Below are 41,977 nucleotides of genomic sequence, written 5' to 3'. Positions count from 1 at the left end.
GATGCCACGGGTAATACCGAGGTGATGCGCACCGCGTTGGAGGCCTGCCATCGCGGTTGGGGCACCAGCATCATCATTGGTGTGGCCGAGGCGGGCAAGGAAATCGCGACGCGTCCGTTCCAGTTGGTGACGGGCCGTAACTGGCGCGGCACGGCCTTTGGCGGGGCCAAGGGCCGCACCGATGTGCCCAAGATTGTCGACATGTATATGACTGGCAAGATCGAGATTGATCCGATGATCACCCATGTCATGGGTCTGGAAGAGATCAACAAAGCCTTCGAATTAATGCATGCGGGAACAAGCATCCGCAGCGTAGTGGTTTTCTAAATGGCGTCCATCGCTGACATTTTGGCCGAACATAAGGGCAGAGAAGGTCCGCTCCTGCCCATCTTGCACGATGTGCAAAAGCTGTTCGGCTATATCAGCGAGGATGCAATGCGCGAGATTGCCAGCGTACTGAACCTGACACGCGCCGAAGTTTATGGCGTCGTCAGCTTCTATCATGATTTCCGTAAAGAAGCCGAAGCCCGGCCCGTTTTGAAATTGTGCCGGGCCGAAGCCTGCAAAGCACGCGGCGTAGAGACCTTGGTCCCCATCGCCGATAGCCAAAGCCGCATAAAAGTGGAGGCGATTTATTGCCTGGGCTTATGCGCGGTTGGTCCATCTGCAATGGTTGGCGACACAGTCTATGCCCGTTTGGACAGTGCTAAGTTCAAAACATTATTGGAAGCCATGTGACCGTCCGGATATCTGACGATGCCGTGGCCATCGCGTGCGGGGCGGACGCGGTTGCGGCTGCGTTCATGGCCGCGGGCGTTGCCGTCGAGCGCGTTTCTAGCTGGGGTATGCAATGGCTAGAACCATTGGTGGATATCGATGGCGTCGGTTTTGGTCCGGTGTCAGCCGATCAGGTTGCGGATATAATCAACGGTAAAGCTTCGTCCTTGGGTCGCATCGCGGATCACCCCTTTATCGCTACCCAAACCCGCCTGACTTTTGCACGCGCGGGCAAAACCCGTCCGCTTTCACTCGACGATTATTACGCAACGGAAGGTTGGCTTGGGTTAGCAAAAGCGCGTGAAATGGGTGCCCAAGCGACCATCGATACGGTTATAGCGTCGGGGCTTCGCGGTCGCGGCGGCGCGGGTTTCCCTGCAGGCATAAAATGGCAAACCGTCGCGCGTGCCAACGGTAACCAAAAATACATCGTCTGTAATGCCGACGAAGGCGATAGCGCGACTTTTGCCGACCGCATGGTGATGGAGGGCGATCCCTTCATGCTGATTGAAGGCATGGCGATTGCCGGCTTCGCGGTCGGGGCAAACAAGGGCTATGTGTATATCCGCTCCGAATATCCGCACGCTATCGCCAAGATGGAAGCTGCTATCAAGCTTTCGGCCCATTTGGTTGCGCCATTTGTCGTCGAAGTCCGCGTCGGCGCAGGTGCATATGTGTGCGGCGAGGAAACATCGCTGCTCAACAGCCTTGAAGGCAAAAGGGGCGAAGTACGGGCCAAGCCGCCACTGCCCGCTTTGGAAGGCCTGTTTGGCAAACCCACCATCGTTAATAATGTGCTGACGCTTGCCGCTGTGCCATGGATATTGACGCATGGCGGTGACGCTTATGCCGCATATGGTGCGGGCCGATCCAAAGGCACGATGCCCATCCAGATTGCAGGCAACGTAAAGCATGGCGGCCTTTATGAAGTCGCCTTTGGCATCACACTGGGCGAATTGGTCAATGATATTGGCGGTGGCACAGCGAGTGGCCGTCCGGTGCGCTGTGTGCAAGTCGGGGGACCATTGGGCGCTTACTTGCCGCCTGCGCAATTTCATCTCCCGCTCGATTATGAAGCCTTTGCAGCTGCCGATGCGCTGGTTGGCCATGCCGGCATCACTGTGTTCGACGACACCGTCGACATGGCACAAATGGCGCGTTTTGCGATGGAATTTTGCGCCATTGAAAGCTGCGGAAAATGTACGCCTTGCCGCTTGGGCAGCACACGCGGCGTCGAGACGATTGACCAGATTATTGCAGGTAAAAATGTCGAGGCGAATCTCGCGCTGCTTGCCGATCTGTCTGAAACCATGAAATTTGGGTCACTCTGCGCTTTGGGTGGCTTCACACCTTATCCGGTCATGAGCGCCATCAAGCATTTTCCGGAGGATTTCCGGTGAGAAGGCTGGGGGCGATCATTGCCGGAGGTAAGGCAACCCGCTTTGGCAGTGACAAGGCCGCTGCGGTATTGAACGGTCGCCCGTTGATCGAACATGTGGCCGATGGGCTGCGCGACCAGGTTGATAAGCTCATTGTCGTCGGGCGCGCATGGCCGGGAATGGATTGGGTAGAAGACACCCCCTTTGCCGATATGGGGCCATTGGGCGGCCTGAATGCTGCTTTTCAATATGCGCTTCAAAACGGCTTTGATGAAATAGTGACCGCTGGCTGCGACGTCGTCCCTGTACCGGAATTGCCGCGCAATATGGCCGATGAACATGCCGTCTATATCGGCGGGCATTATCTGTTCGGCGTGTGGCCCGTTGCGCTTGCGCCTCTTCTTGACAGGCATTTGCGACATCAAGACGATCTTTCGATGCGACGCTGGATCACATTTAGTGGGGCGCAGGCCGTCGCATCTTCATCTGCTTTTCACAATTTGAACACGCCTTTGGAACTTGCGCAATATGCTGCGCAACAATCGCAAATAAGTATAAGGTAGGTAGAGACATGACATACCAGCCGCAAAAAGATTTCGGAACGCCGGAAAGTCGCTCGGACGAGGCGGTGTCGCTGACCATTGACGGCCGCAATGTCACTGTCCCTGCTGGCACCAGCGTCATGCGCGCAGCCGCCGAACAAGGCACCGCAATTCCCAAATTATGCGCAACGGACAGCGTCAAAAGCTATGGCTCATGCCGCTTATGTCTTGTCGAAATTGACGGCCGCAGGGGCACGCCCGCCAGCTGCACAACGCCTGTTGAACCGGGCATGGTTGTGCGCACGCAAACCCCGCAACTGGCGAAATTGCGCAAGGGCGTGATGGAGCTATATATTTCCGACCATCCGCTCGATTGCCTGACATGCGCCGCCAATGGCGATTGCGAATTGCAGGATCAGGCAGGGGCCGTTGGCTTACGCGATGTGCGTTATGATGTGCAGGAGACACATCTGGGGCAAGAAAAAGATCACTCCAACCCTTATTTCGATTTTGATCCCAGTAAGTGCATCGCCTGCTCCCGCTGCATCCGCGCCTGCGATGAAGTGCAAGGCACGCTTGCGCTCACCATGGAAGGCAGGGGTTGGGACTCCAAGATATCCGCAGGATTTGCCAGCGACAATTTCATGGGTTCGGAATGCGTTTCATGTGGTGCCTGTGTGCAAGCCTGCCCCACGGCGACGTTAGTCGAGAAAAAAGTTGTCGAGGTCGGCACACCCGAACGTAGTGTTGTTACGACCTGCGCTTATTGCGGCGTCGGCTGCACCTTCCGTGCCGAAATGCGCGGCGAGCAATTGGTCCGCATGGTTCCGTATAAAGACGGCAAAGCCAATCGCGGCCATAGCTGCGTCAAGGGCCGCTTTGCCTGGGGCTATGCCCAGCATCAGGAACGCATCCTGAAGCCTATGATCCGCAAGTCGATCAGTGACCCGTGGCGCGAGGTCGAATGGGACGAGGCCTTTGCCTATACCGCATCCGAATTGAAGCGGATTAGCGATACATATGGTCGCAATGCCCTTGGCGGCATCACGTCAAGCCGTTGCACCAATGAAGAAACCTTCCTTGTGCAAAAACTTGTGCGTGCTGGCTTCGGCAACAATAATGTCGATACCTGCGCGCGCGTATGCCATTCGCCGACCGGATATGGCCTCAAAACTACCTTTGGCACAAGCGCCGGAACGCAGGATTTTGATAGCGTCGAAGACAGCGATGTCATCTTGATCATTGGTGCAAATCCCACCGACGGTCACCCCGTTTTCGCCAGCCGGATGAAGCGCCGTTTGCGTGGACAAGACGGCCGCCCCGGGGCGAAGTTGATCGTTATCGATCCACGCCGCACCGATATTGTCCGTTCGCCGCATATTGAGGCGCAGCATCATCTGCCCTTACGCCCCGGCACCAATGTCGCCGTACTGACCGCGATGGCGCATGTGATTGTGACCGAGGGCCTAGCCGATGAAGCCTTCGTCCGCGAACGGTGCGATTGGGACGAATATAGCCATTGGGCCGAATTTGTTTCGCAAGCCCGTAACAGCCCCGAAAATCTGCAACCCGTAACATTGGTCGATGCAGACGAGCTGCGTGCAGCGGCGCGGCTTTATGCCACAGGCGGCAATGGCGCGATCTATTATGGCTTGGGCGTCACCGAACATTCGCAAGGCAGCTCAACCGTTATGGCAATCGCCAATTTGGCAATGGCAACGGGCAATATTGGTCGCAGGGGCGTTGGCGTAAACCCGCTTCGTGGCCAGAACAACGTCCAAGGCGCGTGCGATATGGGCAGCTTCCCGCACGAGCTTGCCGGCTATCGCCACATTAGCGACAGCAACGCGCGGTCCTTGTTCGAAAATGACTGGGGCGTGACGTTGGATCCGGAACCCGGCCTGCGCATTCCCAACATGCTCGACGCGGCAGTCGATGGCGTGTTCAAGGCGCTATATTGCCAAGGTGAGGATATCCTCCAGTCCGACCCGAACACCGCCCATGTGTCCGCAGGATTGGCGGCGATGGAATGTGTCATTGTCCATGATCTTTTCCTCAATGAAACCGCAAATTACGCGCATATCTTTCTACCGGGGTCGACCTTCTTGGAAAAGAACGGCACCTTCACCAATGCCGAACGCCGCATTCAACCCGTGCGCAAGGTGATGACCCCCATGAACGGCCTAGAGGATTGGGAAGTCACGCAAAAGCTGGCACAAGCAATGGGGCTGGATTGGAACTATAGCCACCCGTCGGAAATCATGGACGAAATCGCGCGACTGACGCCAACTTTTGCGGGCGTATCCTTCGCACGGTTGGATGAGGTGGGCTCGCTGCAATGGCCAGTGACAGAAGACGCGCCGGACGGATCACCCATCATGCACATTGATGGCTTTGTGCGCGGCAAGGGCAAATTTGTTGTAACCGATTATGTGCCAACAGATGAGAAAACCGGCCCGCGTTTCCCGTTATTACTGACCACGGGGCGGATATTGTCGCAATATAATGTCGGTGCGCAAACACGGCGGACCGAGAATGTCGCTTGGCATCCCGAGGATCTGCTCGAAATCCACCCCGTTGATGCCGAAGATCGCGGCGTTAAATCTGGGGATTGGGTGAAGCTGGCGAGCCGCGCGGGTGAAACCACGTTGCGCGCCGATGTGACCGACCGCGTGGCCCCAGGCGTTGTCTATACCACATTCCACCATGCGGTAACGCAGGCCAATGTTGTCACCACCGACTATAGCGACTGGGCAACCAATTGCCCCGAATATAAGGTCACGGCAGTTCAAATCAGCGCCTCCAACGGACCAACCGAGTGGCAGGAAGAATATGAAGCCTTGTCGGCCCGCTCCCGCCGCGTGGAAACGGGGATTGCCTCCGAATGAACAGTGTGGAGCGCCTCATCCACATGGCGAACCAGATTGCGACCAATCTGGCAACCGACGCTGCGCCCGCTGCGGCGGTCGCAGACCATATCCAGACATTCTGGGACCCGCGGATGAAAAAGATGATTTTTGCCCATGGGACAGATGGCCTGTCGCCAATTGCTGCGGCCGCCATAAGCTTGCTGGCCGACGCGCAAAATGGCGGTTGAACAAGGCGCAAAACCTATACGCTTTGCGGTGCTTAAACCCGATCATGGTTCCCCCGAAGCTATAGTCCGGGCCGTCATCTCCGAAGCGCCCATCGCGATTGAATATAATGGCATCGGCTATGCCGTGATGATGGCGACGCCGATTGATCTTGCCGACTATGCCGTGGGTTTCAGCCTGTCGGAAGGGTTGATTGAGCGCCCAGACGATATTCTGGCCCTTGACGTCCATCAGTCAGAATTGGGCTGGATATTGCGTATTCAGCTACCCCAGAAAAACGCCGAGAAAGTCGTTGCCCGCGCCCGTCAGCGTGTCTCGGAAAGCAGCTGCGGCCTGTGTGGCATGGACAATCTCGAAGAAGTCATGCGCCCTTTGCCGCCGGTAACGGCGCAGATTGCGGTCGCCGATGCGGCGATTTTTTTGGCGCTATCTGCATTGCGGTCGCATCAGACATTGAATGCCGATACGGGTGCTGCACATGCGGCGGCATTTTGCGCGCCCGACGGCGCTATCCTAATGACGCGCGAGGATGTTGGTCGTCATAATGCGCTCGACAAGTTAATTGGGGCACTGGCCCGTGCGGGCATCGATATCTCGGCTGGCTTCATCATCCTGACCGCGCGGTGCAGCCTTGAACTGGTGCAAAAGACGATCCTTGCAAACTGTCCCATGCTCGTGACGATTTCCGCTGCGACCGACTTGGCGATTCATATCGCGCAAAAAGCTGGCCTGCGCTTGATCAGTCTGGCGCGCGCGGATTCGGCGCTTGCCGCAATGCCCCAAAACGGCTGATCAACCAGCTTCGGAGCATCGAAATGGCGGGGTCAGCCAAATCATCGGCGTGCAGTTTCAAATAATAGCCATAGCCGTCTTCAATCACGGCGTCATAAGGCATCACAAGCCGCCCATCGGCAATTTCCTGCGCGAACATATCAATATCGCCCAAAAAGACGCCGTCGGCCGCCATAGCATATTGCGCAACGGCAATCGTGGTATCAAAGGCAAGACCACCATGCGTCGCAACAGCCAACTGACTTTGCCGGAGATAGGCCGTCCATAAAAGGTCGCGCGGCTCGCCATCCAGTTTCAGATGCAAAAGCTCTGCACTTTTCAAAAAATCCTCCAGTGACTTGCCCTGACCGCTGGCCGCTGTTGCCGGCGAACATAAAGGCGCGACGCGCACCATCCAGAGAAGATCGGTAATCCGGTCATCAACATTGGGCCGGTCATACACAATCGCCATGTCGAAATCGGTTGCGGGCAGCCCCGTCACATGCGCACTCGAGACATCGAGGCGCAGATCGGGATGTTCAACGTGAAAATCACGCAGCATCGGCAGGAACAATTGTTGCAGCAGCGAGGGCGGCACATGCAGTCGCAGCGAACGGCCAGTCACATCATCATCGCGAATGGAGTTCATCGTTTGCTCCAGTCGGTCGAGGCATTTGCTCACCACCGGCAACAATTCTTCGCCTGCCGCCGTAAGCGAAAGCCGCGACGCGTCGCGTACCAACAATTGCTTGCCCAATAGTTCCTCAAGTCCGCCAACATGACGGCTCATGGCACTTTGCGACACCGAAAGCGCCGACGCACCGCCGGTGAAGCTTAAATTCTGTCCTACCGCTTCAAATGCGCGCAGGGCATTTAACGGCAACCAGCGACGGTTAATGGTGCTACGATTGGATATGATATCGACCTTTCAAATGCGGGCAATTGGACGCCCGCGTTATTGCCCGACATTTTGACATAGGGCTATGCGAAAATGCGATTTTATTCGCTTCCATATCTGGCCCATTCGAAACGCTGAGGGTTTTGCATAAAGGTCAAGTCATGGATTTGAAGCGGATAAGCACGCTTTTTGAACAGCGTCGCGAAGGGCATACGTTACCGCAGGCTTTGTACATCGAGGCTGAAAGCTTTGATTTTGATATGGCCGCGATTTTTGGCCAAAGCTGGTTGATGGCTGGCATGGAATGCGAGCTGCCAAAAGCGGGCAGCTATGTCTCGATGATGGTCGGCAAATGGCCTGTGGTTATCACGCGCGATAAAGAAGGCACGATCCGTGCGTTTCATAATAGCTGCCGCCACCGTGGCTCCATGATTTGCGCGCCGGGCACTGGCACAACGCCAAAGCTGGTTTGCCCGTATCATCGTTGGACCTATGATCTCGACGGCTCCCTGTTCGCGGCAGGCCGGATGGAGAGCGATTTTGACAAAAGCGAACATGGCCTAAAGCCGATTGCCATTGAATGCATATCGGGAACGATTTTTATCTGCTTGTCGGATAGGCCGCCGCCAATTGACGACTTCCGTGCAAAACTGACCGAATATGCCGCGCCGCATAATCTGAAAGATGCAAAGCTAGCGTATGAAAGCGTTCTGGTCGAAAATGCCAATTGGAAACTGGTGATGGAAAATGGCCGGGAATGCTATCATTGCAGTACTGGTCATCCCGAATTGTCGAAGACATTCCCGGTGGGCATGTCGAAGCATTTTGACAGTGGCCATGATGCCCGCGTCATCGCGTTTGAAACCCAAATGGACGCGCTCGGCCTGCCACAAACCCCTGTTGAAGGGCATTACTGGCAAATCGCCCGTTTTGCATTGAACGAAGGCTGTGTTTCGATATCGAGTGATGGCCAGCATTTGTCCAAAAAGTTGATGTGCGAGGCCAATGACGGCGATATCGGTTCGATGCGCTGGGCGGTTGATCCGCATTGCTTTGTTCATTGCACGGCGGACCATGCTTTCATGTTCAGCGCCATGCCCGTTGGCCCCAATGAAACCCATGTGACGGGCAAATGGTATGTGCATAAGGATGCCGTAGAAGGCGTCGATTATGATGTCGAAAAGCTGATTGCATTGTGGACTATGACCAATTTGGAAGACAAGGCGCTGGCCGAAAACAATCAAATTGGCGTCAACAGCCTTGGCTACACACCCGGCCCTTATTCGCAAGAAGCTGAAATGCTCGCGCTGCGTTTTACCGACTATTATTGCGACAAGGCCCGTGAGTATATTGCGACTCATGGCAAAGGATAACATCAAGGGGTTGCGTCCCGAAACGCTCGCGGTCGCTTATGGCTATGACCCTGAAATGGGCATGGGATCGGTGAAGCCACCGATTTTCATGACATCTACCTTTGTCTATCCCACAGCGCAGCATGCCAAAAATGTCCATGAGGCGTATTTTGACGGCACGGGGCCATTGGTCGGCGAAACCAACCATATTTATTCCCGGCTTGGCCATCCCGGATTGGATTTTCTGGAAAAGCGTCTGGCCGCCATTGACGGTGCAGAAGAGGCGGTTGCTTATTCCAGCGGCATGGCCGCGCACTCGAGCATCGCGCTTGCGTATGTCCGCCCCGGCGACAGCATATTGCACGGCCGCCCTATCTATGGCGGGGTCGACATGCTTTACAATGGCATCATGCCGCAATTCGGGTCGCATGCCGCCGCATATCTTGATGGTACGGACGAGGTCGATGTGCGCGCAGCGGCGCAAGCAGCAATGGCCAAGGGCCCGCTCAAGCTTATTATCGCAGAAACGCCCGCAAACCCGACCGCAGCCTTGGTTGACCTTGACCTGATGGTGCGGATTGCCGACGAGATTGGGGAGCAGCAGGGGCACCGCCCGCTTGTGGTCGTTGACAACACTTTGCTGGGTCCATTTGCGCAACGGCCCATTGCGCATGGGGTTGACCTATGCATGACGTCGCTCACCAAATATTGCGGTGGACATAGTGACTTACTGGCTGGCGGGATTACAGGTCGTAAAGAGTTGGTTGAACATTTGCGTATGCAACGCACGACTTGGGGCAATCATCTTGACCCCTATACCGCGTGGCTGGTCCTGCGTTCACTTGAATCGGTAGCCGTGCGCACCGAACGCGCGATGGAAAATGCGCGCGGCGTCGCAAAGTTTTTGCGCAGTCATCCTAAGGTCGCGGACGTGACTTATCTCGGCTTCCTTGAAGAAGGCAGCCGCGCCCGCGCGGTATATGATCGGCAGTGCAACGCCGCCGGATCAACCTTCTCCTTCCACCTGCATGGCGGTGAGGCAGAGGCGTTCCGGATGTTGGATCAACTCAAACTGATGAAATTGGCGGTCAGCCTTGGCGGGTCAGAAACATTGATCTGCCATTCGGCGAGCACAACGCATTATGCAGTCGCACAGGAAAAGCGATTGGAAGGCGGGATAACCGATGGCACGATGCGGCTATCGGTCGGGTTGGAACATGTTGACGATTTGATCGGCGATTTGAAACAGGCATTGGAAGCAGTTTGATGGATCTGAACTTTACCGGAACCGATGTGTGCGCCGTTAATGGCACACGAAGCGCGCCCGAAGCAAAATATGACCTTGTTGTCATTGGCGCCGGACCAAGCGGCATTGCCGCGGCTATCGAAGGCGCGGCCAGCGGCGCATCTGTGCTTCTGGTGGATGAAAATCCCGTGTCTGGCGGGCTGATGGGCAATGATACGCCGCTCTATTTCGGTGGCCGCATGACGGCCGCGACGCAGAATGCAGACCGAATGCTCGAAGCGATTTTCATGAGCATGCCGGATCTTGAAAAGGCGATGGAAGCGGGCGTTGAACTGCTGCTCGGTACCACCGCCTGGGGCGTATATCGCAACGGGCCCGGCGTGCAGAGCTTGCCAGAGCAAGTTGTTGGTCTTGCCGATGCGGAACGGTCTTGGTTGGTCGGCTTTGACCGGATTGTGCTCGCCACGGGCGCCCGCGACTTGGCCATTGCCTTTCCCGGCTGGAACCAGCCCGGTGTGATGGGAGCCGCCGCCTTGCAGATGTTGTTGTCGCGTTATGGCGCCTTTTCTGGACGGCGGATTGTCGTTTTGGGGTCGCATGACCTCGCGCTCGAAACTGCGCTTTTGGCGCTGGAGCATGGGTTGGATGTCGCCGCTCTGGTGGAGGTGCGCGATACCCCGCAAGGCGATGCTGCGCTCCTCGAAAAAATTACGTCGGCGGGCATTGCCATATTTTATGGGCAAAGCATCGCGGCAAGCAAAGGCGGGCTGGATGGGATTGAATCCATCACCTTGACCGACGGCACACAGATTGCGTGCGACACCGTTTGCGTCGCCATTGGCCTTATCCCCTCAATTGAGCTGGTTGATGCCATGCATGGCCCAAGGGCGCTGAACGCGGCGCGCGGTGGATATATTCCGGCGGGAGAACCAAATGTAACGGCTGTGGGTCTGTGCGCTGGCTTGCCCGACACGGGTTTTGACCATGTCGCCTATCGGATGGATTGGGTGCGTGCGGCGCTGCGCGTCAACGCGCCCGATACAATCATCTGCCAATGTGAAGACGTAACACTGGCGGACCTGATCGGTATTCAGCCGCCCAACTATTTGCCGCGCCCCGCGACGCTTCAGGCCCGCTCGCTCGACACGCTGCTCAACGATGGCCCGGCCAATCCGGATCAGATCAAGCGGCTGACGCGCTCTGGCATGGGTGTGTGTCAGGGCCGTCGCTGTCGCGATCAGGTGGCGATGATGCTGGCCATTGAATCGAATAAGCCATTTGGCACTATTCCGCTCGCAACGCATCGCGCCCCCGTGCGTCCCCTGCCGCTGAAGATTTTGGCAGAATGGGATGAGCCTGCGGCCATGGATGCGGCCTGGGATGTCTGGTTCGGCATTCCAACCCAATGGGTGCCGGTCGAAGATATTGGCACAGAATATCAGGATGCGCATCGCGAGATGCTCTACACGGGGATGTATACATGAGCGGCTCTGAAGTAGTCATAGTCGGCGGTGGCGTCACTGGTCTCAGCGCAGGCTGGTGGCTGGCGCGTTCGGGTGTGAAGGTCACCGTGCTCGAAAAGTTCATCGTCGGCTGGGAAGCGTCTGGACGCAATGGCGGCGGCGCGTCACATTATTCCAGCCCCTTGTTCGATGAAGAACAAAGGCTTTGGCCGCAAATGGATGAGCTACTCGGTTATCCGACGGAACATCAAAAAGGCCGCATCCTGATTGCGATGACGGAACGTCAATGGGACCAATATCGGTTTATTGCCGAACGCCACACCCGCCTCAACCACCCTGTCGAGGTGCTTGACGTCAAGCAAGTGCAAGAGGCCGTTCCGCTGGCGGGCGACAACAGCTTTGGCGGCGTGCATTATAAATTTGGCGGTCATGCCAACCCGCAACGCACGGTTCAGGCTTATGCTTGGGCGTTGCAAGATCTGGGTGGCACAATCATTCAGCACAGCCCAGTCACGGGGTTTGAAACCGCTGGTGGCAAGGTCACATCGGTGAAGACGGCCAATGCCACTTATGGCTGTGATGCGGTTGTGGTCGCGGCTGGACCGCAAATCCCGCAGTTGATGGCGCAATTGGGCGTCGATGTCCCGCTCGCTGCTGCACGCGCGGAAATGATCATTACAGAGCCTGCCCCCATGATGCCGCTGGGCGGCGTCGATGGACATAAGATTTATGGTCGCCAGACGTTGCGCGGCAACCTTGCTTATGGTGGCGGGCCGCATGAATGGCTGGATGTGGATGCGACAGGCCCCGCTGCCCGTCCATCGACGCCGCTGGCGCGCAATCTGGCAAAGCGTTTGGCCGAACTATTGCCTAAGGCCGCGCATCTGAACGTCATCCGTAGCTGGGCAGGTGTGATTGAGAACTCACCCGATGGCCGCCCGATCATTGATCGGCTCACCAGCCCCGACAATGTCGTCGTCGCCTCTATGTCCAGCGTCGGCTTTGGCCTGTCGCCGGCATCAGGCCATGCGATCCGCGATCTCGTGATCGACGGCGCGTGTTCCTTTACCAATATCGACCTTCTCAAACTGTCGCGCTTTGACGGTCTTGAAAAGGATTGGCGTGAAAAGCGTGGGTGGATGCCCATCGCATGAGCCGATATTCCGCCTTCAGCCTGTTGCGCGGCGCTCTTACCGGGCAGCGCCACTGGCAACCAGCATGGCGTGACCCAGAACCCAAATCGCATTATGATATCATCATAATCGGCGGTGGCGGTCATGGGTTGGCGACGGCATATTATTTAGCCAAGGTGCATGGTCTGAAGAATATTGCCGTTCTGGAAAAAGGCTGGATTGGTGGCGGCAATACGGGCCGCAATACGACGATTGTGCGGTCCAATTATCGGCTTGAGCCTCTGCATAATCTCTTCGAATTTGGCCTGAAGCTGTGGCACGGCCTGAGCGATGAGTTGAATTACAATGTGATGTTCAGCCCGCGTGGCGCGATGTTCCTTGGTCATAGCGACGCCGATATGGTCAAGCTGGCGGAACGCGGCGACGCCATGCGCTGCGACGGGATTGATGCTGATCTATTAAGCCGGGATCAGGTGGCAAAGCTTGAGCCTTTGCTCGATATGTCGCGCGACGCGCGCTTTCCCATTCAAGGTGGCCTGATCCAGCGCCGTGGCGGCACCGCGCGGCATGATGCCGTCGCCTGGGGCTATGCGCGGGGCGCGGACAGTCTGGGCGTCGATATCATTCAAAAATGCGAAGTCACAGGCTTTGTGCGTGATGGCGACGGCGTAGTGGGCGTGGAGACCACGCGCGGACGTATTGGCGCGGGGCGCGTCGGCATTTGCGTTGCAGGCAATAGCGGCCATGTCGCGGGCCTTGCAGGCCTAAAACTGCCGATTGAATCCCAAACCCTGCAAGCCATGGTGACCGAAGGTGTCAAGCCGATGATCAACAGCGTGATCATGTCGCAATCCTTGCATTGCTATATCAGCCAATCGGACAAGGGCGGCGTCGTCTTTGGCGGCGACCCGGATAATTGGCCAAGCTATGCCCAGCGCGGCCACCCGATGGTGATGGAAGGCGCGGTGGCGCAAGGTCTGGCGCTCGTGCCCGCTTTGTCCCGCCTGCGCATGGTGCGGACGTGGAGCGGCGTTACCGATATGAGTTTTGATGGCGCGCCCATCATTGGTGAAACGCCGATGCGCAACCTCTTCCTCAACGGTGGCTGGTGCTATGGCGGGTTCAAGGCAACGCCAGCGTCCGGTTGGACCTACGCCCATACGCTTGCCACTGGAAAGCCGCATGCGCTGAACGCGCCTTTCTCACTCGACCGCTTTGAACGCGGCGCAACCATTGATGAAACGGGGAGCGGCCCGATGCCGAATAGCCGCTAATGATGCGCATTCCATGCCCCCATTGCGGCCCACGGGCGCAATCAGAATTCATTTATGAGCGCACGGTCGATTCCGTCGTGCCGCTGGATGCGCCATCACAAGAGGCCATGACCAAGCTCTTCACCCGCAATAATCCGCGCGGCGTGGATGAGGAAATCTGGCGGCATACTTATGGCTGCCGGGCATGGATGGTTTTGACGCGCCACCGCGTCACGAATGAAATTTCCGAGTGCCGCGCTATCGGGCCGGAGGCGTTGCCATGACCACCTTCCGCTTTGATGGTACAACCTATACCGCGCAGGCAGGCGACACGCTGGCGGCAGCATTGTTGCGCAACGGCATTGGCCTTGTCGGCCGCAGTTTCAAATATCACCGCCCCCGCGGCATCATGACCGCAGGCGTTGAAGAGCCAAATGCGCTCGTCACCGTCGGCGAAGGCGGCAGGGCCGAGCCCAACACGCGCGCCACCGATGTGTTCGTCTATGAAGGCCTTGTCGCCAAAAGCCAGAACCGCTGGCCAAATTTGTCGTTCGATGTCGGGGCGGTTTTGGGCCTTGCTGCGCCAGCTTTGTCAGCCGGATTTTATTATAAGACCTTTTTTGGTTCGGCCAAAAAATGGATGTTCTACGAATATTTCATCCGCAAAGCAGCTGGCCTTGGCAATGCACCCACCCTGGCGGACCCCGACCGTTTCAGCCAGCGTGCCGCCTTTTGTGATGTCTTGGTCGTCGGCGCTGGCCCCGCAGGTATGCAGGCGGCGCTCGACGCTGCCGAAAGCGGCAAGCGCGTCATCTTGGTCGAACAAGACAATATCCTCGCCCCGTCCTTGCTGCGTGATCGCCAAGAACAGGATGCAGATTGGATCAACGCGACCGCCGAACGCATCCGCGCCGCAGGGGGCGTCATCCTCACGCGCACCACGGCCTCTGGCTATTGGGAACATGATCTTGTTACCTTAACCCAGCGCATATCGGAGCCGGGGCAAATTCCCGCGCAGGGCGTTGCGCAACGTTTATGGCATGTCCGCGCTGGCCAAGTCATTCTCGCCACCGGAAGCATTGAGCGGCCCATGGCCTTTGCCCATAATGACCGCCCCGGTGTCATGCTGTCACAAGCTGTGCGGACATATGTCCACCGCTTCGGCGTCGTTCCCGGCAAGCGCGTCGTGATCGCCACCAACAATGACGATGCTTATAAAAGCGCGCAGGCGCTAAAAGACGCAGGCGCGCACATTGTTGCTATCCTCGACGCACGGCCAGCCCCTGCCGGTGCAAACAGCGGGCATCGCGTCTATAATGACGCCGTTCCGCTTTCGACCAAAGGCGCACGGCATTGCCTGAAAAGCGTAAGCGCGCTGGTCGATGGTAAGGCGATGGACTGGGATGCTGATCTGCTGGCCGTGTCCGGCGGATTTACCCCTGTCGTGCACCTGCACATGCAAGCGGGCGGGACGCTTGACTGGAATGAGGATGCGCAAGCCTTCATCCCCGCCAGTTCGCGTCAGAATGTGACGACCATCGGCGGGGCCGCAGAGCCGCAAGCGATATTCCAAATGGTGCCCGTTTCCAGCCCCAAGAAAAGCTTCATCGATTTTCAAAATGATGTGACGCTGGCGGATGTCGATTTGGCGTGGGCCGAGGGCTATCGTTCGGTCGAGCATCTCAAGCGCTACACCACTTTGGGCATGGCCACTGATCAGGGCAAGCTGAGCAATATGGCCGCTTTGGGGCGCTTGGCCGAAAAGCAGGGCGTCGCCATTCCCGAAGCCGGTTTGACCACATTCCGTCCGCCTTATACGCCCGTCACTATGGGCTTGATCGCAGGCGCAAGCGCGAAAGATGCGGGCGCGCATGTCCGTCGCCTGGCCTTATATGATCTGCATGCGGCAAAAAACCCGATCTGGCAGCCATTGGGTTATTGGTTCCGCCCGCGCGCGTATCCAACCGGCGGCGAGACATTGGCGCAAGCCGCGCTGCGAGAGGCAAAGGCCGTGCGCAACAATGTTGGCATGACCGACGTATCTACGCTCGCCAAATTTGAAGTCAGCGGCCCCGATGCGGCGGCATTTCTGGAGATCATCTGCGCCACGACCGTCAACAAGCTGGCCGTCGGGCGCGGACGCTACACCTTCATGCTGCGTGAGGACGGCTTTGTCTTTGATGACGGCACCGTGTGGCGGCTGGACAAGAACCGCTATCTGCTCACCAGCTCCACCGGCGGCGCGGACCGCATGGCGACGCATATCTCTTATGTCCGCCAATTTCTGTGTCCGCATTTGCGCGTATCTGCCGTCAATGTGCAGGAACATTATGCTGGTATTGCCGTCGCCGGGCCACAGGCAAAAGCGGTGCTCGCCACGTTAATCGGTGAAGAACCACCGCGCCACATGTCGACCGTTCCGGCGGCAATCGCGGGCGTTCCGGTCATCATCTTGGCCGCCAGCTATAGCGGCGAACGCGCCTTTGAAATCTATGTCGATGCCAGCCAAGCAGAAGCCGTCTGGGCCGCCTGCGAGGCGCAAGTGAACGAAGCAGGCGGCGCGTTATACGGGCTGGAGGCGATGGAGTTTCTGCGCATTGAAAAGGGGCATTTGGTCGTCGGCGGCGAAGTCGATGGGCGCATGACGCCCCATGATCTGGCGCTCGACAAAATGCTTAACAAGGCGGGTGGATATATTGGCGCATCGGGCCTTGCCCGCCCCGCCTTGTCCGAAGCCGGACGGCGGCAATTGGTCGGTTTGGAGGCGATTGCAGGCGACATTCCCGAAGGCGCGATGCTGATCCCCAGCGAAGGCGCATCACCGCAGGGCCATGTCAGCGCGGCGGCTTTCCGCATCATCGCGGGCGGGTCTGTTGCGCTGGGTCAATTGACCGACGGCTTTTCGCGACATGGCGAAATTCTCATCGCCTCGTCCCCCACACGCGGGCAACAGGCGCGGGTGCGCGTTGTGGCCCCGCATTTCTATGATGCCGCAGGGGAGCGTTATCGTGACTGAACTGACAATCTCCACCCTGCCCGCCGCCCCGCTGCATGTGCTTGAAATCTGGAGCAACGCAGCTTCTGTCGCCAAACGCTTCAAAGCTGCGATGGGCTTTGCACTACCCGCGACCGGACGGTCAGGCGGCAACGATGCGCTACGCCTGATCCGTTTTGAACCCACGGTCTGGCTGGTCGAGGGCGATACGTCGGCACTATCCGGCATATTATCCGACGGCGGCGCGGTAACGGCCATCGGCGGCGGCATCGTCCGCCTCCGCCTGTCAGGCAGAGGCTGGCGCACGCTCCTGATGGAAGGCGGCGTATTCGACGCCGAAAGCCCAACTTTCGCCGCAGGATGCAGCGCAGCGACAATCATCGACCATGTCAACGTCCGCCTGCACGTGGTCGATGAAACCACCTGCGTCGCCTATGTGCCCTTAAGCTTCAGTCAGGGCCTGCTGCACTTTTGGGAGCAAGCCGCGGAGAGTTTGGTAGGGTAGGTTTGGTTTGTCGGATCTCGTAAATAGTTGCCCTTCGTTTAGTAGATAAACGAACGGCAGTTACCGACGTCGGAACATTGTTGTCTGTATCGCCGGAATGTGGTGCCAAGCATCACATAGGCATCAGAACAAAAATCTGCCCAAGCATCTGCGCTCAATGTCTATTCTATCGATCATTCTCAATTTTTGTCGACCGAAAATGACTTCAAGGCCGGGGCGTAATCGGACAGAGCCTCACCGCCTATGCCCCTGACGCCACGGGCAGTAAGGGCAGCGATAATTTCGGCAGGATCAAGCGCTTGAACAGCGCGCTTTTGTGTGTGGGCGATCGACGCCCCGATACCCGCCGCCTCACCCATCGCCATGCATTGGGGCATGCCGCGAACCGAGGCAAAGGCGGCAGGGTCGGCGCAGACCAGCCGCCCGGCGAACAGCAGATTTTCGATTTCGCGCGGCACCATCGCCTGGAAGGGAATGGTGTAATAGCTACCCTGCGCCACAATCGAGTCATGCGTCATGGCGGAGTCGCTTCGCATTACATCGTCGATTGGATTGTCGCAGCAGACGATCCCATCCGCAAACTTGGTAGCCGCCACAAGCTCCCGGGCAAGGATACGACGCACTGCCTCAAGCTTCCGAGTTTCGCGCACCCCGATGGTCGGGCCTAGTTCGCTTATCCGGGCGTGCTCAAAGCCCGGCACGCAGTCGATAAGAAACTTCGCCAACTGATGGCAGCGCCGCCGACCTTCCTGCGTTGCCGTTGCCACCTGCTGCGGATCGGTTCCGTCCACCCCGCGGATATGGACGGAGTTGCAGAAGACCGTATCCCGGTGAAATCCGCGCATCAGGTAAAGCTTGGCAAGATCGGGGTGCAACCGGCCCTCGGCAATGCCGCGCGCGGCCTCTTTGGTAAAATAGGGATCATCACTGGCGAAGACCTGTTCCCAAGGCGCATTGAGCATCGAGAAGGACAATGTCACGCCCATCATGTTTCCGCGCTCGTCGCCGAGTGCGAAGGGTACGCCAGCCTTGGCGGATATGTCACCATCGCCCGAGCAATCGATCACAATGTCTGGCGCGATAGTCAGCGGCCCGGTCCGGTCATAGCAATCTACCGCCACGATGCGCTGGCCGTCCAACACGGGAGATCCCGCGAAAGTGTTAAGATGAACAGTGACGCCCGCATCCTCCAGCATCTGGAACATGGCGAACACGGCCGCTTCGTGGTCGTAGATCACTTCGGCACCGAAATTCTCGAGCGTGGACGGCCGGACCTCGGCCAAGGGCGGTTGCATGTTGCAAAGCATATTTGTCAATGTGTCGAAGATGCCGCCGATGCTCCGGCCTATCGGGAACCCGCCGCCCCAAGGCATTCCAGGACAGAAAGACATAACTCCACCGATCTTGCTGGTTCCCTCAATCAACCGGACTCGGGCGCCTTGACTAGCCGCCGCGCAGGCAGCGCCAAACCCAGCAGTGCCGCCGCCGACAACGAGGACATCGGTAGATATATTCCGCTGCATAATTATTTGACCATCCTTTCGACCGCAGGCAGCATTATCAGCGTGTTGAATGCAGCCGCGACACGCGCGCAGGTTGCGACAACTTTATGGTTGCACAGCAGCAAAGTCTTGTCTTGCAACGCGCCTGCCGCTCCGCCGCTGTGCAGCCAGCCAAATCGGTCTTCGTATAAATGCTCGGTCTCCTCTTAGCGCCTTTCTGGCGCAGCGCAATGTCGCGTGCAAGTGCAAGTGCAAGTGCAAGTGCAAGTGCAAGTGCCGTACGCAGTGCATTGGCGCAAGGTCGATTGTGGTCAGTCCATGTTATTAGCAAGGCGTTGCGCGCGCGTCCGCTTATTGGACGATTTACCTACGAATCATTTGGCTAGTTGTGGGCGCAAGGCTGTCACGAGAAGGGCTTTGGAGCGAACGACCGTAATTGGGTCGTGTCCAGAACGTCTGCTTCTGGTGATTGTTCGTTGTAGTGGCCCATCCTTTGTACCGCCCCGGCGTCGCGTCACTGTCAGATCAGTCATCGCCGAACTTGACAGCCAAATGCGGCTTAGAATATTCCCCGTTCAGACAAGCATCTCTCCCGCCGCAATGCTATAGGTAATTTTATTGCGCGCACGCCATTTTGCGCAAACTGGTCATGGTGCGATTTGGGTGTGAACTTGCAAGCAATTCTGCGGGTTTTGGGGGCCTCCTTTGCGGCGGGCGGGCTTTGTGCATATCCACCCTGCCGCAAAAAAGTCTGGCTCTTTGACGCCCGACGGAGCGACCCTATCGTTACTTCGCCGCTTCCTGATGCTGCAAGGTCATCCCTTGTGCATGGCGGCGTTGGAAGCCCTTCCATAATGTCACGCCTTCGCCGCCCGGGCTATATGCGCCCCATGCTGTTCCGGCAGGCGCATTCCATTGCCCGTCATCCGAATTTTCAACGGCCACATTCAGATAGGCCGCCTTGCTGTCGTCTTTTCGCAGATGCACGGCCAGAAACGCAGTGATGAAATGCAGGTTGATGGCGTTAATCCGGTCCTGCCGCCAGATCGGGTCTTCAAACCAGTCGATATCCCAGACGGTCCCGCGCATTTCGGACGGTGCAGGGTTAAGGGCAATCGAATGGCCAGCCTGCTTATAGGTCAGCAAAGTGCGATCACTGTTTACAGCGCCACCAAAGACCGCAAGCCCGCCGGTTTTATAGTCAACAGTCGCGTCGCTATCGCCATGGATTAACAGCAAAGGCGCGGTGAGTGCGGCAAGACCTTCTGCGCCCCATGCGCTGCGTGGCGCGCCGCCCGCCGGTGCCAGCGCCACAATGGCCTTCACGCCTTTTAACGCCATGGCATCGGCCTGCGCCCGCCCCCGCGCAAATGCCTTAAGTGATCCGCCCGCGACCAGTTCCATATTCGGCCCCGCCGGATCCAGCGATGCCCCGCCAGCGGTGAGCACGCCATAGCCGCCTTGTGAATAGCCAATCAGCGCCACATTATCCGCCTCGATAAGTTCGCCCAAAGCAGAGCGCAGTTCGCCTGCAACAAAAACGATGTCGCGCGGTCGGTTGAAATTGGGCGCGGCGCGGGTGCTGGGCGACACGACATAAGGGTTGGGGTCATTGTGATGGATCGCCGCAACGACATAGCCTTTGGACGCCAAATTTTCGGTCAACCACGTCATCATGGCGGGATTATTGCTATAGCCATGGCTGATGATCACCAATGGATGCTTGCCGCCTGCGGCCTTCGCGTCGGCCACAGCCATGCCCTTTTGCGAGAAGTTTACCGGCGGGAACGGTGGTTCGGCCCACAGGCTTCCGCGATAGATAACGGGCTTTGCGCCATTTTTGACCGTTGCGGGGTACCAGATATCCACCCGCAAATTGCGATCAACAAGCGGAACTTCGGTACCGCCGGAAGCCCCATTTTCGACATCCGGCTGATTTTGATGAGTCAACAGCACAGACCGGTAACCAACCTTATTTGGGCCCGATGTCGCAAGTTCCGGCGCGTCAACGCCGGGGATACTCGGTACGCCTGCGTGGACGGGTGGGGCGAGCAGGGCAAGGCCCGCAAGCAAGATGCTGCGGATCATGCCATCATCTCCGCGCCGTCGAGCGTTGGAGAGGGCCATGACAATTGTTCGGCCATCCATGGATATTCGGCAATCAGCGGCGGGAAGGTTTTTTCCTGCAAAACCTGCTGACATAAAGCCGCGGTGCGCTGCGGAATATCGCCCAGTTCATCCATCCGCGCCACAACCTGAATCGCGCGGGAAAAGCGCCCACGCGTCATCGGTTCGGCGCGCAGTTCGGGCAGTAGCTCCGGCACAGCCGCCAAGCACACTGGCGTTGTGATGGTCCATCCGATGCCTGCGGCAACCAATGCCAATTGCTGATGCGACGATTCCACTTCGACCATCTGCGGCAGTTTCAACTTCATCCGGACAATCTGGCGTTCGATTTGCTGCCCTGTACCCGTCAGGCGGGAAAAACGGATGAACGGCAAGGATGATGGCACGCCGTTTATGTCCAATGGTTCGCGAAAATCTCTCGGGAAAACCATGATGAAGCTTTCCTCGAACACAGGGTGCAGTTCCACCGTGTCGCGATGTTCAAGGCTGAAGCTGCCGGTGACCATCATGTCGATGTCCCGCGCCAGAAATTCGCCTTGATGCTCCAGCGATATGCCTGAGCGGATGTTCCATCGGTCTGCCCGCGGCCCCAGATGTTGAAGAATGGGCGCGGTAAGTTCATTGGCCAAGCTGAAAGACATTGCAACCGTGACGCTCGAAATCGGCAGGTTTGCGCCTTCGCGGACCTCATCATAGGCAAGGCGGGCATGGGCGATCAGCTTGTGACCGCGCGCAAACAGCGATTTTCCGCTTGCCGTTAAGCCCAATGGGCGCATTGTGCGATCAAATAAGGACGCGCCAATACCCGTTTCCAGCCGAGCAATCGTTTGCGAAACCGCCGATTGCGTGACCTGCAGATGCGCGGCGCATTGCGACATGCCGCCAAGTTCAACGGTCATGATGAACACTTCCAACGCGTGCAGATCAAATTCCTGTGGCAATTTCATACAACAGCCCCTTCAAGCGCTCAGGCATAGCGTCGGTTAATATTACCTGCGCTAATGGCTATTCGAGACTTTACGTAATAATGCCATGCATTTTCGACATAGACGGATTATGCTTTAGCAGCGTTGCATGCTTGCATCACTATACCGGGTCATCCGCACTAACCGGACGCCGATGCAAAGCCAGCAACCCTTTTAATGTGCCAACGCACATGCCTAGCAAGATGAAGGCCAAGGGCAATCCCGTTGCGATGGCCCCTGCCTGCAGCGAGGTCAGACCGCCATTGAGGAGGAGAAGGACGCCGATACCGCCAACCGCGACTAACCAAATTGTCTTTTGCCGCAGCAGCGTATCGGTGCGTCCACCCGCTGTCATCGTATCGATGACCAAAGTACCCGAATCCCAACCTGTCACGAAAAAGATTAGGATGAGAGCAATCGCCACAAAGGACGTGAGCTGCGCCCAAGGTAACGCACCCAGCAGCACAAATAATTGCGTGTCGAGCGATGCTTTAGCCAAGTCCGCACCATTGCCAGCAACGATCTGCGCGATGCTGGCATCACCAAAAATAGTCAGCCACAATATGCCAAGCAAGCTTGGCGAAATCATAGCCCCGGCAATAAATTCACGCACCGTGCGGCCCAATGAAATACGCGCCATAAACATGCCGACAAAGGGGGCCCAGCTCATCCACCATGCCCAATAATAGACCGACCAATCGTTGTAAAAACCCGTGTCCGTGCGCCCAACGGGGTTGGATAAGGCCGGGAGCAGTTTGAGATAGTTGTAAATATTGCTGGCAAGGTCGCTAAGCAGTTGCAGCGTGGAGCCCGTGGTCAAAACAAAGATCAACAACGCAAAGGCGACCCACATGTTCACTTCGCTCAAAATCCGGATGCCACGATCAATGCCGCCCCGGATCGACAGAAAGGTGACGCCCGCCATCACGAGGATCAGCGCCAATATCGTCAGAGACGAGCTGGTCACGTCATATAGATAGGCAATCCCTGCCATTGCTTGTTGCGCGCCAAGGCCAAGAGACGTCGCCAGCCCAAAGATTGTAGCGAGGACTGCCAAGACCTCCAAAACATCGCCTGTGCGGCCCCAAACAGCCTTGCCGAACAAGGGGTAGAATGCAGACCGCATGGAGAGCGGCATGTTGAAGTTAAAGTTGAATAAAGCGAGCGCCAGGCCAGTTACGGCGAAAATCGCCCAAGGGTGCAGCGCCCAGTCAAAGATAGTCGCCGCCATTGCGATGCTGCGTGCAGCAGCAGCATCACCCACGGCGCCTCCCAATGGCGCGGCAGGGCCGCCGGCCATGGCCGAGGTGAAATGGGTTACCGGTTCGCCAACGCCATAAAAGACAAGGCCGATGCCCATGCCAGCGCCAAACAACATCGCAAACCAAGACAGCCGCGAATAATCGGGCGTGGCGCCTTTGCCGCCTAAGCGGATTTTACCCAGCGGCGACACCGCCACAACAACACAAAACAGCAAAAGCAGGTTCCCCGACGTCATGAAGAACCAGTCGAAATGGGAAACGGCACCACTGCGCAAAGCGGCGAACAGGTCCGTCGACGCTTTGGGCGCTATCAGGCTGAATAATATGACCGCGAAGGAAATGAACGCCGTGGGCAAGAAGACAGCGGGGTTGATGTGCATCCCGCCCCAATTGCGATTGAACTGGCCGTAATTGCCCAGATCTATTGCTTTATCCCAATCTGCCATTGAACCCTCCCCCAAAGGTGCGATGCCGCTCGGTCAATGGCGTGCCGCCATGGTCATCGCCATCCACAGCCATGCAGAAAAACTGCGCCAAACTTCGACATGAAAGCGATCTTCTGCCGCACGCATGACGATGATTTCGACCGTTTCATAAATGGTTCGCGTCGCTTGACCGACGGCAAATTGGTCAAGATCAAGCGGGCAGCCCGCCATCAAAATTTCCGATGCGCGCGGCCCTTCGACGATAAGGCATATGGACCGTTCGCTAATGTCGGTAATGGCCACAGGCAGCCCTTCCCCTGTCGGGATCGCCGTGCCAACTTCGCTGCGGAAATACCATTCGTCGGGACCAAGGCACATAATGCCGCCATGGGATGCGCCGATTTTCCGTGGTATCTTGACCTTTAACAAGCCTTCCAAATCCTCTGCGTTGCGCGCCCGCAACGCATGACGCTGCATCGGCGGCGCAAGGCTGATACAGACACCCTCGGCTACAAAGGGGGCATCGGACACAGGCTCATGACGAATAAGGGCCTCAGACATGCAGCCGTGCTCCTTCCGGGTCGTAGAAAACAACGCCGCTGACTTTGGCGGTATGCGTCTTGCCTGGCATCGGAATATGGAGCGTATTGCCCGTCATATCATGTCCTCCAGCAACCAGCGCCATCGCAATCGAACGGCCAAGCGTCTCGCTCCAATAGGACGATGTAACATGGCCAATCATCGTCATCGGGATAGGTTGCTTGGGGTCAGCAACAATCTGCGCGCCTTCCTCTAACACAAGATTGGGGTCGTCGGTCAGCAGGCCGACCAACTGCTTACGGCCCAATGCGACGATATCCGAGCGGGCCATGGATCGTTTGCCAACAAAGTCAGGCTTTTTCTTGCCCACGGCCCAATCGAGACCGGCGTCAAAGGGCGTGACCGTGCCGTCAGTATCTTGCCCTACAATGATGAAGCCTTTTTCGGCGCGCAAAACATGCATCGCCTCGGTACCATAAGGCGTGATGCCATATTGCGCGCCCTGCGCCATCAATTGTTCCCATACCGCCCGTCCATAAGCCGTCGGCACGTTGATCTCAAAGCCCAGTTCACCGGTGAAGCTCACGCGGAACAAGCGCGTTTCTATGCCGCATATTCTGCCCTCCCGGATCGCCATATGTGGAAAGGCCTCTGCCGACAGGTCAATGCCCTCCAATAGTGGTTCAAGAACCTTGCGTGCATTGGGGCCTTGCAGGGCGATGACCGCATATTGCTCGGTCGTGCTCGTTAACCAGACGTCAAGGTCGGGCCATTCGGTCTGGAGATAATCCTCCATCATATTCAGCACGCGCGCCGCGCCGCCAGTTGTCGTGGTCAGGTGGAACCGATCTGGTGCCAGCCGTGCCGACACACCGTCGTCGGTGATGAAACCATCTTCCTTCAACAACAGGCCGTAACGGCACCGCCCGGGCTCGAGCGCCTTCCACGGATTGGTATACATGCGGTTTAGGAATTCGGCGGCGTCGGGACCGACAACTTCAATCTTACCCAGCGTCGATGCATCAAAAATACCGACCGACGAACGCACCGCAACACATTCGCGGTTCACGGCGGCATGCATATCTTCCCCTGAATGCGGGAAGTAACGTGCCCTTCGCCATTGCGCTACCAGTTCAAATACCGCGCCATGCGCTTGCGCCCAGTCATCGATATTGGTTGTCCGTGTGGGTTGGAACAAAGCCCCTTTGGCATGTCCGGCCAATGCCCCAAATGTCTGCGGCGTGTAAGGCGGGCGAAAGCTCGTCAGCCCAATATCGGTAACGGGTTTATTCAGCGCAGACGAAGCGATTTGCAAGCCGTTGAGGTTGGATGTCTTACCTTGGTCGGTCGCCATGCCGTTGGTGGTGTACCGCTTGATATGCTCGATAGACCGAAAGCCCTCACGCACCGCAAGCATGATGTCCTTTGCCGTCACATCATTCTGGAAATCGACAAATGCCTTTATACGGCTTTGGTCCTTAGGCGTCGGCAACATATCGATAATTGCGCCCGTGCCAAAATCCCAATCACCTGAACATCCACCAACACAATGCACATTTTCATTTGGCACATCTGGGACATAAGCACCCAGGTCATCGCGCCATTTCAGGCTGCCCTTGCTGTGCGACCATAAATGCACGCTTGGCGTCCAGCCCCCCGCCATCAATAGCGCATCGCAATCAATGCGGCTTACCCGTTGATCGCCATAATCGCAGATGTCGATGGAACTGACATTATGCCTGCCGTTCACGCCAACAACGCCGTGGTTCAAGTAAACTGTGATGCCCAGACGGCTAGCCTCGAGTATTAACGCGCTGTCTACGCTTTCACGAACATCGATAATGACGGAAATGCCAACGCCCGCTTTGGCCAGTGCAAATACATCATGCCAACCGCTATCGTGCGATGCCATTAACGCGAGCGCTTTACCCACCGCTACCCCGTAACGATTGGCATAGACCTTCGCAGCGGACGACAGCATGACGCCGGGCGTGTCATTGCCATCGAAAACAAGCGGTCGTTCGATTGCACCTTGTGCCAGCACGACTTCACCTGCCCTGATGCGCCATAATTTCTCGCGCGGCGCATCCGTTACATCAGGAAGATGGTCGGTCAGCCGCTGTACCGCGCCAATGAAATTGTCGTGATAATAACCGAACGCTGTCGTGCGCGTCAGGATTGTAACATTGGGTGCATCGGTCAATGCTTTGACGCTACGCTCCAGCCATGGCCATAAAGCAGGGTCGGCCAAAGCACCGCCGCCCAATTCATCCTGCTCATCTATCAGGACAATCCGCTTGTTCGTATCCATAAAGCCAAGTGCGGCGTCGATACCGGCGGGCCCTGCGCCAATAATCAATAGATCACAATGGGCGTAGGTTGATGCATAAACATCGGGATCTTCGGTGGTCGGCGCATCGCCAAGTCCCGCCATTTTGCGAATGGCTGGTTCGTATACTCTGTCCCAAAAAGAACGCGGCCACATGAATGTTTTGTTGTAAAAACCTGCTGGAAAAAACATGCCCAGCCGGTCGTTAATAGCACCAAAGTCCATCGCCAAAGATGGCCAGCGATTTTGACTGGTCGCAATGAGTCCATCGTGAATTTCAACACCCGTCGCCCGCAAATTAGGGGTAAATCGCCCTGGTCCACGATTGACCGAAATCAGGGCATTTGGTTCCTCGCTGCCCGCCGCAACTAGCCCGCGCGGGCGGTGATATTTGAAGGATCTGCCAAACAGCATGACACCATTGGCGAGCAAAGCCGACGCCAAACTATCGCCCGCAAAGCCCTGATAGGTCTTGCCGTCGAAATCGAATCGAACAGGCTGGCTGCGGTCAATGCGTCCGCCAGTTTCAAGGCGAAAGCCACTCATCGGCGCGGCTCCCCAGCTTTATAGGTTGTTTCAAATTTATCGGTCACTGTATCGCGCACCGCGTTAAAGAAACGTCCGCACCCATGGATATGCCGCCAGCGTTCATGGTGCCGCCCACGCGGGTTGGCGCGAATGAACAGATAGGTCTCCCAATCCGCGTCGCTTTGACCGGATGGGTCGAGCGGCCGCGCGATATGCGCTTGTCCTGCATTGGCAAATTCAATTTCGGGACGCTTCTCGTCACAATATGGGCAGTGGATCAGGATCATATCAATGCGCCACTGCTGCTGCTGCCGCTTCGTCAATCAACCGGCCATTACGGAAACGGTCGAGATTGAACGGGGCGTTGATATCATGCGGTTGATCTTTTGCAATGGTATAGGCCAACAAATCCCCTGCCCCCGGCGTGGCCTTAAACCCGCCCGTGCCCCAACCACAGTTCACGTAAAGCCCCTTGACCGGCGTCTTACCCAAAATCGGCGATCGATCGGGCGTCACATCGACGATGCCGCCCCATGTCCGCAACATCCGCATCCGACGGTAAATCGGAAAAATCTCGCAAATGGCCGCCAGAGTATGTTCCACAATGTGCAGCGCACCGCGTTGCGAATAGCTGACATATTGATCTGTTCCCGCGCCAATCACCAACTCGCCCTTGTCCGACTGGCTCATATAGGCGTGGACCGTGTTCGACATCACGACGCATGGGAAAGTCGGTTTGATCGGTTCAGACACCAGTGCCTGCAGAGGATAGCTTTCGAGCGGAAAGTCGAGGCCGGCCATTTGCATGATAACCGACGTGTTACCCGCAGCCGATACGCCAACACGCTTTGCCCCTATATAACCGCGTGTGGTTTCCACGCCCTCTACGGCGCCATCGGCACCGCGACGAATACCCGTCACGGCGCAGTTCTGAATGATATCGACGCCCAAAGCAGCCGCCGCACGCGCATAGCCCCAGGCCACCGAGTCATGCCGCGCAGTGCCGCCGCGCCGTTGCAGCGCCGCGCCCAAGACCGGGTGCCGCGCATCCGGCGATATATTCAACGGCGGGCAGTAAGCCTTGGCCTGTTCGGGCGTCAGCCATTCATTATCAACACCGTTGAGGCGGTTGGCGTTAATGTGCCGTTGAAGGCTTTGTACGTCATGCACATTGTGCGCGAGCATCATGACGCCGCGCTTGGAATACATGATGTTATAGTTCAGCTCCTGACTGAGGCCATCCCACAATTTCACCGCGTGATCGTAAAGATGCGCGCTTTCGTCATACAGATAGTTGGAGCGGATGATCGTCGTATTCCGTCCGGTATTGCCGCCACCGATCCAGCCCTTTTCAAGCACGGCGACGTTGGTGATCCCATATTTCTTGGCGAGATAATATGCCGCGCCCAGACCATGCCCGCCGCCGCCGACGATAATCGCGTCATAAGCTGGCTTCGGCGCAGCATCGGGCCATTGTTCAGGCCAATTTTGGTGCCCACCAAACGCCTTCGTAAACAGGCTTAACGCGCTGAAGCGGGTCATGCGGCACCTGCAACCAGAGGGGTGTAAACGATTACCATCGTACATCCGTTTTTGCTGCCTGCCCGATGCATCGTGCCCGGCATACGCAATAGGAAATCACCTGCACCATAGCTGGCATCATCATCAAAAAAATCACCTTCAATGACGTAGATCTGCTCGATCTCGTCATGTGCGTGCATCTCGCCCAAGGGGCCGGCGGCAATTTTCGTCAGCATCGTGCGGTACCCGCGCGGATCATCGATAAGCGAAAGGTTGGTCTCACCAGACCGCTTGCCCGGCTTCCAGCCATCGCCCGTCATCTTTATCGAACCTGATATGGGAAGTGTCGTCATCTTGTCTCCGCCTTCAACGCCGCCTTGGCTCGGTCGACATAGAAATCTTTGAAATCCTCAACCAGCTTTTCCTCGACCGCATAGGGCCCTTGTACATAGCCGTCATTCGCAATGCCTTGATGGTTAACCATAGAGAAATGTCCATCTTGCACATTCGTAGCCCGCCACAATGCGGCAAGATGATCAGGATCGTAATCAACCCCTTCAACAGCATCCTTATGCACGAGCCAGCTTGTCCGAAGCAGAGTTTTGTCGGGGCCAATCGGAGTCAGAGAAAATGTGACCACATGATCGCAACAAAAATGGTGCCAGCTATTGGGCTGAGTCCAGACCGAGAGGCTCGATGTTTCCGGCGCCTTGAATGGCCCAATCAGTTTTTGGCACGCAAGCTTGCCATCAATCGATTGCGTCACCGCGCCATTTGCCAATGCCAAACGCGCAACCCGATGCCACCAGCCATCGGGAAACTCGACTAAATCATGGTCAATGCCTAACGCCTGCCATTCTGCACGTTTTTCTTCCAGGTAATCATCGGCAGGCGCGTCCTTGCCGAACCCTGTTGTTCCTAACACGCTGATCAGTTCGGGGTGGCCCGCGTCGCAATGATAGCATTCGCGGTTATTTTCCATAACCAGCTTCCAATTGGCGTCTTCGATATAATCATCCTGCACCGCGACCTTTAGATTTTCGAGGTCATAGACAGCGATCTGGTTCACAATGTCAGCTTTCACGCGATCTATCGGCGGCGGATTGTCGCTTAGGCAGATGAATATCAGCCCACCGACATTTTCCAGCGCAACTGGACTCAAGCCATGGTCTGCCTTGTCGAAATCATCTGCCATACTGCGCGCAGCCAATAACTGCCCATCAAGGCCATAGGTCCATTGATGATAAGGACACATCAAACGTGGCGCACGACCGCGCTGTTCAAGGCAAACCTTTGCACCGCGATGCCGACAACTATTCCAAAATGCCCGCACCTCATTATCGCGCCCACGCACGATGATGATGGAGTTATCGGCAAGTTCGAACAGGAAATAATCACCCGGATTTTTCACATGGGCGACGGTGCAGGCATATAGCCAGACCGATTTGAGCATGACCTGCGTATCGAATGCGAACGCTTCATCACTGACATATAAGCCACGCGGTAGCGTATGACCTTTGCGGTCATTGGCAAGCCAGTTGGCGATCGGGACGAAGTGCGACACGGGTTTAGCTCCTAAGTGCCATGTTGTCAGGATCGAAGGGTGAATCGGTTATGATCGTCGCTTTATGCCGAACGCCTAAAATGAGGATTTCCAATTCCGCGCCCGGTACTGCCAAATCCGGCCGGACCATCGCAAGCGCAAGCGACTTGCCGACGCGCCAGCCATAGCCACCCGATGTCACTCGGCCAACCAAATCATCGCCCTGATAAATGGGTTCAGACCCACGTGCGTCGGCATCGGTGACACCATGCACTTCCATGGTGACCAGCTGGTTCGCGCTACCGCGTTCCTTCCACGCCAGCAACGCTTCCCGTCCAAAAAATGATGGTTTCTTGAGGCTGATAAAACGGTCCAAGCCGCTTTCATAAGCCGAATATTCAACCGACAATTCGCGTGGGATAAGCTTGTAGCTTTTTTCCAGCGCCATGGACGTCATCGCGCGGATGCCGAATGGCTTAATGTCGAACGCAGCCCCGGCCTCCATCAGTCTGTCGAAAATATAATTCTGCATTTCAATCGGATGGTGGATTTCCCAACCCAGCTCGCCAATGAAGTTCACCCGCAACGCGTCGACTTGCGCTAGGCCAATGCTCATTTTCTTACCCGTCAGCCATGGGAAGGCCTCGTTTGACAAATCCGTGTCGGTCAGTTGTGCCAGCACGTCGCGCGACCGTGGGCCAGCGAGCACCAGCACGCCCATGGACGTTGTTAGCCGTTCGAAATTGACGGAGCCATCTTTTGGCATGGCCTTTTTCAGATAATCATGGTCGTGCCGCTCATATGCGCCTGCCGACACCAGATAATAACGCTGCGGCCCAACTTTATAGACCGTGAATTCACTGCGGACGCCGCCTTTGTGGGTGAGCAAATAGGACAAAGTGACGCGTCCGACCTTTTTGGGCACTGCATTTGTCAGCAATTGGTCCAGCCAGCTTTCCGCGCCCGGTCCCGATATCTCACATTTGGCAAAAGCGCTCATATCCTGAATGCCGACATGCTTCGTCACGTGCAGGCATTCATTACCGACATGTTCGAAATAATTGGAGCGGCGGAACGACCATTTTTCACGGACGGGTTCGCCGGACACGACGGGATGATTGTCATTCAACAAGACATCGGGCTTGTCGAGATCGGCTTCGCTTAATGTATAGCCAGCCGGCGCAAACCAATTGGGGCGTTCCCAGCCAAATACACTGCCAAACACCGCGCCAAGTGCCTTCATCCGGTCATAGCATGGCGTGCGCCGTAACGCCCGCCCCGCCTCGCGTTCTTCATCGGGATAATGCACCGTGAAGACCTTGGCATAGGCCTCCTCATTCTTTTCGACCAGAAAGCCCCGACCAGCATATTCGCCAAAGCGGCGCGGATCGACGCCCATCATATCGATGGTGGGTTCCCCGTCCACAATCCAGTGCGCCAACTGCCAACCCGCGCCGCCTGCGGCCGTGATCCCAAAGCTGTGCCCTTCGTTCAGCCAGAAGTTTTTCAGGCCCCATGCCGGTCCGATGATCGGCGATCCGTCGGGTGTGTAGGCAATCGCGCCGTTATAGACTTTCTTGATGCCCACTTCGCCAAAGGCAGGCACGCGGTTCATTGCCGCGACGATATATGGCTCGAGCCGCTCGAGTGCATCAGGAAACAATTCATATTCGCTGTTCGCAGCAGGGCCATCAACATAGCAAGCGGGCGCGCCGACTTCATATGGCCCAAGCAACAGGCCGCCAGCTTCCTCACGCATATAATAGCTCGCGTCAGATTCGCGCAGCACGCCCATTTCCGGCAGACCAGCCTTTTTGCGCTCCATGATTGCAGGATGTTGTTCAGTCACCAGATATTGGTGCTCGACTGGGATGACAGGAATATCCAACCCAACCATCGCCCCTGTTTGCCGCGCAAAGTTACCCGAACAGGATATGACGTGCTCGCACATGATGTCCCCCTGATCCGTGGAGACCAGCCACTCACCATTGGGTTGCTGCGCGATACCGGTAACCGTTGTATTGCGATAAATCGTCGCCCCGCATTGCCGCGCACCTTTTGCTAGCGCCTGCGTAAGGTCGGCAGGCTGGATATAGCCGTCATCGGGATGCTGAATCGCGCCAATGACACCGTCCATATTGGCAAGCGGCCAAATCTCTTTAACCTGTTCTGGCGTTAGGAAGTTGACATCAACACCAATAGTGCGGGCAACACCGGCGTAATAATGATATTCATCCATCCGGTCCTTGGTCGTCGCGAGTCGGATATTGGTAACTTGCGACAATCCGGCATGCAGCCCTGTTTCGGCCTCCAACGTGGGATATAGAGCCACCGAATATTGATGCAACTTGCCGACGGAATAGCTGAGATTAAATAAAGGCAGAAGCCCGGCGGCATGCCATGTTGACCCCGAAGTCAGTTCCTTGCGCTCTAGCAAGACAACATCGCCCCACCCCATTTTGGCGAGATGATACAGAGTGCTCACGCCTACAACGCCGCCACCAATCACTACCGCCCGTGCCGTTTTTTTCATTTTATCCACTCAACTTTATGAGGATGTGGCTATGTCAGATGACATGGCGGTGCCGCAATTGGATTGCGCCCCAATTAGTCCTATATAGTTTTTTCTAATGTTAAATATTAGCTTGTAGCATGATTTCCAAACGCCACGCTTTCCAAGCCGCGTTAAAATACGATTGAGGTCAGCTTACGCTTGAATCGCACGTGGCGGCTTCTATAGAAACGGAAACTGGCAAGTGGACGGGTCCTCATGAAAACGCGCATTTTTGTAACATTAAAAAACGGTGTGCTCGACCCGCAAGGAAAAGCCATCCATCACGCCATAGAGGGCTTGGGTTTTTCGGGCGTTCATGACGTACGGGCCGGACGCCTCATCGAAATCGAACATGAGTCGGGCGTTTCAAAGGCTGACTTGGAAACGATGTGTACCAAGTTACTAGCCAATATGGTTATTGAGAATTTCGAGATTGAGCAGGCCTGATGCGCGCGGCAGTTATCCAATTTCCGGGTTCTAATTGTGATCGTGACATGGCCGTTGCCATTCGCGACATTACAGGTGCCGAAACGACTTTGGTTTGGCACGGCGCTGGTGAACTGCCCGATGGGCTTGATCTTATCGCTATTCCTGGCGGTTTCTCTTATGGCGATTATCTGCGGTCCGGTGCCATGGCTGCGCGCTCTCCGGTTATGCAGGCGGTCATTAAGGCCGCAGAACGCGGGGTCCCCGTTCTGGGTGTGTGCAATGGCTTTCAAATTTTAACAGAAGCAGGCCTGTTGCCCGGCGCGCTCATGCGCAATGCAGGGATCCGCTTTGTGTGCCGCACAGTTGGCCTGACGGTCGAAAATGATCGCTCTGTTTTTACCAGCGGCTATTCAGTCGGTGAACAGATCCGAATTCCCGTTGCGCATCATGACGGCAATTATTTCGCCGACAGCGATACACTTGATAGGCTTGAAGGCGAAGGCCGTGTTGCTTTCCGCTACGCCGAAAACGTCAATGGTTCAGCGCGCAACATTGCGGGCGTATTGAGCGCCGCCGGAAATGTGCTGGGCATGATGCCTCACCCCGAACGCATGACCGAAGCCGTGCATGGCGGGTTAGACGGGCGTCGCTTGTTTGAGGGGTTATTGCGGCAAATCGCTTGACGGCGCGGTGGGCCTGACGAGATCCGCTTTCTGTCGCGGGTATAACAAACGCCCCAATATCAAGATCACAGTTGGCCAGAACATGGTGTTGTAAATGTCATGCAAAGCTGCATCCATTACAGCCTCGCCAGGTGCTGCACCCCTCAAATCGGCATACTCATTAAATAACTGGGCGACAAATACGATTAACCAGCACCACGGGCTGTCGGGCCTGCGCCGTAACACCAAAGCCGATACGCATAAGATCAAAAGCGCCCCATGAACGTGCATCGCATCATTGGTCAGGCCAACTGTTTCGATCAGCCAGGTTTTATAGCTAACCCAATGCTCGGCCAGAAGCTGCACACGGTCCTGCATGACGGCCTATATTTTTGTTTTGAATGGCGAAAAATTTGTATCTTGGTCAAAAATCTCGACGCCCTCTTTGCGCTTCAGCCAGCCAACAACGCCATAAGTGACGGGCGTCAACACAACTTCCCAGCCCACTTTCAACAGCCAGTTGGTAATCATAACACTGATAACCTGCTCGTTGCTCCACACCCCCCAAAAGGCGAGCGGATAAAAAATGAGGCTATCGATGCCTTGCCCCACAATCGTTGAACCAATGGTGCGCGACCATAAATGCTTTCCAGCAGTCCAAATTTTCATACGTGCCATGACATAGCTGTTTACAAACTCGCCCGCCCAAAACGCGGTGATGGAGGCAATGACGATCCGCCAGACTTGTCCAAACACGCTTTCATACGCCGCTTGCCCTTCCCAACCGGGTGCGGGCGGCAAGGTAACAACAACCCAGCTCATAAAGGCCATGAACACAAGCGCGACAAAGCCAACCCAGATGACACGACGCGCGCGCGCATAGCCATAGACTTCTGTCAGGACGTCGCCAATGACGTAGCCTAAGGGGAAGAACAATATCCCAGCGCCAAAAATCCATTGCTCGCCCGATATTGTCAGCGCCGCAGGCTTGGCTGCACCGATGATGTTGGAAAGCAACAAAATGGCGACAAAGGCCGCCATAACAAAATCATAATAGCGAAACTGGCGGCCAGCAACGTCACTTGCGCTTTGGGAGATAATTGGAGTGTCCTGCATAATTTGACATAAGCAGCTTTGCGTTCGCGCGCAAAGCCGTTATTGCGCGAAACAGCGCGCGCCCTTAGCTCAGCTGGATAGAGCGCGAGACTTCTAATCTTGAGGCCACAGGTTCGACTCCTGTAGGGCGCGCCAATTGCGAACATAACCGCGAACATTTTGCGGGCCGTCTTTTCGGCCTGAAACCGCTCCTGCCAGTACGTTGGTATCCCCGATAATCCGGATCTTTTCTTTGCTCACTTCGATGCGCGTGATGATTGATCGCAAATATGCACGGCGGGCCTGCGCCTCGCCCTTCAGCAGTTTGTCCTGTGCAAGTTTAGCGAACGCCGCGATCCTGTCAGGTGTCAATTCTTGGCTGGTCGAAGCTTGCACGTGGATTCGATCAAGCGAGGTTTGAACGATGTCGCGTTCTTGCTTGATGGTTGCGATTCGCACTTTGAGGTCGTCGTCGAGCTCTACAATGCCGTCTTCGATGGCGCGGTAAAGCCGGGCTAGCTTTTCTTGTTTGTCCTTGCGTTCGGCTTCTAGCCGACCCCGCCGATCATCTACGGCAGCATCTTTGGTATTTGTCCGCTTCACGAGCGCCCCAAGAATTATGGCCATCCGCTCAGGATTAAATAGCTGCTGGGTCACATTGTCCAGAATTAGCCCGTCCAGTTTTTCAAGCGGTATGTTGCCGCCCTTGCAAACAGACCGACCGCCGAGCTTACAGCCAGCGCAGCTATAATAACTGTAGATTTTGCCGCGACGTCGTTGACCCGCAGGCTGCAGATTGCAGTTTCGACACCGCTGTATCTTCGTCAGTTATGTTTCGGCGCGTGGCGGAGCCGCATAAAGACTAAGTCTGTAATATATATATTAAATCTGAAATACAGCTGAAGCAAATTAGATGTCGATTAGACGCAAAGCTCCCGTATGGCGCGCTCAAGTATCACAAAAACAGGGACGCGTAATGATTTCTAGAAACTATCTTCGACTGACTATTGGCCTTTTTGGCTCAACCAGTCTGCTTGCATACACAGCTCCAGCCGTCGCTGCAGATCAGCCAATGGCAGCGACAAAGTCTGTCGGCAATGCCGAGGTCGAACAGACCGATGCTGACGATAATGACAACGCACAGATCGTTGTTACTGGCTCAGCGCGCGCAGAGCGCCGTTTCGATGTTTCGTATGCCGTCAATTCGCTGTCGCAAGACGATGTACTGGCCGCCGCGCCGAAAAACTATGCAGAGTTGCTTGGCAATGTCCCTGGAATTCATATCGAAGCCACAGGCGGTGAAGTTCAGAATATCACGCGTGTCCGTGGTATCCCCACCGACCGGGGATATCTTATTTTTCAACAGGACGGTTTGCCGCTATATCACGAAATTGATGGGTATTTCTTCAACTCTGGCGAAGGCATGAACCGGTTCGACCTTATGACTGAGCGCGTTGAAATCGTGCGCGGTGGTCCGGCCCCGATTTACAGCAGCAACGCAGCCGCGATTGCCAACAATATAACGGTAACGGGTGGTGAAGTGGCCCGGGGCAAGGCGCAATTAACGCTTGGAGATACCGGGCTGTATCGTACCGACGGCATGCAATCCGGCAAGCTGGGCGAGAAAACATATTTTGCCATTGGCGGCTTTCTGCGTCACCATGACGGTTACCGCGACAGCGGATTTCCAAGCGACCAAGGTGGGCAGATCCGTGCGAATTTAAAGCGTGAATTGACCAACGGCTTTGTCAAATTAACGGGAACATACGTCAACGATAAGAATCTATTTTATCTTCCGATCCCGGTTGCAGATCCGCGCAACCCAGCGATCTCTTTGAATCCGTATCTTGACTACCACACCGGAAACACCTCTTCACCTTCATTGCGTGGGTTGAACATGAGTTACCGGACCGGCACCGGTGCAGTTGAAACATTAAGTCGCGATCTGGCCAATGGCCGCCACATGCGGTTCGGTAATGTCGGGTTGCAATATGAAGGTGATTTTGGTGGCTATTTGTTCTCCGCCAAAATGGGAGTCACAAGCGGTAAAAACAGCTTTGACGCGCTTTATTCAACGACAAACCCAGCTACGGCAACTACCTTTGCAAATGGCTTTCTAACGGCAGCCAATACCGCATTTGGTTCGGTGGCTAATCCAGTCACACGCATTGGATATGCGATTGCGGGCACGAACGGCGCAACGCTGTACGATCCCAGCACAGCTTCCGGCCTTGTATTGTCTGCGCAGTACCGCGCAGTCGAAGCGAAATTCAATTCGACGCAAGCTGACTTCAGCGTCACGAAAGAATTTGCGACAGGCTTAGGCACCCATGACATTAAGATCGGTGGCTATGGATCCATTTATGGAACAACGGCCTTTGCCGTTTACAATGACATGCTACTTGAATTGGCCGGCAAGCCTCGAACCCTTGATTTGGTAGCGTACAATGCCGCTAACCAGATTTTGGGTTATGTTACCGACAATGGAACACTGCGCGCTTCAACAACGCTCACCGATGGCGATAGCAATGGTAAAGTCATTGCATTCTACGCAAACGACACGTGGGAAATTACGCCTGATCTCCGGTTGGATGCGGGCATCCGTAAAGAATGGATCAACCTTTCAGGTTATACCTTACTTTCGGCAGGCGGCGTAAATCTCGGTAAAGCAGGCACGCTCGCGGACGACAATACGCGCGGCTTCACAGGCCAAAAGGTAACGCGGGATCTAGACACATCTGCTACCAATTGGACAGTGGGATTAAGCTACGATTTTGCCGACAATATCGGCGCTTATGGTCGCGTATCCAATCTTGAAGTGCCACCAGGCGCTGGTATCGCGCTCAATGCTGCACCAACCATTATCAAGACTCGTCTGCGTCAATATGAAGCAGGTTTAAAAGCGGACTTTGGCCGGTCGTATATCTATTTGACTGGGTTTTATACCGATTTCGATCCCTTTAATGCGTCGTTCGTAGCGTTTAACCCGGTGACAGGCCGTAACGACCAGACAGTTCCATTTGTTGGCCAAGCTGTCGCAAAAGGTGTTGAAGTCGATGGGCGCTTTGCACCAACGAGTTGGTTCGATCTTTCTGCATCGGTAACCTTTGCTGATCCACAATATCGCAACCTTGAAAACAACTCGGGCGCAGATCCAAGTGCGGTGAACGGCAACCAGATAATTCGTGAGCCCAAATTGTTCGGTAACATTCGTCCGACATTTAACTTCGACTTGGGCGGCGCGAATTTGGAAATCCGTGGCCAATATGACTTTGTGGGTGAGCGTTTTGTTGACTTGTTTAACCGCACGTCATTGCCTGCCTATCAAACTTTTGGGGCAAGCGCAGCGATCACCACAGGCAGCTGGCGCTTCCAAATTGTCGGTGACAATCTGACTAATGCAAAAGGCCTGACTGAAGGTAATCCGCGTACGGACCAATTGGCGGGGCAAGATGCTTCTGAGGCAATATACGGCAGACCTCTATTCGGTCGGAATTTCCGCCTAATCGTCAGCAAAAGTTGGTAGTAGAAAAACGTAAGCTTACTTCTGTGTTTTGAGTAATGTTAACATCGGCTGGTCTTCCCTGACCGCCGATGTTGACTGCTGTATATATTTTGAATGAAAAGGCGAAAAAACGATGCGCTGTCTGTCATGGGTTGTTGTGCTTTTCGCCGCGCTGATTGCAGCGCCTCCCTCGGCAAGAGCGCAAGATCCGCGAGGATATAATTCAGTTCTAGATGAGTCGTTGGAAGCGCGGGTTTTTCCATTGTTTTCCTATTTTCTTGCCCTGCCTGCTTGGCAAGAATCGTTGGCGGCCGATCCAGCTCTGCAGCGCTTGGCATTGGAGCGTGCAGCGCGTGTGCCAGCTGAAGCCTGCACAGCTGCTCCGCAGTGCATTACCGATGCTTGGGTCTGGACTGACGAAGATATCAAATTGGTTGATTTAAGACTGCGAAGCTTAGTGAAGCAGTCCAACCTGGCGGATGCTTTGATAAAGCAGCATATGCGACCATCAGCTCGTTTCGCACGGCATGAGGCTGTGAATGACGCGGACTTGCTATCTGCGGCATGGCAGGATGCTGCGCGCGGCAACAATCGTGTTATCGCGGTATATGGGCAAGGCAAAGCGCCAATGTATCCCAAAATCGACTCGATGATTTTCGACACGACAAGTGCTGAATTTCCAAACCTGATGCGTGTGCATAGTGTTGCGACCGCTAGCCTAACACAGGCTACCGATATATTTTTTCAACCTGCTGTGCGGTTCGCAGCAGGATTGCTTATGATGAATGAGCGAACAGAGGCCGCCGCGTTCAGACCCTTGTTGGAAGGAGTGAATGCAGCGACCGTTAAGGAAATATCGAACACCAATTGGGCGCGATATGCATATCCGGCGATCCTTGTTTTCGGACATGGACCAGAGGATCCTCAATCAGGAACTGGCCCATTGGCGCATGTACGCCTTCGCCTTGCGGCACAGATGTTTGTGCGTGGTCTGGCTCCTTTCGTCATTGTGTCTGGTGGTAACGTTCATCCAAACCGGACAAAGTCGAACGAGTCCGTGGAGATGAAGCGCCTTTTGGTGGAGTTGCATAATATCCCTTCAAACCGGATATTGATTGAACCTCACGCCCGCCACACGACAACCAATTTACGCAATAGCGCGCGCCTACTTTTCGCAACGGGCGTTCCCACCGATCGCCCATCGCTGATTGTGTCCGACCACCTCACAATTCAGTATATCAAAAGCAATGTACTGTTTGACCGCAATATGCGTGAAATGGGTGTGCAGCCTGGTCGGGTGGAAGCTGGCCCTGACAAATTCACAGCCTTATTTACCCCTGATCGAACAGCATTTTATGTCGAAGTGACTGACCCGCTCGACCCATGATTATGCGCCAGGTTCTTGTGTTCGCTGTATCTTGCAGCGGCTTTCTGTGTTCTGTCGCGGCAAGCGCGGAGACGCCTGCTGAATTGGTGAACCCCTTTGTTGGCACTTTGGCTGACTTTGGACAGCTTAGCCCGGCTGCAGTCGCACCATTTGGTATGGTGCAAATCGGCCCTGATACGCGGCCTGCAAACCATGCGGGCTATGATTTTGCAGCCAGCCAGATTGCAGGATTTTCGCATACCCGTGCCGTTGGAGTAGGCTGTGGCGGTGCAGGTGGCGATGTCCGCGTCATGCTGTCGTACGTCGGCGATCCAGCTTTGGCGCAAATCGACAAGTCCAGCGAGAAGGCAAGTGCTGGCTATTATCGCGTGACGTATGGCGGGGATGCATCTGTTCCCGGTATCCAAGCGGAAATGACCGCAACGCGCGGCGCTGGTGCAATGCGTTTCACTGTGCCCCGCAGCGGTCAGATGGAATTGACGGTAAATTTTGCGGCGCAATATACGCGGCATGGTTCCGCAATATGGACTTCAGCTGATGATGGTGCGTTAAAAGCCAGTTTTTCGGCCGGCACAGTTTGCGATGCGGGGACATATCATCTGCATTCTTCAACGCGATTAGCGCATCGCGGCAGAACAGTTCACGCGAAGTGGCGGGGAGAATCGGATAAGCTGGCGTCTACGGTGCTGACTGTAAAGGCCGGGGATACCATCGAGGTTCAGACTGGTCTGTCTTCTATCGATCCGGCTGCTGCTGCAATTGTTCGATCAGCAGAGATGGGGCAGCGCAGATTTGATAACATCGTTTCAATGGCGCGCGCGAACTGGAACCGCGAATTTAAACGTCTCGAAATCACAGGGACCCGTCAAGAGCGCGCTTTGTTCTACAGTTCTCTCTTTCGTGTCATGCAAACACCTGTAGCCATTGCGGACCCCGATGGTCGATTTAGAGGTAGCGACGGGCAAATTGCGGTGCTCAAAAACGGCGAGCAACATTATACAAGCTGGGCCATGTGGGATAATTATCGCACGCAGATGCCGCTGCTAGCCCTTATTGATCCTCAACGTGCGCAGGACATAGCGCGCTCTTTGGTCAGACTATACGGTAGCGGAAAACAACGCTGGGCCACCCAGAATGAACCCTTCTTGACAGTACGTACTGAGCATTCTGGTATCACCCTGTTAGATTTTCGGCGTAAGGGCATATTAGGTTTTGACGCGCAGGCGGCGTTGAATGGCATGGCAGCTGAAAGCGACACCCTGGCGCGCGGCACTCCCGATGAACAGATCGAAGCTGCCTATGATGACTGGGCGGTCGCTGAGTTAGCGGATGATTTGAAGATACCAAAGATTGCCGAGCGCCACAGGCAGCTTGCCGTTTCATACCGCCCAATGTGGTTGGAAACATTTAAAAATTTAGGGCCAGATCAAGATATCGTAAAGGCGCGCGGGCTTTATCAGGGCACCTTGGCCCAATATCGATGGGCAGCTGTGTTTGACCTGCCATGGCTAAAGGTTGCGATGGGGGAACAGTTTCAGCCAGAGCTAACGCGCTTCTTTGCAGACAATCTGTTCAATATGACGAACCAGCCCGATATACATGTTCCGTATCTATTGGCATGGGACGGGGACCGTGGGGCATCCACCACCATTGTACGTCGTTATCTGACAGAGGAAGTCGTACACCGCTATACCAATTCAGCCGTGCGCGCCGTGCCCTTTATCGGGCGCAGTTTTGATCTCGCGCCACAGGGCGCTGCCGACGGTATGGATGATGATGCTGGGACGATGAGCGCTTGGTACATCTGGTCAACGCTCGGTCTTTATCCAATCACGCCTGGGCAGCCTTATTACGTGGTGACTAAGCCGCAGGTGCCGTCCGCGATCATCCGACCGAGCAAGTCGAAACGGATATTTCTCAACCGAGATGCTGAGGGCCGTTTGCAAATTGATGGTGTGCCTATCGTTGATACCACCATATCCCATTCCGAATTCACAACCGGCAACTAATTTCTGAGTTCGAACCGAAAGCTGCTTGTCCGCTCTCGACCCACTTGCGGACGTTTGTTAGGTCAGGCACGCTTTCCAAAAGTCGCCGCACATAATTACATGGTTCGACAGCCTAGTCGCGCAGTTTGTCCAAACCCATCCTGAGTTCGCGCAGTTTTGGAAGGAGCGCCTGCATTTCAGAATTT

At 55.8% G+C, this 41,977-nt stretch carries 33 protein-coding genes, 1 tRNA gene and 1 pseudogene; 21 read left to right on the top strand and 14 right to left on the bottom strand.

Annotated elements, in window-relative coordinates:
• The 7 genes and pseudogenes from Q0O07_RS10055 to fdhD all read left to right on the top strand — a co-directional run.
• Positions 1-327 (top strand): annotated as a pseudogene (locus Q0O07_RS10055) (S-(hydroxymethyl)glutathione dehydrogenase); the annotation flags it as partial.
• Entirely contained in the window at positions 328-738 is a 411-nt protein-coding gene (locus tag Q0O07_RS10050) for an NAD(P)H-dependent oxidoreductase subunit E (RefSeq protein WP_295493175.1), read from the top strand.
• On the top strand, positions 735-2,177 hold the full coding sequence (locus tag Q0O07_RS10045; RefSeq protein WP_295493172.1) for an NADH-ubiquinone oxidoreductase-F iron-sulfur binding region domain-containing protein: 1,443 nt from the start codon (positions 735-737) through the stop codon (positions 2,175-2,177). The genes Q0O07_RS10050 and Q0O07_RS10045 overlap by 4 nt, the downstream gene beginning before the upstream one ends.
• Positions 2,174-2,719, top strand: coding sequence for a molybdenum cofactor guanylyltransferase (locus tag Q0O07_RS10040; protein WP_295493170.1), 546 nt, complete (start codon positions 2,174-2,176; stop codon positions 2,717-2,719). Before Q0O07_RS10045 ends, Q0O07_RS10040 begins: the two co-directional genes overlap by 4 nt.
• A gap of 8 nt (positions 2,720-2,727) precedes the next feature.
• Positions 2,728-5,586 (top strand): formate dehydrogenase subunit alpha, encoded by a 2,859-nt coding sequence (gene fdhF, locus Q0O07_RS10035; protein WP_295493166.1) that lies wholly within the window; start codon positions 2,728-2,730, stop codon positions 5,584-5,586.
• Positions 5,583-5,795: a formate dehydrogenase subunit delta gene (locus Q0O07_RS10030; RefSeq protein ID WP_295493163.1), complete on the top strand. Its 213-nt coding sequence runs from the start codon at positions 5,583-5,585 to the stop codon at positions 5,793-5,795. Before fdhF ends, Q0O07_RS10030 begins: the two co-directional genes overlap by 4 nt.
• Positions 5,785-6,585, top strand: a complete 801-nt coding sequence (gene fdhD, locus Q0O07_RS10025; protein ID WP_295493159.1) for a formate dehydrogenase accessory sulfurtransferase FdhD — start codon at positions 5,785-5,787, stop codon at positions 6,583-6,585. Before Q0O07_RS10030 ends, fdhD begins: the two co-directional genes overlap by 11 nt.
• On the opposite strand, the gene Q0O07_RS10020 is transcribed toward fdhD, so the two are convergent.
• On the bottom strand, positions 6,533-7,447 hold the full coding sequence (locus Q0O07_RS10020) for a LysR substrate-binding domain-containing protein (protein ID WP_295493157.1): 915 nt from the start codon (positions 7,445-7,447) through the stop codon (positions 6,533-6,535). The genes fdhD and Q0O07_RS10020 overlap by 53 nt on opposite strands.
• A gap of 176 nt (positions 7,448-7,623) precedes the next feature.
• Here Q0O07_RS10020 and Q0O07_RS10015 point away from each other — a divergent pair, with 176 nt between their 5' ends.
• Genes Q0O07_RS10015 through Q0O07_RS09980 form a run of 8 tightly spaced genes read left to right on the top strand, consistent with a single transcriptional unit; the run spans position 7,624 to position 17,409 of the window.
• Complete coding sequence (locus tag Q0O07_RS10015) at positions 7,624-8,835, top strand: aromatic ring-hydroxylating dioxygenase subunit alpha (protein ID WP_295493154.1); 1,212 nt, start codon at positions 7,624-7,626, stop codon at positions 8,833-8,835.
• Entirely contained in the window at positions 8,804-10,081 is a 1,278-nt protein-coding gene (locus tag Q0O07_RS10010) for a cystathionine gamma-synthase family protein (protein ID WP_295493151.1), read from the top strand. Before Q0O07_RS10015 ends, Q0O07_RS10010 begins: the two co-directional genes overlap by 32 nt.
• Complete coding sequence (locus Q0O07_RS10005) at positions 10,081-11,544, top strand: NAD(P)/FAD-dependent oxidoreductase (RefSeq protein WP_295493148.1); 1,464 nt, start codon at positions 10,081-10,083, stop codon at positions 11,542-11,544. The genes Q0O07_RS10010 and Q0O07_RS10005 overlap by 1 nt, the downstream gene beginning before the upstream one ends.
• Entirely contained in the window at positions 11,541-12,677 is a 1,137-nt protein-coding gene (locus Q0O07_RS10000; protein WP_295493145.1) for an FAD-binding oxidoreductase, read from the top strand. The genes Q0O07_RS10005 and Q0O07_RS10000 overlap by 4 nt, the downstream gene beginning before the upstream one ends.
• Positions 12,674-13,930 (top strand): sarcosine oxidase subunit beta family protein, encoded by a 1,257-nt coding sequence (locus Q0O07_RS09995; protein ID WP_295493142.1) that lies wholly within the window; start codon positions 12,674-12,676, stop codon positions 13,928-13,930. The genes Q0O07_RS10000 and Q0O07_RS09995 overlap by 4 nt, the downstream gene beginning before the upstream one ends.
• Positions 13,930-14,193, top strand: coding sequence for a sarcosine oxidase subunit delta (locus Q0O07_RS09990; protein WP_295493139.1), 264 nt, complete (start codon positions 13,930-13,932; stop codon positions 14,191-14,193). Before Q0O07_RS09995 ends, Q0O07_RS09990 begins: the two co-directional genes overlap by 1 nt.
• A complete protein-coding gene (locus Q0O07_RS09985; protein WP_295493137.1) occupies positions 14,190-16,925 on the top strand; it encodes a 2Fe-2S iron-sulfur cluster-binding protein in 2,736 nt (911 codons plus the stop codon). Before Q0O07_RS09990 ends, Q0O07_RS09985 begins: the two co-directional genes overlap by 4 nt.
• Complete coding sequence (locus Q0O07_RS09980) at positions 16,918-17,409, top strand: hypothetical protein (RefSeq protein ID WP_295493134.1); 492 nt, start codon at positions 16,918-16,920, stop codon at positions 17,407-17,409. The genes Q0O07_RS09985 and Q0O07_RS09980 overlap by 8 nt, the downstream gene beginning before the upstream one ends.
• 179 nt (positions 17,410-17,588) lie before the next feature.
• Here Q0O07_RS09980 and Q0O07_RS09975 read toward each other — a convergent pair whose 3' ends face one another.
• The 11 genes from Q0O07_RS09975 to Q0O07_RS09925 all read right to left on the bottom strand — a co-directional run bounded on the left by Q0O07_RS09975 (position 17,589) and on the right by Q0O07_RS09925 (position 32,684).
• Complete coding sequence (locus Q0O07_RS09975; RefSeq protein WP_295493130.1) at positions 17,589-18,932, bottom strand: FAD-dependent oxidoreductase; 1,344 nt, start codon at positions 18,930-18,932, stop codon at positions 17,589-17,591.
• Positions 18,933-19,697: 765 nt separating this feature from the next.
• The gene (locus Q0O07_RS09970; protein ID WP_295493128.1) at positions 19,698-20,999 is read right to left on the bottom strand and encodes a dienelactone hydrolase; all 1,302 of its coding nucleotides are present in this window, start codon (positions 20,997-20,999) and stop codon (positions 19,698-19,700) included.
• The gene (locus tag Q0O07_RS09965) at positions 20,996-21,985 is read right to left on the bottom strand and encodes a LysR family transcriptional regulator (protein ID WP_295493125.1); all 990 of its coding nucleotides are present in this window, start codon (positions 21,983-21,985) and stop codon (positions 20,996-20,998) included. Before Q0O07_RS09965 ends, Q0O07_RS09970 begins: the two co-directional genes overlap by 4 nt.
• A gap of 139 nt (positions 21,986-22,124) precedes the next feature.
• A complete protein-coding gene (locus Q0O07_RS09960) occupies positions 22,125-23,711 on the bottom strand; it encodes a BCCT family transporter (RefSeq protein ID WP_295493123.1) in 1,587 nt (528 codons plus the stop codon).
• A gap of 33 nt (positions 23,712-23,744) precedes the next feature.
• The gene (locus Q0O07_RS09955) at positions 23,745-24,251 is read right to left on the bottom strand and encodes a sarcosine oxidase subunit gamma (protein WP_295493119.1); all 507 of its coding nucleotides are present in this window, start codon (positions 24,249-24,251) and stop codon (positions 23,745-23,747) included.
• Positions 24,244-27,105 carry a 2Fe-2S iron-sulfur cluster-binding protein gene (locus Q0O07_RS09950; protein WP_295493117.1) on the bottom strand — a complete coding sequence of 954 codons (2,862 nt, stop codon included), beginning with the start codon at positions 27,103-27,105 and terminating at the stop codon, positions 24,244-24,246. Before Q0O07_RS09950 ends, Q0O07_RS09955 begins: the two co-directional genes overlap by 8 nt.
• A complete protein-coding gene (locus tag Q0O07_RS09945; RefSeq protein WP_295493115.1) occupies positions 27,102-27,374 on the bottom strand; it encodes a sarcosine oxidase subunit delta in 273 nt (90 codons plus the stop codon). The genes Q0O07_RS09950 and Q0O07_RS09945 overlap by 4 nt, the downstream gene beginning before the upstream one ends.
• 1 nt (position 27,375) lies before the next feature.
• Positions 27,376-28,629: a sarcosine oxidase subunit beta family protein gene (locus Q0O07_RS09940; protein WP_295493112.1), complete on the bottom strand. Its 1,254-nt coding sequence runs from the start codon at positions 28,627-28,629 to the stop codon at positions 27,376-27,378.
• Positions 28,626-28,961: a cupin domain-containing protein gene (locus tag Q0O07_RS09935; RefSeq protein ID WP_295493109.1), complete on the bottom strand. Its 336-nt coding sequence runs from the start codon at positions 28,959-28,961 to the stop codon at positions 28,626-28,628. The genes Q0O07_RS09940 and Q0O07_RS09935 overlap by 4 nt, the downstream gene beginning before the upstream one ends.
• On the bottom strand, positions 28,958-30,172 hold the full coding sequence (locus Q0O07_RS09930) for an aromatic ring-hydroxylating dioxygenase subunit alpha (RefSeq protein ID WP_295493106.1): 1,215 nt from the start codon (positions 30,170-30,172) through the stop codon (positions 28,958-28,960). The genes Q0O07_RS09935 and Q0O07_RS09930 overlap by 4 nt, the downstream gene beginning before the upstream one ends.
• A 4-nt stretch (positions 30,173-30,176) precedes the next feature.
• The gene (locus tag Q0O07_RS09925; protein WP_295493104.1) at positions 30,177-32,684 is read right to left on the bottom strand and encodes an FAD-dependent oxidoreductase; all 2,508 of its coding nucleotides are present in this window, start codon (positions 32,682-32,684) and stop codon (positions 30,177-30,179) included.
• Positions 32,685-32,921: 237 nt separating this feature from the next.
• On the opposite strand from Q0O07_RS09925, the gene purS reads away from it, so the two are divergent.
• Both purS and purQ read left to right on the top strand, forming a co-directional pair.
• Positions 32,922-33,152: a phosphoribosylformylglycinamidine synthase subunit PurS gene (purS, locus tag Q0O07_RS09920; protein ID WP_295493102.1), complete on the top strand. Its 231-nt coding sequence runs from the start codon at positions 32,922-32,924 to the stop codon at positions 33,150-33,152.
• Positions 33,152-33,817 carry a phosphoribosylformylglycinamidine synthase subunit PurQ gene (purQ, locus tag Q0O07_RS09915; RefSeq protein WP_295493099.1) on the top strand — a complete coding sequence of 222 codons (666 nt, stop codon included), beginning with the start codon at positions 33,152-33,154 and terminating at the stop codon, positions 33,815-33,817. Before purS ends, purQ begins: the two co-directional genes overlap by 1 nt.
• Here the strand turns inward: purQ and Q0O07_RS09910 are convergent.
• The gene (locus Q0O07_RS09910; RefSeq protein WP_295493097.1) at positions 33,797-34,174 is read right to left on the bottom strand and encodes a hypothetical protein; all 378 of its coding nucleotides are present in this window, start codon (positions 34,172-34,174) and stop codon (positions 33,797-33,799) included. The genes purQ and Q0O07_RS09910 overlap by 21 nt on opposite strands.
• A 6-nt stretch (positions 34,175-34,180) precedes the next feature.
• Positions 34,181-34,912 (bottom strand): queuosine precursor transporter, encoded by a 732-nt coding sequence (locus Q0O07_RS09905; protein WP_295493095.1) that lies wholly within the window; start codon positions 34,910-34,912, stop codon positions 34,181-34,183.
• A 58-nt stretch (positions 34,913-34,970) separates the two neighbouring features.
• On the opposite strand from Q0O07_RS09905, the gene Q0O07_RS09900 reads away from it, so the two are divergent.
• From Q0O07_RS09900 to Q0O07_RS09885, 4 genes are all read left to right on the top strand, one after another.
• Positions 34,971-35,047: transfer RNA gene (locus Q0O07_RS09900), tRNA-Arg, on the top strand.
• An 820-nt stretch (positions 35,048-35,867) separates the two neighbouring features.
• On the top strand, positions 35,868-38,417 hold the full coding sequence (locus Q0O07_RS09895) for a TonB-dependent receptor (protein ID WP_295493093.1): 2,550 nt from the start codon (positions 35,868-35,870) through the stop codon (positions 38,415-38,417).
• A 283-nt stretch (positions 38,418-38,700) separates the two neighbouring features.
• Positions 38,701-39,783 carry a YdcF family protein gene (locus Q0O07_RS09890; RefSeq protein ID WP_295493090.1) on the top strand — a complete coding sequence of 361 codons (1,083 nt, stop codon included), beginning with the start codon at positions 38,701-38,703 and terminating at the stop codon, positions 39,781-39,783.
• A 2-nt stretch (positions 39,784-39,785) separates the two neighbouring features.
• Positions 39,786-41,792, top strand: coding sequence for a glycoside hydrolase domain-containing protein (locus Q0O07_RS09885; RefSeq protein WP_295493087.1), 2,007 nt, complete (start codon positions 39,786-39,788; stop codon positions 41,790-41,792).
• Positions 41,793-41,977 lie beyond the last annotated feature (185 nt).

It is taken from the genome of Sphingorhabdus sp. EL138, from assembly GCF_945890115.1.
Classification (GTDB): Bacteria; Pseudomonadota; Alphaproteobacteria; order Sphingomonadales; family Sphingomonadaceae; genus Sphingorhabdus_B.
Note: the sequence above shows the minus strand (reverse complement) of the source record. Positions and strands in the feature narration are given on the sequence as shown.

Coding starts and splice junctions, on each gene's coding strand:
- fdhD (WP_295493159.1), top strand. CDS start 5,785: ATGGCGGTTGAACAAGGCGCAAAACCTATACGCTTTGCGGTGCTTAAA.
- Q0O07_RS09965 (WP_295493125.1), bottom strand. CDS start 21,985: ATGAAATTGCCACAGGAATTTGATCTGCACGCGTTGGAAGTGTTCATC.
- Q0O07_RS09885 (WP_295493087.1), top strand. CDS start 39,786: ATGCGCCAGGTTCTTGTGTTCGCTGTATCTTGCAGCGGCTTTCTGTGT.
- Q0O07_RS09925 (WP_295493104.1), bottom strand. CDS start 32,684: ATGAAAAAAACGGCACGGGCGGTAGTGATTGGTGGCGGCGTTGTAGGC.
- purS (WP_295493102.1), top strand. CDS start 32,922: ATGAAAACGCGCATTTTTGTAACATTAAAAAACGGTGTGCTCGACCCG.
- Q0O07_RS10000 (WP_295493145.1), top strand. CDS start 11,541: ATGAGCGGCTCTGAAGTAGTCATAGTCGGCGGTGGCGTCACTGGTCTC.
- Q0O07_RS09945 (WP_295493115.1), bottom strand. CDS start 27,374: ATGATCCTGATCCACTGCCCATATTGTGACGAGAAGCGTCCCGAAATT.
- Q0O07_RS09940 (WP_295493112.1), bottom strand. CDS start 28,629: ATGACCCGCTTCAGCGCGTTAAGCCTGTTTACGAAGGCGTTTGGTGGG.
- Q0O07_RS09960 (WP_295493123.1), bottom strand. CDS start 23,711: ATGGCAGATTGGGATAAAGCAATAGATCTGGGCAATTACGGCCAGTTC.
- purQ (WP_295493099.1), top strand. CDS start 33,152: ATGCGCGCGGCAGTTATCCAATTTCCGGGTTCTAATTGTGATCGTGAC.
- Q0O07_RS10030 (WP_295493163.1), top strand. CDS start 5,583: ATGAACAGTGTGGAGCGCCTCATCCACATGGCGAACCAGATTGCGACC.
- Q0O07_RS09975 (WP_295493130.1), bottom strand. CDS start 18,932: ATGCAGCGGAATATATCTACCGATGTCCTCGTTGTCGGCGGCGGCACT.
- Q0O07_RS09935 (WP_295493109.1), bottom strand. CDS start 28,961: ATGACGACACTTCCCATATCAGGTTCGATAAAGATGACGGGCGATGGC.
- Q0O07_RS09990 (WP_295493139.1), top strand. CDS start 13,930: ATGATGCGCATTCCATGCCCCCATTGCGGCCCACGGGCGCAATCAGAA.
- Q0O07_RS09985 (WP_295493137.1), top strand. CDS start 14,190: ATGACCACCTTCCGCTTTGATGGTACAACCTATACCGCGCAGGCAGGC.
- Q0O07_RS10050 (WP_295493175.1), top strand. CDS start 328: ATGGCGTCCATCGCTGACATTTTGGCCGAACATAAGGGCAGAGAAGGT.
- fdhF (WP_295493166.1), top strand. CDS start 2,728: ATGACATACCAGCCGCAAAAAGATTTCGGAACGCCGGAAAGTCGCTCG.
- Q0O07_RS09955 (WP_295493119.1), bottom strand. CDS start 24,251: ATGTCTGAGGCCCTTATTCGTCATGAGCCTGTGTCCGATGCCCCCTTT.
- Q0O07_RS09895 (WP_295493093.1), top strand. CDS start 35,868: ATGATTTCTAGAAACTATCTTCGACTGACTATTGGCCTTTTTGGCTCA.
- Q0O07_RS09905 (WP_295493095.1), bottom strand. CDS start 34,912: ATGCAGGACACTCCAATTATCTCCCAAAGCGCAAGTGACGTTGCTGGC.
- Q0O07_RS09970 (WP_295493128.1), bottom strand. CDS start 20,999: ATGATCCGCAGCATCTTGCTTGCGGGCCTTGCCCTGCTCGCCCCACCC.
- Q0O07_RS09910 (WP_295493097.1), bottom strand. CDS start 34,174: ATGCAGGACCGTGTGCAGCTTCTGGCCGAGCATTGGGTTAGCTATAAA.
- Q0O07_RS10015 (WP_295493154.1), top strand. CDS start 7,624: ATGGATTTGAAGCGGATAAGCACGCTTTTTGAACAGCGTCGCGAAGGG.
- Q0O07_RS09950 (WP_295493117.1), bottom strand. CDS start 27,105: ATGAGTGGCTTTCGCCTTGAAACTGGCGGACGCATTGACCGCAGCCAG.
- Q0O07_RS10005 (WP_295493148.1), top strand. CDS start 10,081: ATGGATCTGAACTTTACCGGAACCGATGTGTGCGCCGTTAATGGCACA.
- Q0O07_RS09995 (WP_295493142.1), top strand. CDS start 12,674: ATGAGCCGATATTCCGCCTTCAGCCTGTTGCGCGGCGCTCTTACCGGG.